The 52,370-nt window shown below is 65.4% G+C and carries 55 protein-coding genes and 4 pseudogenes (1 of these 59 running past the window's edge); 33 read left to right on the top strand and 26 right to left on the bottom strand.

Annotated elements, in window-relative coordinates:
* Positions 1-5 precede the first annotated feature (5 nt).
* Complete coding sequence (locus tag ACW2Q0_RS05870) at positions 6-1,691, top strand: FAD-binding dehydrogenase (protein ID WP_457186954.1); 1,686 nt, start codon at positions 6-8, stop codon at positions 1,689-1,691.
* 3 nt (positions 1,692-1,694) lie between these two features.
* On the opposite strand, the gene ACW2Q0_RS05865 is transcribed toward ACW2Q0_RS05870, so the two are convergent.
* From ACW2Q0_RS05865 to ACW2Q0_RS05840, 6 genes and pseudogenes are all read right to left on the bottom strand, one after another.
* On the bottom strand, positions 1,695-2,612 hold the full coding sequence (locus ACW2Q0_RS05865; protein ID WP_457186924.1) for an expansin EXLX1 family cellulose-binding protein: 918 nt from the start codon (positions 2,610-2,612) through the stop codon (positions 1,695-1,697).
* Positions 2,613-2,793: 181 nt separating this feature from the next.
* Positions 2,794-2,919 (bottom strand): hypothetical protein, encoded by a 126-nt coding sequence (locus ACW2Q0_RS05860; RefSeq protein ID WP_457186958.1) that lies wholly within the window; start codon positions 2,917-2,919, stop codon positions 2,794-2,796.
* A 110-nt stretch (positions 2,920-3,029) separates the two neighbouring features.
* Positions 3,030-3,155, bottom strand: a pseudogene (locus tag ACW2Q0_RS05855) (hypothetical protein); the annotation flags it as partial.
* On the bottom strand, positions 3,107-3,265 hold the full coding sequence (locus ACW2Q0_RS05850) for a hypothetical protein (protein WP_457186922.1): 159 nt from the start codon (positions 3,263-3,265) through the stop codon (positions 3,107-3,109). The gene ACW2Q0_RS05850 and the pseudogene ACW2Q0_RS05855, both read right to left, overlap by 49 nt.
* 31 nt (positions 3,266-3,296) lie before the next feature.
* Complete coding sequence (locus ACW2Q0_RS05845) at positions 3,297-3,941, bottom strand: PadR family transcriptional regulator (RefSeq protein ID WP_457186920.1); 645 nt, start codon at positions 3,939-3,941, stop codon at positions 3,297-3,299.
* Positions 3,942-4,065: 124 nt separating this feature from the next.
* On the bottom strand, positions 4,066-4,392 hold the full coding sequence (locus ACW2Q0_RS05840) for a GYD domain-containing protein (RefSeq protein ID WP_457186918.1): 327 nt from the start codon (positions 4,390-4,392) through the stop codon (positions 4,066-4,068).
* A 499-nt stretch (positions 4,393-4,891) separates the two neighbouring features.
* Here ACW2Q0_RS05840 and hemC point away from each other — a divergent pair, with 499 nt between their 5' ends.
* Positions 4,892-5,821, top strand: a complete 930-nt coding sequence (gene hemC / locus ACW2Q0_RS05835; protein WP_457186916.1) for a hydroxymethylbilane synthase — start codon at positions 4,892-4,894, stop codon at positions 5,819-5,821.
* Positions 5,822-5,921: 100 nt separating this feature from the next.
* Here the strand turns inward: hemC and ACW2Q0_RS05830 are convergent.
* Positions 5,922-6,092, bottom strand: a pseudogene (locus tag ACW2Q0_RS05830) (acyl-CoA dehydrogenase family protein); the annotation flags it as partial.
* Positions 6,093-6,227: 135 nt separating this feature from the next.
* On the bottom strand, positions 6,228-7,070 hold the full coding sequence (locus tag ACW2Q0_RS05825) for an IclR family transcriptional regulator (RefSeq protein WP_457186914.1): 843 nt from the start codon (positions 7,068-7,070) through the stop codon (positions 6,228-6,230).
* A 259-nt stretch (positions 7,071-7,329) separates the two neighbouring features.
* On the opposite strand from ACW2Q0_RS05825, the gene ACW2Q0_RS05820 reads away from it, so the two are divergent.
* Positions 7,330-8,292 (top strand): NAD(P)H-dependent flavin oxidoreductase, encoded by a 963-nt coding sequence (locus ACW2Q0_RS05820; protein ID WP_457186912.1) that lies wholly within the window; start codon positions 7,330-7,332, stop codon positions 8,290-8,292.
* Here ACW2Q0_RS05820 and ACW2Q0_RS05815 read toward each other — a convergent pair.
* Positions 8,289-8,540 carry a three-helix bundle dimerization domain-containing protein gene (locus ACW2Q0_RS05815; protein WP_457186910.1) on the bottom strand — a complete coding sequence of 84 codons (252 nt, stop codon included), beginning with the start codon at positions 8,538-8,540 and terminating at the stop codon, positions 8,289-8,291. The genes ACW2Q0_RS05820 and ACW2Q0_RS05815 overlap by 4 nt on opposite strands.
* A gap of 200 nt (positions 8,541-8,740) precedes the next feature.
* Here ACW2Q0_RS05815 and ACW2Q0_RS05810 point away from each other — a divergent pair, with 200 nt between their 5' ends.
* Positions 8,741-9,217 (top strand): nuclear transport factor 2 family protein, encoded by a 477-nt coding sequence (locus ACW2Q0_RS05810; RefSeq protein WP_457186908.1) that lies wholly within the window; start codon positions 8,741-8,743, stop codon positions 9,215-9,217.
* Positions 9,218-9,413: 196 nt separating this feature from the next.
* Here ACW2Q0_RS05810 and ACW2Q0_RS05805 read toward each other — a convergent pair whose 3' ends face one another.
* Together ACW2Q0_RS05805 and ACW2Q0_RS05800 are read right to left on the bottom strand one after the other, a co-directional pair.
* Positions 9,414-10,487, bottom strand: a complete 1,074-nt coding sequence (locus ACW2Q0_RS05805) for an NAD(P)H-dependent amine dehydrogenase family protein (RefSeq protein ID WP_457186906.1) — start codon at positions 10,485-10,487, stop codon at positions 9,414-9,416.
* Positions 10,484-11,278, bottom strand: coding sequence for an SDR family oxidoreductase (locus tag ACW2Q0_RS05800; protein ID WP_457186904.1), 795 nt, complete (start codon positions 11,276-11,278; stop codon positions 10,484-10,486). The genes ACW2Q0_RS05805 and ACW2Q0_RS05800 overlap by 4 nt, the downstream gene beginning before the upstream one ends.
* A gap of 89 nt (positions 11,279-11,367) precedes the next feature.
* On the opposite strand from ACW2Q0_RS05800, the gene ACW2Q0_RS05795 reads away from it, so the two are divergent.
* Positions 11,368-12,255 (top strand): helix-turn-helix domain-containing protein, encoded by an 888-nt coding sequence (locus ACW2Q0_RS05795; RefSeq protein ID WP_457186902.1) that lies wholly within the window; start codon positions 11,368-11,370, stop codon positions 12,253-12,255.
* Here ACW2Q0_RS05795 and ACW2Q0_RS05790 read toward each other — a convergent pair.
* A complete protein-coding gene (locus tag ACW2Q0_RS05790) occupies positions 12,250-12,639 on the bottom strand; it encodes a TAXI family TRAP transporter solute-binding subunit (protein ID WP_457186900.1) in 390 nt (129 codons plus the stop codon). The two genes, ACW2Q0_RS05795 and ACW2Q0_RS05790, sit on opposite strands and share 6 nt — an antisense overlap.
* Positions 12,640-12,713: 74 nt before the next feature.
* On the opposite strand from ACW2Q0_RS05790, the gene ACW2Q0_RS05785 reads away from it, so the two are divergent.
* The 4 genes from ACW2Q0_RS05785 to ACW2Q0_RS05770 all read left to right on the top strand — a co-directional run bounded on the left by ACW2Q0_RS05785 (position 12,714) and on the right by ACW2Q0_RS05770 (position 15,986).
* Positions 12,714-12,944, top strand: a complete 231-nt coding sequence (locus ACW2Q0_RS05785; RefSeq protein WP_457186898.1) for a hypothetical protein — start codon at positions 12,714-12,716, stop codon at positions 12,942-12,944.
* The gene (locus tag ACW2Q0_RS05780; RefSeq protein ID WP_457186896.1) at positions 12,941-14,428 is read left to right on the top strand and encodes an FGGY-family carbohydrate kinase; all 1,488 of its coding nucleotides are present in this window, start codon (positions 12,941-12,943) and stop codon (positions 14,426-14,428) included. The genes ACW2Q0_RS05785 and ACW2Q0_RS05780 overlap by 4 nt, the downstream gene beginning before the upstream one ends.
* A gap of 68 nt (positions 14,429-14,496) precedes the next feature.
* Positions 14,497-14,958 (top strand): thioredoxin family protein, encoded by a 462-nt coding sequence (locus ACW2Q0_RS05775; protein ID WP_457186894.1) that lies wholly within the window; start codon positions 14,497-14,499, stop codon positions 14,956-14,958.
* Positions 14,955-15,986: a glycoside hydrolase family 172 protein gene (locus ACW2Q0_RS05770; protein WP_457186892.1), complete on the top strand. Its 1,032-nt coding sequence runs from the start codon at positions 14,955-14,957 to the stop codon at positions 15,984-15,986. Before ACW2Q0_RS05775 ends, ACW2Q0_RS05770 begins: the two co-directional genes overlap by 4 nt.
* On the opposite strand, the gene ACW2Q0_RS05765 is transcribed toward ACW2Q0_RS05770, so the two are convergent.
* The gene (locus ACW2Q0_RS05765; RefSeq protein ID WP_457186890.1) at positions 15,972-16,487 is read right to left on the bottom strand and encodes a hypothetical protein; all 516 of its coding nucleotides are present in this window, start codon (positions 16,485-16,487) and stop codon (positions 15,972-15,974) included. The two genes, ACW2Q0_RS05770 and ACW2Q0_RS05765, sit on opposite strands and share 15 nt — an antisense overlap.
* Positions 16,488-16,554: 67 nt before the next feature.
* On the opposite strand from ACW2Q0_RS05765, the gene ACW2Q0_RS05760 reads away from it, so the two are divergent.
* Both ACW2Q0_RS05760 and xylB read left to right on the top strand, forming a co-directional pair.
* The gene (locus ACW2Q0_RS05760; protein ID WP_457186888.1) at positions 16,555-17,553 is read left to right on the top strand and encodes a zinc-dependent alcohol dehydrogenase family protein; all 999 of its coding nucleotides are present in this window, start codon (positions 16,555-16,557) and stop codon (positions 17,551-17,553) included.
* Positions 17,553-18,965 carry a xylulokinase gene (xylB, locus tag ACW2Q0_RS05755; protein ID WP_457186886.1) on the top strand — a complete coding sequence of 471 codons (1,413 nt, stop codon included), beginning with the start codon at positions 17,553-17,555 and terminating at the stop codon, positions 18,963-18,965. The genes ACW2Q0_RS05760 and xylB overlap by 1 nt, the downstream gene beginning before the upstream one ends.
* Before the next feature lie 53 nt (positions 18,966-19,018).
* Here the strand turns inward: xylB and mdlC are convergent, their stop codons facing one another.
* Positions 19,019-20,629 carry a benzoylformate decarboxylase gene (gene mdlC, locus ACW2Q0_RS05750; RefSeq protein WP_457186884.1) on the bottom strand — a complete coding sequence of 537 codons (1,611 nt, stop codon included), beginning with the start codon at positions 20,627-20,629 and terminating at the stop codon, positions 19,019-19,021.
* A 372-nt stretch (positions 20,630-21,001) separates the two neighbouring features.
* Here mdlC and ACW2Q0_RS05745 point away from each other — a divergent pair.
* Together ACW2Q0_RS05745 and ACW2Q0_RS05740 are read left to right on the top strand one after the other, a co-directional pair.
* A pseudogene (locus tag ACW2Q0_RS05745) lies at positions 21,002-21,334 on the top strand (winged helix-turn-helix domain-containing protein); the annotation flags it as partial.
* A gap of 143 nt (positions 21,335-21,477) precedes the next feature.
* A complete protein-coding gene (locus ACW2Q0_RS05740; protein WP_457186882.1) occupies positions 21,478-21,993 on the top strand; it encodes a DinB family protein in 516 nt (171 codons plus the stop codon).
* A gap of 4 nt (positions 21,994-21,997) precedes the next feature.
* On the opposite strand, the gene ACW2Q0_RS05735 is transcribed toward ACW2Q0_RS05740, so the two are convergent.
* On the bottom strand, positions 21,998-24,217 hold the full coding sequence (locus ACW2Q0_RS05735) for an ATP-binding protein (protein WP_457186880.1): 2,220 nt from the start codon (positions 24,215-24,217) through the stop codon (positions 21,998-22,000).
* 273 nt (positions 24,218-24,490) lie between these two features.
* Here ACW2Q0_RS05735 and ACW2Q0_RS05730 point away from each other — a divergent pair, with 273 nt between their 5' ends.
* From ACW2Q0_RS05730 to ACW2Q0_RS05715, 4 genes are all read left to right on the top strand, one after another.
* Entirely contained in the window at positions 24,491-25,162 is a 672-nt protein-coding gene (locus tag ACW2Q0_RS05730; protein WP_457186878.1) for a FadR/GntR family transcriptional regulator, read from the top strand.
* Between the two features lie 39 nt (positions 25,163-25,201).
* Positions 25,202-26,005: an ABC transporter ATP-binding protein gene (locus ACW2Q0_RS05725; protein WP_457186876.1), complete on the top strand. Its 804-nt coding sequence runs from the start codon at positions 25,202-25,204 to the stop codon at positions 26,003-26,005.
* A gap of 105 nt (positions 26,006-26,110) precedes the next feature.
* Positions 26,111-26,458, top strand: a complete 348-nt coding sequence (locus tag ACW2Q0_RS05720; RefSeq protein WP_457186874.1) for a YciI family protein — start codon at positions 26,111-26,113, stop codon at positions 26,456-26,458.
* 8 nt (positions 26,459-26,466) lie between these two features.
* A complete protein-coding gene (locus ACW2Q0_RS05715) occupies positions 26,467-27,723 on the top strand; it encodes an RNA polymerase sigma factor (RefSeq protein WP_457186872.1) in 1,257 nt (418 codons plus the stop codon).
* 17 nt (positions 27,724-27,740) lie between these two features.
* On the opposite strand, the gene ACW2Q0_RS05710 is transcribed toward ACW2Q0_RS05715, so the two are convergent.
* On the bottom strand, positions 27,741-28,394 hold the full coding sequence (locus ACW2Q0_RS05710) for an HAD family hydrolase (RefSeq protein WP_457186870.1): 654 nt from the start codon (positions 28,392-28,394) through the stop codon (positions 27,741-27,743).
* A 615-nt stretch (positions 28,395-29,009) separates the two neighbouring features.
* On the opposite strand from ACW2Q0_RS05710, the gene ACW2Q0_RS05705 reads away from it, so the two are divergent.
* Positions 29,010-29,684: a PaaI family thioesterase gene (locus tag ACW2Q0_RS05705; protein ID WP_457186868.1), complete on the top strand. Its 675-nt coding sequence runs from the start codon at positions 29,010-29,012 to the stop codon at positions 29,682-29,684.
* Positions 29,685-29,721: 37 nt separating this feature from the next.
* Here the strand turns inward: ACW2Q0_RS05705 and ACW2Q0_RS05700 are convergent, their stop codons facing one another.
* Genes ACW2Q0_RS05700 through ACW2Q0_RS05690 form a run of 3 tightly spaced genes read right to left on the bottom strand, consistent with a single transcriptional unit; the run spans position 29,722 to position 32,834 of the window.
* Positions 29,722-30,885: a sulfotransferase family protein gene (locus ACW2Q0_RS05700; RefSeq protein WP_457186866.1), complete on the bottom strand. Its 1,164-nt coding sequence runs from the start codon at positions 30,883-30,885 to the stop codon at positions 29,722-29,724.
* A 9-nt stretch (positions 30,886-30,894) separates the two neighbouring features.
* A complete protein-coding gene (locus ACW2Q0_RS05695; protein WP_457186864.1) occupies positions 30,895-31,671 on the bottom strand; it encodes an SDR family oxidoreductase in 777 nt (258 codons plus the stop codon).
* Positions 31,671-32,834 (bottom strand): hypothetical protein, encoded by a 1,164-nt coding sequence (locus ACW2Q0_RS05690; protein ID WP_457186862.1) that lies wholly within the window; start codon positions 32,832-32,834, stop codon positions 31,671-31,673. Before ACW2Q0_RS05690 ends, ACW2Q0_RS05695 begins: the two co-directional genes overlap by 1 nt.
* Positions 32,835-32,923: 89 nt before the next feature.
* Between ACW2Q0_RS05690 and ACW2Q0_RS05685 the strand changes: the two are divergent.
* From ACW2Q0_RS05685 to infA, 6 genes and pseudogenes are all read left to right on the top strand, one after another.
* Positions 32,924-33,200: pseudogene (locus tag ACW2Q0_RS05685) on the top strand (ArsR family transcriptional regulator); the annotation flags it as partial.
* A 124-nt stretch (positions 33,201-33,324) separates the two neighbouring features.
* Entirely contained in the window at positions 33,325-33,453 is a 129-nt protein-coding gene (locus ACW2Q0_RS05680) for a hypothetical protein (protein WP_457186956.1), read from the top strand.
* Between the two features lie 32 nt (positions 33,454-33,485).
* Positions 33,486-34,418, top strand: a complete 933-nt coding sequence (cysD, locus tag ACW2Q0_RS05675; protein ID WP_457186860.1) for a sulfate adenylyltransferase subunit CysD — start codon at positions 33,486-33,488, stop codon at positions 34,416-34,418.
* Complete coding sequence (gene cysC, locus ACW2Q0_RS05670; protein WP_457186858.1) at positions 34,418-36,253, top strand: adenylyl-sulfate kinase; 1,836 nt, start codon at positions 34,418-34,420, stop codon at positions 36,251-36,253. The genes cysD and cysC overlap by 1 nt, the downstream gene beginning before the upstream one ends.
* A 469-nt stretch (positions 36,254-36,722) precedes the next feature.
* A complete protein-coding gene (locus ACW2Q0_RS05665) occupies positions 36,723-37,463 on the top strand; it encodes a GNAT family N-acetyltransferase (protein ID WP_457186856.1) in 741 nt (246 codons plus the stop codon).
* Complete coding sequence (infA, locus tag ACW2Q0_RS05660; protein WP_457186854.1) at positions 37,460-37,684, top strand: translation initiation factor IF-1; 225 nt, start codon at positions 37,460-37,462, stop codon at positions 37,682-37,684. Before ACW2Q0_RS05665 ends, infA begins: the two co-directional genes overlap by 4 nt.
* Positions 37,685-37,781: 97 nt before the next feature.
* On the opposite strand, the gene ACW2Q0_RS05655 is transcribed toward infA, so the two are convergent.
* The 3 genes from ACW2Q0_RS05655 to ACW2Q0_RS05645 are packed head-to-tail and all read right to left on the bottom strand — an operon-like array spanning position 37,782 to position 38,772.
* Positions 37,782-38,180 carry a hypothetical protein gene (locus tag ACW2Q0_RS05655; RefSeq protein WP_457186852.1) on the bottom strand — a complete coding sequence of 133 codons (399 nt, stop codon included), beginning with the start codon at positions 38,178-38,180 and terminating at the stop codon, positions 37,782-37,784.
* A complete protein-coding gene (locus tag ACW2Q0_RS05650) occupies positions 38,177-38,449 on the bottom strand; it encodes a hypothetical protein (RefSeq protein ID WP_457186850.1) in 273 nt (90 codons plus the stop codon). The genes ACW2Q0_RS05655 and ACW2Q0_RS05650 overlap by 4 nt, the downstream gene beginning before the upstream one ends.
* Positions 38,446-38,772: a hypothetical protein gene (locus ACW2Q0_RS05645; protein WP_457186848.1), complete on the bottom strand. Its 327-nt coding sequence runs from the start codon at positions 38,770-38,772 to the stop codon at positions 38,446-38,448. Before ACW2Q0_RS05645 ends, ACW2Q0_RS05650 begins: the two co-directional genes overlap by 4 nt.
* 186 nt (positions 38,773-38,958) lie before the next feature.
* Between ACW2Q0_RS05645 and ACW2Q0_RS05640 the strand changes: the two genes are divergently transcribed.
* Positions 38,959-40,296: a helix-turn-helix domain-containing protein gene (locus ACW2Q0_RS05640; RefSeq protein WP_457186846.1), complete on the top strand. Its 1,338-nt coding sequence runs from the start codon at positions 38,959-38,961 to the stop codon at positions 40,294-40,296.
* Here the strand turns inward: ACW2Q0_RS05640 and ACW2Q0_RS05635 are convergent.
* Together ACW2Q0_RS05635 and ACW2Q0_RS05630 are read right to left on the bottom strand one after the other, a co-directional pair.
* Entirely contained in the window at positions 40,247-40,840 is a 594-nt protein-coding gene (locus tag ACW2Q0_RS05635) for a GNAT family N-acetyltransferase (RefSeq protein WP_457186844.1), read from the bottom strand. The genes ACW2Q0_RS05640 and ACW2Q0_RS05635 overlap by 50 nt on opposite strands.
* 138 nt (positions 40,841-40,978) lie before the next feature.
* On the bottom strand, positions 40,979-41,614 hold the full coding sequence (locus ACW2Q0_RS05630) for a QsdR family transcriptional regulator (RefSeq protein ID WP_457186842.1): 636 nt from the start codon (positions 41,612-41,614) through the stop codon (positions 40,979-40,981).
* Between the two features lie 83 nt (positions 41,615-41,697).
* On the opposite strand from ACW2Q0_RS05630, the gene ACW2Q0_RS05625 reads away from it, so the two are divergent.
* Entirely contained in the window at positions 41,698-43,494 is a 1,797-nt protein-coding gene (locus tag ACW2Q0_RS05625; protein WP_457186840.1) for an acyl-CoA dehydrogenase, read from the top strand.
* A gap of 122 nt (positions 43,495-43,616) precedes the next feature.
* On the opposite strand, the gene ACW2Q0_RS05620 is transcribed toward ACW2Q0_RS05625, so the two are convergent.
* Together ACW2Q0_RS05620 and ACW2Q0_RS05615 are read right to left on the bottom strand one after the other, a co-directional pair.
* Positions 43,617-43,982, bottom strand: a complete 366-nt coding sequence (locus ACW2Q0_RS05620; RefSeq protein ID WP_457186839.1) for a hypothetical protein — start codon at positions 43,980-43,982, stop codon at positions 43,617-43,619.
* Positions 43,983-44,436: 454 nt separating this feature from the next.
* Positions 44,437-45,687 carry a cytochrome P450 gene (locus ACW2Q0_RS05615; protein WP_457186838.1) on the bottom strand — a complete coding sequence of 417 codons (1,251 nt, stop codon included), beginning with the start codon at positions 45,685-45,687 and terminating at the stop codon, positions 44,437-44,439.
* Positions 45,688-45,812: 125 nt separating this feature from the next.
* Here ACW2Q0_RS05615 and ACW2Q0_RS05610 point away from each other — a divergent pair, with 125 nt between their 5' ends.
* The 7 genes from ACW2Q0_RS05610 to ACW2Q0_RS05580 all read left to right on the top strand — a co-directional run.
* Positions 45,813-46,826 (top strand): carbon-nitrogen hydrolase family protein, encoded by a 1,014-nt coding sequence (locus ACW2Q0_RS05610; protein ID WP_457186836.1) that lies wholly within the window; start codon positions 45,813-45,815, stop codon positions 46,824-46,826.
* A gap of 35 nt (positions 46,827-46,861) precedes the next feature.
* Positions 46,862-47,767, top strand: coding sequence for a fumarylacetoacetate hydrolase family protein (locus ACW2Q0_RS05605; RefSeq protein ID WP_457186834.1), 906 nt, complete (start codon positions 46,862-46,864; stop codon positions 47,765-47,767).
* A 2-nt stretch (positions 47,768-47,769) separates the two neighbouring features.
* A complete protein-coding gene (locus ACW2Q0_RS05600) occupies positions 47,770-48,525 on the top strand; it encodes a maleate cis-trans isomerase family protein (protein WP_457186832.1) in 756 nt (251 codons plus the stop codon).
* Positions 48,525-49,217, top strand: a complete 693-nt coding sequence (locus ACW2Q0_RS05595; RefSeq protein WP_457186830.1) for a GntR family transcriptional regulator — start codon at positions 48,525-48,527, stop codon at positions 49,215-49,217. Before ACW2Q0_RS05600 ends, ACW2Q0_RS05595 begins: the two co-directional genes overlap by 1 nt.
* 73 nt (positions 49,218-49,290) lie before the next feature.
* Positions 49,291-50,403 (top strand): cupin domain-containing protein, encoded by a 1,113-nt coding sequence (locus tag ACW2Q0_RS05590; RefSeq protein ID WP_457186828.1) that lies wholly within the window; start codon positions 49,291-49,293, stop codon positions 50,401-50,403.
* A 248-nt stretch (positions 50,404-50,651) separates the two neighbouring features.
* Complete coding sequence (locus tag ACW2Q0_RS05585; protein ID WP_457186827.1) at positions 50,652-51,689, top strand: fused (3R)-hydroxyacyl-ACP dehydratase subunits HadA/HadB; 1,038 nt, start codon at positions 50,652-50,654, stop codon at positions 51,687-51,689.
* Positions 51,690-51,767: 78 nt separating this feature from the next.
* On the top strand, positions 51,768-52,370 hold the 5' portion of the coding sequence (locus ACW2Q0_RS05580) for an RNA ligase family protein (RefSeq protein WP_457186825.1). 192 nt of this gene lie beyond the right edge of the window; the window shows 603 of its 795 coding nt (coding positions 1-603); it begins with the start codon at positions 51,768-51,770; its stop codon lies off the right edge, out of view.

Here is a 52,370-nt window from a genome sequence, read left to right as displayed (position 1 = left end):
TGACCATGACCGAGCCCAGTTCCGAATTCACCCAAGAGGCAGATGTCATCGTCGTCGGCGCGGGCCTGGCCGGGCTCGTGGCGACCCATGAACTGGTCAAGGCCGGCCACCAGGTGCATGTGCTGGATCAGGAGAATCGCAATAACCTCGGCGGCCAGGCGTTTTGGTCGCTCGGCGGGCTGTTCTTCGTGGACAGTCCGGAACAGCGCCGCCTCGGCATCAAGGATTCCTACGAACTGGCACTGCAGGATTGGTTCGGTTCCGCGGGTTTCGATCGCGAGGACCAGGACTACTGGGCCCGTCAGTGGGCACGCGCCTATGTGCGCTTCGCCACCACCGAGAAGCGCGACTATCTGCATGAATTGGGTCTACGGGTGACGCCGCTGGTCGGTTGGGCCGAGCGCGGTGGCGCCTTCGCCGATGGGCACGGCAATTCGGTGCCGCGCTTCCACCTCACCTGGGGAACCGGGCCCGAGGTGGTGCGGGTCTTCCAAGAGCCGGTGCTAGAGGGTGAGCGACGTGGGCTGGTCGGCTTCAGTTTCCGGCACCGGGTCGACGAGTTGATCGTCGAGGACGGCGCGGTGGTCGGCGTGCGTGGCAGTGTGCTCGAGCCGACCGATCTGGAGCGCGGGCACGCTTCATCGCGAAATGTGGTGGGCGACTTCGAATTCCGCGCCAAGGCGGTCGTCGTGACCTCCGGCGGTATCGGCCACGATCACGAGCTGATCCGTCGCAATTGGCCCACCGAACGGCTCGGTCCGGCACCGGAGACCATGATCTCCGGTGTGCCGGCACATGTAGACGGGCGAATGCTCGGCATCTCCGAGGCCGCGGGCGGCGCCATCGTCAACCGCGATCGCATGTGGCACTACACCGAGGGCATTATCAACTGGAATGCGATCTGGCCCGATCACGCCATCCGGATCATTCCCGGTCCATCCTCGATGTGGTTCGACGCCAATGGAAAGCGATTGCCCGCGCCATGTTTTCCGGGTTTCGACACCAATTCGACCATGAAGGAGATCCTGGCCACCGGCCACGACTACTCCTGGTTCGTGCTCACCCAGACGATCATCGAGAAGGAGTTCGCGCTCTCGGGCTCGGAGCAGAATCCGGATATCACCGGAAAGGATCTCAAGCTCACCCTCGAGAGCCGGTTGGCCAAGGGCGCGCCCGGACCGGTCGAGGCGTTCAAACAGCATGGGGTCGACTTCGTGGTCGCGAATACCTTGCGCGAATTGGTCGATGGCATGAATAAGATCGCGCGCGGCCCGCAGCTCGACTACGACGAGTTGGAGCGACAGATCGTCGCCCGCGACCGTGGTGTCGCCAACAAGTATTCCAAGGATGCGCAACTGATGGCGATCACCAATGCGCGCCAGTACTTCGGCGATAAGGTGGGCCGCGTCGCCAAACCGCATCGCGTCCTCGATCCGGCGCACGGGCCGCTGATCGCGGTGCGGCTCAACATCTTGACCCGCAAGACCCTCGGCGGATTGCAGACCAATCTGGATTCGCAGGTGATGCGTCCGGACGGCACCCCGCTGCCCGGACTGTACGCCGCGGGCGAGGTCGCCGGATTCGGCGGCGGCGGTGTGCATGGCTACAACGCGCTGGAGGGTACCTTCCTCGGTGGCTGTATTTTCTCCGGCCGCGTCGCCGGCCGAGCTCTCGCAACGAAACTCGGCTGACCGTCAGCTCTGACAACTCGTCGCGGCGACGCTGGACGGCGGCTGTGGTGTCGCGGCCGCGATCTCCGGCGTCGGCGCGCGCGGTGGTTCCGGGAAAGGCTCGGTGTAGAGGCTCGAACCGATGTACCGCTCGCCCTGTTCCAGAGAGATGCCGGAGATCTCGACCTGATGCCCGTGGACATCGGTCACTCGTGCCGAGAACGGTCCCGGCCCAGCGCCGGTGATCGTCCAGTAATTGTCCATGCCGCGATCGAGCTCGTGCCACCGTCCGTCCGCCGAGGAACGTAATGCGATCCGCTGGATGGGATTTCCCGATCCGGTCACCAGCATGGCCAGCCAGGAGGGCGAGGAGTCCGGCTTCAGCTCGAAGATCAGCTCGGATGAGGGCAGCGGATCGCGGACCACAGAATAGCGGATCGGCGCGACGCCGTCGGACCGATCCGCGATCTGTTCGAACGCGGCCGTACTCAAATCCAGTTGTCCCGGAGCACATCCCGGGCAGCGGTCGGCGATGAGCACCCGGACATCACCGCGCGGACCGTGCACATCGAGGTACGCACCGCACAGATCGGCGTGACCGTATTCCCGAGTGGAGACGCCCGCATAGAGGCCGTCGGTCGGCAGGCCGGTAAACGAGCACGCGGCACCGGGGCCGAACGAGTAATATCGCGCCTCCCCTGGCCGCGTGGGCGGCGACGCATCCACCGTATGCCAGTTGGCGATGCCGGTGCTGCTGCTGGCCACCATCATTCGCGAGGTTGCGGTTCCGGTATCCGGGACCGGATGTATCGCCGTGCAGGACGACTGTTGCCCGGGTCGGGCGATCCAGACCACGACCGCCACCGTGGTCAACAAGGCTCCGGCGGACAACCACAGCCATCCCGCGCGGAAGTGCTTGTGTTCGATCGGTATTCGGTGCACCGTTGTCCCCGATCTCCGGCTCACCCTGCTCGCGGACTCTCCATCCTGACTCCATCAGGAAAGCAGGCGGACCCGCGCCGTATGCCTCGAACGGAAAATCTCCGCAGTGAAACACACATGTGTCGGCAATCCCTAGGCAAATAGCCAGCATTCGACGATGCAGATCGGAAAAGATCCGCCACTACGAGGTGGCCCTTGCCGGTTCGGCGTCCACACCCGAGAGTTGATCACCCATTCGGTCGCGCTTGGCGCGCAGGTAGCGGATGTTGTTTTCGGTCGGCGTCGCCTGCCGCGACAGCCGCCGCACCACCCTGCTCCAGGCCCGCCTGTTCGGCCGGTTTGCCGCGGAACAGCCGAAACCGACCGGATGCCGAGATCAGCCAACACCTGCGCACCGGCCGCATACCCATGGACATCGGCCGGCAACCCGAGTGCGAGGTTCGCTTCGACGGTATCGGCGCCATCATCCTGTAATTCGTACGCACGCAACTTGTTCAACAACGCGATGCCCGTCCTGCTGTCCGCGCGGGTAGACGACCACACCACCGCCTCCCTCGGCGACTGCGCAAGGCGGCGTCGAGTTGGTCGCCACAGTCGCAGCGCAGCGAACCGAGAGCGTCACCGGTGAGGTATTCCGAATGTCGGCGCGCCAATACGGATTCGCGCTGGAAGCGGTTATCCCGCTCAGTGGACAGGCTCAGCAGCGCGGCGACGCTTACCCTTCGCGGACTTCTTCGGCGCGGTCCGCGCCGCGAGTTTCTCCACGTCGGCCAATAGTTCCTCGGCGAAGTCGCGCTCGGCTTCGTAATGCCTTATACACCAACGCAACACCGCGCCAGGGTAGGCCCGATCCGGATTCTCGTCGGAACCTTCGGCATCGACGTCGGCGAGTTCGCGCATCCGCTGCGCGTATCCGATGTGCTCGGTGAGGATTTCGCGCAATAGATCCGGTTCGGCGAGATGCCCGAGCCAGGCCCGCAGTATGACGCTGTGCTTGAGCACGGGCGCCTCCACCGGCGCGTGGTTCACCCACTGCGCCGCGGCCACTCGACCACTCTCGGTGATGGCGTACATGCGCTTACCGCGCACACCGTCGTCCTGCAGCACCGTGCGCGAGGTGGCGTAACCGTGTTTCTCGAGGCGTCTGAGCTCGGCGTAGATCTGACTGAAGGATGGGCTCCAATAGAAGAATTGGAGGCTGCGGTCGGCCCACTTCTTCAGGTCATAGCCGGAGAGTTCGTCGGCGTGCGAGAGCATGCCGAGCACGGCCCAACTCGTCGTCGGCAGATCGGGAACCCCGGCACCCGCCGCAGACTTCACTTCTGTCACGATCGGACTATACCGCTTAGGCATATGCCGGGCATTACGACAGCACCCAGGAGTGGACTTGCCGCACTGAGTGGAACACGGGTCGATGCCGCCGCTCGAGCGGACCATTCGGTGGCGACGGCGCTTACTTCGCCACCGCGGGGGGCTGATAGGTCACTTCCCGCGCAACCGCTTCGTCGACCTGTTCCGGGGTCAACAAGGTCACCGTATGCGATATCGCACCACCTGCGGCCGCGGTGCGAATGGCCAGCGCGGCAGCCGCGACCTCGTTGGGAGCGTCACCGATCACGAACAGATCATCCTCACCGAAAGCGAAATAACAGACATCCACGTGCCCGCCCACGCTCTCGACCATCTCCGTGATAGCCGCCCGACGGGCGCTGCCACCCTGCGCGATCAGACCGCGCGCGCCTTCCTGCGAGTAGCTGACCCGCCACAGATACTTCGGCATACGGTGTCGCCTCCTGCTCCGGGGAACGATCTTGCCGGATCCGACCATACGGTCTCGGAACGTGTCTCGTGAGACTCCGGGACCGCCCGGTACAGCACTGATGCGACACCGTGATAACGATGAGACTGCGGCGGCACTCGACGCCAGGCACGCCGACCGCACAGGTCACCGTCAGGTGTTTCCCGTCGGAGGCCATGCCACCGGCAGTGCTCTCGGTATCTTCACAGCGATATCGTGCAATACGAATTTCCCGACGTCTGGCCCCCGAGGGCGCGGAACCGGATCCGGCAGGCACACCCGAGGCCGCCGACCCGGGCTGACAGTAAGCGAAACATATTGAGCTGCTGAATAACCCGCAGGCGAATCGCGGAAGGCAGCCAGGACTGCCTCGCGTATTCATCGGATCCGGATTCCGTTTTCCGGTCCTGCCGAAGGGATCCGGTGCTCCAGTGGTGGCCCAGTCCCCCGGTGATCGGGCGCCGGGAGTAATCTCGCCGCCATGTCGCGTACGCGCATTATTCGGATCGCCACCAGATCGAGTCCGATGGCGTTGGCTCAGGCCGAACAGGTTGCCGGGTTGCTGGCCGGGCTCGGGGTCGACAGCGAGCTGGTCAAGGTCACCACGGCGGGCGATCGGTGGATGGGTGATCTGTCGAAGCTCGGCGGTAAGGGCGCCTTCGTCAAGGAGATAGATCGAGCACTGCTCGATGACGAAGCGGATCTGGCGGTGCACTGTCTCAAGGATATTCCCGGCGATATTCCGGTGCCGGAAGGGTTGGCCTTCGCGGGTTATCTGCCACGCGAGGACGTGCACGATGCGGTGATCACCCGTACCGGTGCCGCGCTGGCCGAACTCCCCGAGGGCACGGTCGTCGGAACCAGCTCGGTGCGCCGGACCGCACAGCTGCGGCTGCACTATCCGCACTTGGCGGTGAAACCGTTACGCGGCAACGTCAATACTCGGCTTGCCCGCCTCGAAGAGGGCCATATCGATGTGCTGATCGCGGCCGTCTCCGGTTTGCACCGTGTCGACCAAGCGCACCGGATCACCGAAACCCTCGGTCTGGACACCATGTGCCCGCCGATCGGGGCCGGAGTGATCGCATTGCAATGCCGCGACGACGACAGCCAATTACTCGATCTCGGTGCGCGCCTGGACGATCCGGCCACCCACCGCCATGCGGATGCCGAGCGCGCAATGCTGCACGGGCTGCAAGGCCACTGCAACTCCCCGATCGCCGGATACGCGACGACCGACCCCACCGGACGACTCACATTGCACGGCAAGGTCTTCAACCTCGACGGCAGCCGATGGCTGGACGCCAAACACTGGGGCGTCCCGGAGGACCCGAGCGCCCTCGGGTTCTTCGTCGGCGCGGACCTGCTCCGTCAAGGCGCACGCGCAATCATCGACTCCATCCCGCACTGACACGCGCCCTGAGCGCTGCCGCATATCCACTGTCTACCTCGCACAGGGCACTGTGGACAGGGCAATCCTCGCGAGATAGGCACTGGTTGTGCGACAGCGCTCAGTCCGTGAAGCCGTCCATCATGGACAGCACGCGGAGCATGACCTCGTCGGCGCCGCCGCCGATGCTGAGCAGGCGGCTGTCTCGGTAGGCGCGCGACGTCCAGGTTTCTTCCATATAGCCCATGCCGCCGTGTACTTGTAAGCACCAGTCGGCGACCTGTCGGCCGAGGCCATACCGCCGAACCAGCGCCCGGAACTCCTGATGCTCGTCGCTGTAGATCACATCGCCTTCCTCACCGAGGTCCTACCTCGACGCTAGCCGAGCGATCCCGTAACAGGCAGCCGAACGTGACCAGACCTCGAATCAGCACCACCGAGCGTGGCGCTGAAACAGCGCGCGGCCCGCCTCATTGGCGGTTTCGATCAGCACCCGCGCCAAGCGCGCGGTATCCAGGGTCGTTTGGTCCCCGCCGATTCGGCAGGACAGCGACACGGCCCCCACCGTGGCACCGCGCCCCCGAATCGGCACCGCGACACAGGCGATGCCGGGCACCGACTCCTGATTGTCCACGGCGATTCCCTGCCGATGCCGGATCCGCGTCAGCTCGCGGTGCAGTTCGGCCCGGTCGCAAAACGTCCGGGGCGTCAATTGCGGCAGCCGGTCCCGGAAGGAGGTCTCGATAATGCTCGGCTCCAGCGAGGCCAGCATCGCTTTGCCGAGGGCCGTGCTGTGCGCGGGCATCCGGCCGCCGAGGCGGGTCGGGATGCTCGCGGTGTAGCGGCCACCGGTCTTGTCCAGGTACAGCACCTCGGGCCCGTCCAGCACGCCGAGGTGACCCACCATGCCGGTCCGCTGTGACAGCTCGTGCAGCAGCGGACTCACGACATCGCGAATCTCATTGTGGTCGGCGGCGAGTCCACCGAGTTCCAGCGGACGCAGGCCGAGGCGGTAGCCGCCGGGTGCGTGCGCCAGCCAGCGCAGCCGGATCATCTGGTCCAGAATGCGGTGCACGGTGGAGCGCGGCAGGCCGGTTCGCTCGGCCAAACCGACCAGCGTCAGCGTCGGTGTCGAACCGTCGAAAGCGTCTAGTATCAGCGTCATTCGCTCGATCATGGAGACTGGCGGCGGTGCGGGTCGGGTGGTCGGACGAACCAGACCCGATAACAGCTCGTCGGACTCCGGACCGGTCAGCGCCTCGGCCCTCATGGCGCACCTCCACTGCGTAGCTCGTACAGCTTAGAAGTATTTCGATTAGGCATGTCAGTTTTCGGCATACCTGAATATGTCCCCACTCACAGTGCCGTCATGCCGGACCACGTCGAATCCCGAAAACTACGGAGATCGGTACCGATCTTCTCGGTAGCCGGAACCGGTCATCGACAGCTCACCGCACCTATTGGAACCGGGGCTGACCACCCAGCCCTGCCCCCTGGCTATGGTCGATAACAACGGAAGGGGTTTGGCGATGGCATTACACACCGAGTTCACCGACCTGTTCGATATCGAGCATCCCGTAGTGCTCGCACCGATGGGTGGCGTCGCGGGCGGTGAACTTGCCGCAGCGGTGTCCGAGGCCGGCGGACTCGGCCTGATCGGCGGCGGCGGGGGTGCGGAGAACCTACTCGACAGGGAATGTGCGCTACTCACGGCTCGCACCGAAAAGCCTTGGGGCATAGGCTTGTTGAGCTGGGCCATCGATCTCGATGCGGTGCGCGGGGCGGTGTCGCGCCGCCCACACGCGATCCTGCTGTCATTCGGCGACCCCACCCCGTTCGCCACCGTGATCCGGGAAGCCGAGATCCCACTGATGGTCCAGGTCACCACCACCGACGAGGCATCGCGCGCCCTCGCGGCCGGGGCCGATGTGCTGATCGCGCAGGGCGCGGAGGCGGGCGGGCACGGCGGTAGCCGCGCGACGCTGCCGTTCGTACCCGCGGTCGTCGATCTCGCGGCAGGTACGCCGGTCCTGGCCGCGGGTGGGATAGCCGACGGACGCGGACTCGCGGCCGCACTCGTACTCGGCGCCGCGGGCGCGCTGATCGGCACGCGCTTCGAGGCGACACACGAATCGCTGCTCACGGCCGAAGAGGCCAAGACGATTATCGCCGCACGCGGCGGCGATACCGAACGCAACCGCATTATCGATATCGCCCGCGAATCCCCGTGGCCCGCCGAGTACACCGCACGCACCCTGCGCAACCGATTCCTCGACGAATGGGCCGGACGCGAGGCCGAACTCGCGACCGACCCCCTTGCCCGGCAACGCTATCGAGCGGCTGTCGAGCACGGTGATCTCGATTGTGCGCCGATCTGGGCGGGCGAGAATGTCGACCTCATCGACAGTGTCGAATCCGCCGCGGACCTGGTGCGGCGCATCAGCACCGACGCCGAGCGGACGCTGCGGCGGGCCGCGGCACAATGCGATTAGTCGGGTCGTTCCTCGGTCGCGGCGCGGAGTAGTTCACGGGTGTAGCGCTCGGCGAGTAGCGGCAAGAAAGTGTCGATCGTGGCATGGCTCGCGAGGTGGTCGTAGGCGGAGTAGAGCCACCGTTCGATGGCTTCGTCGCGGACGGCGTCGAATTCGCGTTCCAGCCGGCGCGCGGCGGATTTCAGCGCGAACTGTTGGTCGAGGGATGGTTCGTGGACGGGCGTGTGCGTTAGAGGACCTTCGGTCATCGCGGACTCCTGGTCGGGAACTTCCGGTACAAAGACACGATCGACGGCAGACCGTATCCGTTGATCGAGTACCCGATAGGTCACCGGCGACACCGCGGATTCGTCCTGTGGACGAGCTCAGAATTCCGCGCGATAACAGCGACGCATTAAAAGTAGAACAAGTTCTTGTCTGCGGCTCTGGCAAATGCCAAGCTGAACGCATGGATCTCGCCGCCATCGAAGCCGTCCGCCAGCTCAAATATCGCTACTTCCGGACCCTCGACCTCAAACAATGGGACGACTTCGGGGACACCCTCGCCGTCGACGTCGCCGGTCGCTACGGCACCCACGCCCTCGGTGAACCGCTGACCCTCGACGGCCGCGACGCCGTCACCGCATTCATGCGCGAAAACCTCGGGCCGGCCGTGGTCACGACCCACATCGCGAACCATCCGGAGATCACCGTGGACGGCGATACCGCAACGGGCTCATGGGCTTTCGAGGACACCGTGATCGCCACCGAATACGGCATCCTCATCCGCGGCGCCGGCTACTACTCCGATACCTACCGAGTCGATCCGGACGGCCACTGGCGCATCACCTCGACCAGTTACCAGCGCATCTACGAATCGATGCGGGCCCTCGCCGACACCCCCAGCTACCAACTGCTGAGCAATATGTGGGCGGCACAGAGATAGGACAGCGTCGACGCGGACTACTGGGTGTGCGCGACCTTCAACTGGCTGATCGGCGCACGCAGCGTGGCCTCTCCTTCCGCCTCTACAACAGCACCGCTGACGTGGACCGTGCCCTGGCGGCCCTAGCCCAGTAACCCCCTGTCGGGATCCGCACCCTGTGGTTGTGGACACCCACGTCGGTACGAATCCCGCAGCGTTATATCGAGCGAGTGGCGGGGGCTGTGATGAGCGGCAGGTCGAGGGCCGTGAGGATGCCCGGCGGCGCCTTGACCACGGCCGGGACGGCATTGACGATGCGCATGGCAGTGGCCAGGAGAGTGGCGTAATTATGGTCGCCGTTGCGGCTCGAGGTGACCAGATCCATGGCATAGGTGGGCTCGCCGGTGATTTCGACGCGGTAGGAGCCCTCGTGATGAGCGGGTTGCGGCCAGTCGGGGCACAGGTCGGGACGCAGGCGCGTGATGTGCTCGAGGACGGTCACGGGTTCCGCACCCACCATCCCGCGCACCTCGAAACGCAACGCGGCAGCGGTACCTTCGGCGATATGGCCGGTCGCGATATCGAAGGATTCCGGAGCGGGTACGCGTTCATAGGTCTGGGTGACAGCGTCGAGGGTGACGCCGATGCCCGCCGCCAACTGGCGCACGGTACCGCCCCACGCGAGTGATAACACCCCGGGCTGCAACAATATCGGGATTTCGTCCATTGGTTTGCCGAATCCCATGATGTCGAACATGACCTCGCGGTTGTCGTAGCTGGCGTAGTCGACGATCTCCAGACACCGCAGTTGATCGATGCGCAGGCAGGTCCCCGCGAGCGCGAGCGGCAGCAGGTCATTGGCGAAACCGGGATCGATGCCATTGACCCAGAGCGACGAATTACCTTGTGCCGCAGCCTCTTGAATCGGTTTCAGCAGTTCATCGGGCAGCACACCGTACGGGTACTGGAAGAACACCGGCGCGCACGCCACCACATTGATGCCCGCGCTGAGCAATCTGCGCAGATCCTCGACCGCCTCGAGGAGGCGATTGTCGGTCATCGAGCAGTAAACGACGCAATCGGGTTTCGCGGCCAGGATCGCCTCGGCATCGGTTGTCGCGGTGATACCGACCGAATGATCGAGTCCGGCAAGAGTTCCCGCATCGAGACCATCCTTCTTCGGTCCCGATACCCACACCCCGACCAGCTCGAGATCTGGATTCGCGATCACCCCCGCCAGCGCATGCGCACCGACATTCCCGGTGCCCCATTGGACTACGCGGTAACTCATGACAGATCCGGAAGCGGGAGATCGAGATTCGGCGCGATCAGGCCACCGTCGGGTTCGAGCACCTTGCCTGTGAGGTACTTTCCGGCGGGTGACACCAAATACAGTGCGGCAGCGGCGATATCCTCGGGCTCGCCGATGCGGTGCAGCGGCGTCTTGGCCTCCAGCTCGGTGCGCATCGCATCATTGCCCGCCACGATTTCCAATGCGGAGGTCAGAATCGCTCCGGGCGCGATCGCATTCACCCGAATGCGCGGATTGAGATCCATCGCCGCCAACTTGGTGTAGTGCGCCAAGGCCGCTTTCGCCGTTCCGTAGGAGACGAAGGCGCGGCCGGGCAGGCGGCCCATGGTCGAGGTGATATTGAGAATCGAACCGCCACCAGCGGTTTCCAGGATCTTCGGCACCGCCGAGCGAACCAGCGCGTGCGCGTTGGTGACATTGAAGTTGAATGCCTCCACCAGCGCGTCCGGCGTCGTATCGAGCAGTGGGCACGGCAGCGCACCGCCGACGTTGTTGACCACGATATCGAGCCGCCCGAAGCGTTCGACGGCCGCGGTGGCCAGTCCGGCGGTCGCCTGGATATCAGTCAGATCCGCGGGCACCACATGCGCCTGGCGCCCTACCGCCGCCACCTGCTCGGCGACCTCGTCCAACTGACTCTTGGTGCGGGATGCGATGACGACATTCGCGCCCGCCTCCGCGAAGGCCACCGCGATCGCGGCGCCGAGACCACGCCCCGCACCGGTGACGACGGCGACCAGTCCGTCGATTCGAAATCTGTCCAGGATCATGCACACTCCCACTGTCGAATATTCGACGCGTATTGCCGTAATATTCGTCATCGTAGAGCCGTCCCGTTAGACCGCACAAGAGGTTGCACATGTCCGTCCGGCCCCCGTCCCCGCCGACCCGCCGCGTCATCGATATCGTGTCGCTGCTCGCCGCGACACCGGAGCCGATCAGCGTCGCCGGCATCGCGGACCGCCTCGATATCGCCCGCGCGACAGCCACCGCGATCCTGGCCGAACTGGATTCGGCAGGCTGGGTGCGGCGCGACATGAGCCGCGGCTACGGTCTCGGACCGGCGCTGGCGAATCTGCACGGTCTCGTACTGCCGCACACGCTCGGCGATATCCTCGCCGAACTCACCGCGCGGACCGGCTACGGCGCGACATTGAGTCGCATCGAACCCGATCACCTCACCGTGCTCGATGTGCGCCACGGGCCCGAACGCGTCGTCCCCGGCATCCCTGTCGGCCACCGGATACCGATGCAATTCCCGGCTGGTGCCAGCGTCATGCCGTGGCGCTCGGCGGCCGAACAGAACACCTGGCTGGCCACCGCACCCGACTCGGACCGCCGCATCGCGAGCGGACTGCTCACGCTGGTGCGTGATCGTGGCGTTGCCCTGTTCCGGCCACGCACCGACGACGCGGGCACGGTCGAACTGCTCGCCGACCTGCTCAGTGCGATGGGGACCGAACTCGTGCAGCCACACCTGCGTACCCAGGCGCTGCGCCGCCTCGCGTTTCTCACCTCGCGGCCGTTCACGAAGGCAGAACTCGACTCCGACGCCGAACTCCCACTGAGTTACCTCGCCGCAGCGGTTTTCGATGCGACGGGTACGGCCGCGTACGAGGTCCAATCGGGGCCGCTGCGGGCTTCGACAACCAAGTCCGAGCGCGACGAATTCATCGCCGCCACCGTCGATATCGCCCGGACCATGACGGCAGCGTTGGGCTCCAAAGTCAACGATATGCCGTCATAGCGTGCGCCGCGCCGTGTGCAGCGGCGCCGCTACGGTAATTGTCGCCGAATCGCGGCTGATCCCTTTTGCGGCCGAATTGCCCTGTCCTAGTTGGAGTTTGCGATCGAACAGCGTCGTGGTGAGGACGCACGCCGGATTCGCGTCCAGATCGTCGCGCACCAGTAACAGATTCGGCGCGACGATGGTCTGCACATCGGTGGGCAGGCCGTAGGCGGCGGCCGGAACCCCTCGCCTCCTTCCAACGCCGTAGGCGATTCGCTCGGCGGGCACGGACTTCGCGATACGGACCGGGCCCGGCGACTCGATGCGACCACCGCCGAATTGGTCGACAGCCGGGTTACCGGCGGATAACGACCTCGGCCCCACACGCTCGAAGCCGACCACAGGCGACCCCCTTCGGCAGATAATCCTGGAGGGGGCCAGCGTTGGGAGGCGGTCGGATGGCGCGGATCGGGGTCATGAACGTGTCCGACGGGCGCGATTATGTGCAGGCCGGGATCGCGGAGTTCATCGAGTCGACCGAGGATCGGCTGGTCGCCGCATTGCGGGCGGCCGGACACGAGGGGATCCGTGGCGTGGTGCCGATCAGTACGAACGCACTGGCTGCCGCGGTGGCTCGCGAGCATCGGGCCACCATCCGGGCGACCTGCGATCTCCTCGATGTCACCCTCGACGAGTTCGCCCGATGACGAGCGCATTCCTCGGCATCGATATCGGGACCGCCAGTTCCAAGGGCATCCTGGTCCGGCCGGACGGCACCGTTATCGCCAGATCCGAACGAACGCACGGTGTTTCCGCGCCGCGGCCGGGTTGGGTCGAACACGATGCCGAGCGCGTCTGGTGGGCGGAGTTCCAAGCGATCATCCGCGAACTCCTCGAGGCCTCCGACGGTGCACCTATCGACGCACTCGCCGTATCCGGCATCGGCCCGTGCCTGCTGCCCGCCGACGCCACCGGAAAGCCGCTGCGTCCGGCCATCCTCTACGGCGTCGACACCAGGGCCACCACCGAAATCGCCGAACTGAACGAGGAATTCGGTGCCGTCGCCGTGCTCGAGCGCGGCGGATCGCCATTGACCAGCCAGGCGGTCGGACCCAAGTTGCGCTGGATCGCCCGGCACGAGCCGCAGGTAGCTGCGGGGACCGAAATGCTACTGATGGCGAGTTCATTTCTGGTGCACCGCCTTACCGGACGCTATGTGCTCGATCATCAATCGGCCAGCCAGTGCGTTCCGATGTATGACCTGCGCCGACGAGAGTGGGCGCGCGACTGGGCCACAATTGTCGCACCCGGCCTGGCGCTGCCCGAATTGGCTTGGCCCACTGATGTTGTCGGCAAAGTCAGTGCCGCGGCCGCTGCGGCAACCGGGATCCCCGCTGGGCTACCCGTCACCACCGGAACCATCGACGCCTGGGCCGAGGCCGCCAGCGTCGGTGTCCGGGCACCCGGCGACGCGATGATCATGTACGGCACCACCATGTTCCTGGTGCAGGTGCTCTCCGATCCACGGCCACATCCCGGCCTCTGGCTCACCTGTGGCGCCTGGCCCGGCACCTACACAGCGGCGGCGGGCATGGCGACCTCCGGTGCGGTCACCGATTGGCTGCGCAAACTCGTCGGCGGCGGCTTCGCCGACCTGGTCGCCGAAGCCGCCGAGGTTCCGGCGGGAAGTCGCGGCCTGCTCGCACTCCCATATTTCGCGGGCGAGCGCACACCCCTGTTCGATCCGGATGCCAGGGGCATTATCGCGGGTCTCACCCTCGGACACGGCCGGGCCGAGCTATACCGGGCCGTGCTCGAGGGCATCGCCTACGGCGTGCGACACAACCTTGAAGCCATGGCGGCGGGCGGTCGGGCGCGGCGGCTGGTCGCGGTCGGCGGCGGGACAAAGGGCGGGCTGTGGACCCAGATCGTCAGCGATGTGACCGGACTGCCGCAGCAGCTACCGGCCGATACCGTCGGCGCCTGCCTCGGTGACGCATTGCTCGCGGCCGAGGCTGTCGGCGTCGATACCGCGGGCTGGAATCCGGTCATCGGCGTGGTGGAGCCCGATGCGGATCGCGGCGCGACCTATGCGTCGTATTACCGTCGCTACCGCGAGATGTACGAATCCACCGCGGATATCGCGCATTTTCTGGCAGCGGAGCAACACCGATCCGCCCAACTCCCGTAAAGCCGCCGTCTATGCGAGGACGCGGGGTTGCACACAGGACTGTTATTGCGAGGACCTCGATGCCGACGATGACCGTGACCCGAACCAATTTCGATGCGACCGTGGCAAACAGCTATGTCGTGCTGGTCAATTGGGGTGCGCAGTGGTGTGGGCCGTCGCGCCGATTCGCCGAGGTCTTCGCGGCATCCGCGGATTTGCAGCCCGAAATCGTCTACGGCACAGTGGATATCGATGCCGAGAAGCAGCTGACCGAAAACGCCGGAGTCTCGGCCTACCCGACACCGATGGCCTTGCGCGAGGGCCTGCTGGTCTATTCCGAGGCCGGTGCGCTGCCCGCCGAGACCATGGAGGAATTGGTGCAGCAGATCCGCTGGCTGGATATGGACCGACTCCGGCGCGAACTCGCGCAACTCTCGCCCAGCGTCTCGGTCGGCGCACCCGAAGCCGAACCGGCACCGACCGCCTTCTCCTACCACACGCGCGCCGGCCACGCCGCCGCCACCGACCGCTACGGCTGGCCGGGGCTGTGACCGCCCCGGGGTCGGCATCGGAACTCTGGCGCCTCGACACCGCCCGGACCCGCTCGATCAGTGCGGAGAATCCGACCGGATCCGCCGGTGGCGGGGCTCGCGCGACCGAGGGCACCGGCGCACATGCCGCGCGGTTGCTCGGCCCCGGCTGGAAGATCTCGCCGTCCCTGCACCTCGGTGCGGGCGAAACCGCCACGCTCGCAGATATTTCCGGCTCCGGTGTGCTGCGCCACTGCTGGCTCACCACCGATCGCACGGTGCTGCGGCTGCTTACACTGCGTATCTACTGGGACGAGGACACCGAGCCATCGATCGACCTGCCACTCGGCGATTTCTTCTGCAACGGCTGGGACGAACTGGCGCTTGTGCAGTCCGAAATGGTGATCGTCGCGCCCGCCGGTGGTCTGAACAGCTTCTGGCCCATGCCTTTTCGTGAACATGCCAGGATCACACTGCATAACGGCAGTGATCGCGCGGTGCCGGTCTACTACCAAATCAGCTATACCGAAGAGGATGTCCCCGACTGCGCCGGATATCTACACGCGCTACGGCGCCACAGCACACCACTCGGCGCGCCCGCGGTACACACAATTCTCGACGCAGCGCCCGGTCCCGGCCGATATGTCGGCACCTACCTGGCGATTCGGCCTGGCGCACCGGGCTGGTGGGGCGAGGGCGAGCTGAAGTTCTACCTCGACGGCGACACCACCCATCCGACCCTGTGCGGCACCGGCACCGAGGACTACTTCGGTGGCGCGTGGAATTTCGATCTCGACGGCGCCTACCGCACGTATTCGACACCCTATCTCGGCCTGCACCAGGTCCTGCCGCCCGATGAGATCTACCAGCCACATCAGCGATTCGGCATGTATCGCTGGCATATTCGCGATCCGATCTGCTTCCACCAGGAGTTGCGCGTGACGATTCAGGCGCTCGGCTGGCGCGACGACGGCACCTACCTGCCGCTGACGGACGCCGATATCGCGACGACGGCGCTGTGGTACCAGCGCCACCTAATCTCGGTCTAGCTCGTCGTCATCCGGGAGTCGCCTGGCTAGTAGCTCGTCCGCGCGGTTCAACACATCGTCCATCGCCGATTCGATGCCGTTCATGACCGAAAGCCCGTCCAACAGGCCGGATAATTCGCGGCGGGCCGCTTCCAATTCCGCGACCAGCGGATCGACGCGATACCACCCGACACCGTCACGCCACCAAGCGTTTTCGTCGATCCACGCCCACATGACATCGCGCACGAGCTGGGCGTCGGGGGTGTACAGCTGGAAGCGCTCGTCCGATCCGGCGGCGCGCTGCTCGAGCTCGTATACGCTGTCGGGGAGCAGGCGAGCCTGGATGTAGGCGTGCTCGCCGCGCTGCACTACGATGGCTGGATACTTCGGGTCACGCGGTTCGCGCAGCAGCTCGTCCAGCAGTGGATCCGTCAGCGCGGGCAGTGTGGTTCCGTCGCCCGTGCGAACGTGCACATCGGCGTGCCGGTCCGGGTCGTCGTTCACCGCGCCAGTCTGCCTCATCCGGAAATCCGCGATGCGGCCGGGCGAAATGCGACGCTGCGCCGGGTTTCGGGTGCAAGGTGGTGCTATGCGCGCGATCGTGATCGAGACGCCTGGAAAATTCGCCGTACAGAACATGCCGGATCCGACGCCACGGCCCGGTGAGGTCGTGGTGCGGGTGGATGCGGTGGGGATCTGCGGCACCGACGTGCATATCGCCGATGGCGAATTCCCACCGACGCCGTATCCGATCGTGCCCGGTCACGAGTTCGCCGGTTCGGTGGTGGCACTGGGCACCGGCGTCGATGGTGTGCGGATCGACGATACGGTCGCGGTGGACCCGTCGTTGTTCTGCGGCGCGTGTCACTACTGCGTGATCGGGCGCGGAAACCTCTGCGAACGCTGGGGCGCGATCGGCGACACCGTCGACGGCGCGATGGCCGAATACGTCGCGGTGCCCGCCGCGAATTGCCATCGCCTGCCCGAGACGCTGTCGAGTACGCACGGTGCGCTCGTCGAACCGTTGTCATGCGCGGTACATGCGTTCGATGTGCTGGCGCCTAGGCTCGGCGCGCACTATCTGCTGTACGGCGCGGGCACCATGGGGCTGCTGATGTTGCAGTTGGCGCGGATCGCCGGTGCCGCGTCGGTGTCGGTGGTCGACATCAATGCCGCGCGCCTCGAGGTGGCACTCGAGCTCGGCGCGGATGCCGCCGCGACCACCGCCGACGAATTCGACCGTCCACCGGGGTGGGAGGTGGTCATCGACTGTACGGGCGCGATCGCCGCCATCGAGGACGGACTCGGCCGGGTGCGCAGGGGCGGAGTGTTCCAGCAATTCGGGGTGGCGCCGGGCGCGGCGACCGCCTCGATCTCACCGTTCCGGATCTATAACGACGAGATCACCATTGTGGGCTCGATGGCGGTGCTGCACAGCTTCGGCCGCGCCGTGGAGCTCATGAACAAGGGCGCGATCGCTGCCGACACCATGATCACCCACAGCTTCGGATTGGCCGAATTCGGCGATGCGCTCGAGACCTTCCGCGCAGGCACGGGCCGTAAGATCCAGCTCAGGCCGGGTGCCTGATGGCCACTGTCGCGGGGGTGGACAGTTCCACCCAGTCGTGCAAGGTCGTCCTGTGCGATGCGGAAAGCGGCGAGCTTCTGGACGAGGCGCGCGCCCCACACCCGGACGGCACCGCGGTGCCCGCCGAATCCTGGTGGCAAGCACTGTGCTCGGCGAGCGACGGGTTATTGGATCGGGCCGATGCGGTGGCGATCGCGGGCCAGCAGCACGGGTTGGTCGCATTGGATACCGATGGCCGGCCGGTGCGGGATGCTTTGCTGTGGAACGACGTCCGATCCGCAGCCGCGGCCGAAGAGTTGATCAACGAACTCGGCGGCCCGCAGGTCTGGGCCGATGCCGTCGGTAGTGTGCCGTTGGCCGCGTTCACCGTCGCCAAGCTGCGCTGGCTGGCCGATCACGAACCGGAGGCCGCCGACCGCACGCATCGGGTGCTGCTTCCGCACGACTATCTGACCTGGCGGCTACGAGGTGGGCCGTCGGATCCCACCGTCGAACCGACCACCGATCGCGGCGAAGCCTCGGGCACCGGCTACTGGTCGCCCGCGACCGGACGGTATCGCAAAGACCTACTCGCCCATGCCTTCCGGGGACGAACACCGGACCTCCCCCGCGTGGCCGGCCCCGCCGAGACAGTCGGACGTACGCCCGCGGGCGCACTCGTGGCCGCGGGCACCGGCGATAATGCGGGTGCCGCGCTGGGGTTGGGCCTTGCGTACGGTGACGTCGTCATCTCACTCGGCACCAGCGGCACGGCCTACACCCGCGCCGCCGTACCCAGTGCCGATGCCACCGGAGCTATTGCCGGATTCGCCGACGCGACCGGTGCGTTCCTGCCGCTGGTCTGCACACTCAACGCCGCTCGTGTACTGGACGCGACCGCCGCAATGCTCGGCGTCGACAGCACCGGGCTGGAAACCCTTGCGCGCCAGGCACCACCGGGTTCCGAAGGCGTCGTCATGCTCCCCTACCTCTGCGGCGAACGGACACCGAACCTGCCGCACGCCACCGGCAGTCTGCACGGTCTTCGACCGGAAACATTGCGCCCCAGCCATATTGCGCGCGCAGCCGTCGAGGGCATGCTCTGCAATGTGGCCGACGCGCTCGACCACCTGCGCACCGCCGCAATCCCGATCCAGCGCGTACTGCTCATCGGCGGCGCGGCCCGCTCCGCGTTGGTCGCCGAACTCGCCGCCCAGATCTTCGGACTGACGGTCACGGTGCCGGAGCCGAATGAATACGTCGCACTCGGTGCCGCCCGACAGGCGGCATGGGCACTGAGCGGCACCGCGCAACCGCCGAGCTGGCCCGCGCGTACCGTAGCCGAGCTCCGCGCGCCCAGCGACGGTGGGGCGATCGGCAGGCGGATCCGAGCGGCGTACGAAAACACCCGGCAGGCCCTCTACGCTCGATGAATACCGGCGGTTTCACCGGATTCGGCTCGGTTCGGCCGGCCATATCGGGCATGTCACAGCATGGCCCTCTCCGGTTGGGTGGTCACCACGATCACTGTGGTGGCGCCGGATTCCAGTGCGAGCTCGAGCTCCTTTTCGAGGTCTCCGGTGGAGGTGACGTCGACGGCGTGGCAGCCCAGCCCTCGTGAGACGGAGGCGATATCCAGGCCGGGTAGGTCGAGCCCGGGCACACCCGGCGTCTGTTCCAGGTCGGCGAAGGATTTGAGGATCGAGTACTCGTGATTGCGCATCACGACATAGACGATCGGCAAGTTCTGCTGTACCGCGGTCCACAGACCCTGGACCGAATAATGGAACGACCCGTCCCCGATCAGACCGATCACCGGACGACGCACACCACGGTCCCGGTCGCCGAGCGCGACGCCGACGGCAGCGGGCACGGCCCAGCCGATACCGCCACTGGCAGTGGCGAAGAACGAGTCGGGCTCGACGGTGGGCAGCCACTCGGCATGTTGGGCCATGGTCGAGGTGGACTCGTTGACGAAGACGGCGTGCTCTGGACGGACTATGCGCAGCGCCGCGTAGACCTCGGCCGGCGTCAGCGGATTGCTCGGGTTTTCCGGCAGCTCTCTGGGACGTGACAAGGGCTTCGGCTGCACACGGCCACTGCCGTCCCCCACCAAATCGATGAGAAGTTCGATCGACAACCGGGCATCGCCGAGGAGGCTGTCGCCGGCCCGGGCAGCTGCGGCAACCGCTGGGTCGTCGGTGATCTGCAGCAGTTCCGTCCCGGCGGGGAGGATGTCGCCGGGCACGTAGGGGTAATAGCGGAAGACCTCGGCCCCGATTACCACGACGAGATCGTGTCCGGCCAGTCGCTCGCCGACCGCTTTGACCGACATGCCGACCGAACCCTGATACAGGGGGTGGTCCTCGGGGAACGAGGCGCGGTCCGGAAGTGGTGGGCTGTAGACCGCGGCATTCAATTTCTCGGCCAGCGCGATACCGGCCTGCCATCCGCGGGCGCGGTCGACGTCGGGCCCGAGGATCAGGGCCGGCCGATGACTCGCGGTCATGCGCGCGGCGAAGCGCCGCAGTCGCTGGGGATCAGGCGCGTAGGCCCGGCTGACGTCGCGCAGGACAGCGGGCCCTTCCAGCGGGTGGTTCCAGTCGTCGAGCGGAATGGACAGAAACACCGGTCCCGCAGGTGGTTGCACGGCCATCGCGTAGGCACGCATGAACGCTTCGGGCACGGCTTCGGCGCGCGCGGGTTCGTAGGACCATTTCACCCATGGCCGCGGCATATTCGCCGCGTCGCGGTTACCGAGGTATGGTTCGCCGATCAATAGCTCGCGGTGTTGCTGGCCGGCCGTGACTATCAGTGGCGTGTGCCCGTGGTAAGCGGCGACCAGGTTGCCGATGCTGTTGCCGAGCCCCGCAGAAGAGTGCAGGTTCACCAGAGCCGGACGCCGGGTGGTCTGGGCGAAGGCATCCGCCATGGCGATCACGGATGCTTCTTGCAGACCCAGCACATAGGTGAAGTCATCCGGGAAGTTCTTGAGGAAGGTCTCCTCGGTGGATCCCGGATTACCAAAGATCGTCGTCAGACCCAGTGACCTCAACAATTCGTAGGTCACGCTGTGCACGGTCGATTTCTCGGTCATGATACTCAGCAGCTCCCTTCGCCAGCAGGCGCCAGCAAACCGGGCGAGCTGTCATCGTGTGCGCGTAGAAATCCGGCCGATGGCCGTTTCTCCAGCCGAATGCCACACAATCCACAACAGGCTGCTGGCGGCGGGTGTAAGCGCAATGACGAAAAAAGAGGCTACAGACCGCCACAATGTGATGTCAAACACACTAATGGCGCCCACCGAAAAGCGAGCCGGAGTCGTTCATCCCAGTGTTCGCGTTCGAGGCACCTCCTCGTCGAGTACTACCCGACATTCTCGCGGTTTGCCGCCACGGTTTCCCCGTGATCATCCGTCGAGTCCGCCACTCGAGAAGACGCGGAACACTGTGGCAGTATCGCCCGGGGCAAGACGGTCACCAGCGAGGACGTTCGCGTAGACCTCGCGGCGCGACGGGTGGAGGTGGCCGGGGAAATCGTCCCGCTCACCAGGCTGGAGGTCGAGTTGCTGCGGGTCTTGGCCGCGCGGCCCGGAATCGCAGTCGGCCGTGAGCAATTGATGGACTGCGTCTGGGGCCACTCGACGCTGGCGGTTTCGCGGAAACTCTATGTACACATGGCATCGTTGCGGGCGAAATTGGACCGTCCCGGATTGGTTACGAATATTCGCGGCCACGGCTATCGCTGGGGTCCGGACCCGTACGCGACCACCGCCGATTCGAATTTGCTGCACGCGGTATAAACCCCCACCCCCGATTCGTCCGCATGCTGCAGCCGTCCGGCCTATAGCCCCGCGATGCCGAGGCGACATCGGCATCGTCATGTCCGGCCGATGTCGGGGTAATTCGCGAGATCGCATCACCGGTTCGGGGTTACAGTCGGCCGGTGACGTGGACCGCACCCGAGATCACCAGAACCAAGCCGCCGCTGGTCGCCGACGAGCGGCTCATGTTGCAGACCTGGCTCGACCTGCACCGACGCACACTGCTGTGGAAATGCGCCGGCCTCGAGGCCGAACAGTTGAAGCGGCGCTGCGTCGCACCCTCGACGCTGTCGCTGCTCGGCCTGGTCCGCCACCTCGCCGAATGCGAACGCGGCTGGTTCCGCATCGCCACTCGCGGCGAACCACTGGATTACCTCTACTGCAGCGAGGACAATCCGAACGGCGATTTCGACGATATCGCCAATGCCGATGCCGCCGCGGATCTGGCCACGCTGCACGCGGAGATCAAATCGGCCGACGCCGCCGTCGCGGACCTACCCCTCGACCACGTCTTCACCCACCGCGGCACCGAATACAGCCTGCGCTGGGTCTACGTGCACATGATCGAGGAATACGCGCGACACAACGGCCACGCCGATTTCCTGCGCGAACGCATCGACGGCGCGACCGGCGACTGACGCATCAGATCTGATGCCTGCTGGCCCACGCGGCGATCTGCGTGCGCGAGGTGAAGCCCAGTTTGGTAAGAATGTGGTCGACGTGGCTCTCCGCGGTCCGGATCGAGATCACCAGTTCGCCGGCGATACTCTTATTGCTGCAGCCCGCCGCGACCAACCGTGCGACATCCAATTCGCGCCGGGTAAGCGCATGCGCCGCAACGGTTTTCACCGGTTGAGCCGCTGAACGCGGTTGTCTGCCGAGCGCGTAATCGACGGCCTTCTCCAGTCCCAGGGCCGCGCCCGCATCGAAGGCGGCCTGAAATTCCTTCTCACCCATCGCATCACGCACCTGCAGGCGCACCTTGTCCCCCACGGCTTCGGTCATCGCATGGGCGAGCCGTTGGGTACTGCCGCGCCGCACCGCCGACGCGGCACCCATCAATCGCGCCGCCCGGTTCAGATCGCCCTCGGCCGTCGCCACCCACGCCAGTCCGTCGAATCCCGATGCCGTCCACACACACCGGTCGAACAAGCTGAGCAGCTCGACCGCCTTGCGTAGTTCGGCGATCGCATCGTCGTGCGCACCTTTACGCCAATGGTCGGTGCCCACCGCCCAATGTCCCAACCCACCCAGCAGGTGCGAGCCGAAGTCCTCGGTCTTGGCAAGGAATCGCCGCGCGATCGCGTCCGCCCGCTCGTCGTCCAGCACCAGCGCACAGATATAGGCGAAGGCCAGAATCTCCATTTCGACACCGTGGTGGGCGCAGGCTCGCGCCCGGTCCGAGGCGGCCTCGGCGATATCGAGTGCCTGCCTCGGTTCGTCGTTGGCGAATGCCAGCAGCGCGGCCAGCAGACCATGTTCGACGAGCACGTCATCGGCTTCGAGTTCCGTTGCGATATCGAGACATTCGGCCGCGAATCGCTTCGCGGTCTCCGGATCCGACAGCATGGCGGCGATCACCGAAGCGGCGGCGAGTGCGCGTGCTCGGTCCTTCGTATGGTCGAGATCCTTCTCCAGCGCCTCCAGCAGCCAGCGATAACCCTCCAGCAGGAAGCGGTAGTGCTCCCAGAACGGGCGCAGTTCCGTCGCGAGCTCCAGTGCGCGATGGGCACTTTCCGGATCGGCGAGCGAGAACTGCAATGCCGCACGCATATTCGGATGTTCCCGGGTGACGTCACGGAACCAGGTGACATCCTCACTGTCCCAGTGCGCGGTGCGCCCGCGCGCGGCGATCCCGTGGTAATAATCGCGATGACGCAAGCGCACCACCCGCTCACCACCGCGGGCGACCAATCGCGCCAAGGCGAACTGACGCAACGGTTCGAGCATGGTGTAGCGCCCGGTGCCGTCGCTGTTGTGCCGGTGGCTCAGCACCGACTTGTCCACCAACCCGGTCAAGGCGTCCACAAGTGCGTCCGGGACCACACAGACCGCCTCCGCGGCCGCCAAGTCGAAACCACCCGCGAAGACCGCCAACTGCTCCCACAGGCGCTGTTCGTCGGGCGTGCACAAGTCATAGCTCCACCGGATCGCGGCTTCCAGGCTCTGCTGTCGCTGCGGGGCGGTGCGCAACCCGGCGGTGAGCAGCCGGATCGCATCGTCGAGGCGGGCGAGCACCTGATCCGGCGTGAACATCCGCAACCGCAATGCCGCCAGCTCGAGTGCCAGCGGCATACCGTCCAGGCGACGGCAGATCGCCGCGAGCATCCCGCGATTGGCATCGGTGACGCGGAAGTCGGGATTCGCGGCGACGGCCCGATCGATCAGCAGCCGCAGCGCATCGCTGTCGATATGCGCCGGGGGTCCCTCGTCCGCTTCCACCTCCGGCACGGCGAGCGGCGCGACGGGCATGACCTGTTCTCCGGAGACCCCGAGCGATTCGCGGCTGGTCGCGAGAATCCGCACATCGGTGGTCGCCGGAATCAGCCGGTCCACCAGTTCGGCACAGGCGCCGATCACATGCTCGCAGTTGTCCAGGATCAGCAGCATGCTCTTGTCCGCCAAGAATTCGGTCAAGCCGACGACGGGCGAGGTGGTGTCGTCGCGTAGACCGAGCGTCTGCGCGACGCTCAACGCCACCAAATCCCCGTCGTGCACATCTGCCACCTCGACCAGCCAGACACCGTCGGGAAAGGCGCGGCGCACCGCCTCCCCCACTCGACGGCTGAGCCTGGTCTTCCCGATGCCGCCCGGCCCGGTCAGGGTGAGCACCCGCGTGCTGGACAGCAGCTTGCGTGCCATGGTGACTTCCGCGCTACGACCGACAAAGCTCGTCACCTCAGCGGGGAGGTTTCCTGTCACGTGCCGCACCACGCTGCATACCTTTTCATGCGCGGCCGCCGTCCCGGTCATTTTGACCGAGATATCGTCATCGCACCCGCTAGGCGACCATCGCGCTCGCGGCTCGGATGACGGCGGCCGGTCGTCAGGCCCCGCGGTGGTGGCCGCGCAGAAGCATGGTGCGCATGATTTGCTAGGTTATCCGCAACTCCTCAGACAAGTAGAGAGGTTCGGATGATCTCGCAGGTCCGGCGGCGCCCCCTCGCGGCACAGGCGTTGGAGTTGCTGCTCACCCGTATCCGGAACGGGGAATGGCCACTGGGACATCGCCTTCCGGGGGAAACGACGCTCGCCGCGCAACTCGGTGTCGGCCGCTCGACGCTGCGCGAGGCGATTCGCGAATTGGCGGGTAAGGGCGTACTCGACAGCCGTCAGGGCGCAGGCGTCTTCGTGACCGCGCTGGATGTCACCGAGGACTGGGACGTGGTGCTACGTCGCGCCACCATTGCCGCCGTCATCGAGGCCCGTATCGCCATCGAGGCCGAGGCCGCCGCCCTCGCCGCGCAGCGCCGCACCCCCGCCGACCTGCGCGTCATCCGCCGGGCACTGGCCGCGCGGGAGGCGCACGGTGAACCGATCGCCGACCATGTCGATGCCGATATGGCATTCCACCGCGCCGTCATCGTCGCCGCCCACAACGATGTGCTGACCCAACTCTTCGACAGCTTCCTGCCCCGGTTACGGGTGGCCATGATCGATATGCTCGAGATACGCCCGGTCCCCTCCGAACCCGCCGACCACAACGCGCACATTCGGCTCACGGATGCCATCACTCATCGAAATCCCACTGCCGCAGCGGAATTCAGCCGAACGCACTTGACCGCCTTGAAGAACGCGTACACCTGACCCGCCGTGACAGCGCGCCGAACCGAACGGAGATCTCCCGTGCCCGAAACCCCAGTGCTGCAACTGACCGATGTCACCTTCCGCCGCGAAGGCAAACAGATCATCGACGGCATCTCGCTGACCGTCTACGCGGGCGAACATTGGGCGCTACTCGGACCCAATGGCGCGGGCAAGAGCACGCTGCTCGGCTTCTGCGCCGCGGTCACCTTCCCGACCTCGGGCACCGTCGATATCCTCGGCCAGCGGATGGGCCGGGTCGATCTCGCGCCACTGCGCCACTCGATCGGTCATGTCAATCCGCGCCATCCACTGTCGTATCCGCTCACGGTCCGCGAGGTCGTGCTCACCGGTATCACCGCGACCATCGACACCCCGATGCGCTGGACACCGACGCCGGAGGATCTGCGCCGCGCCGAGGCCATGATCGATACCGTCGGCCTCAAAGGTAAGGCCGAGGAGATCTGGCCGACGCTGTCCCAGGGTGAACGCGGCCGCACCCTGATCGCCCGTGCGCTCATCGCCGAGCCGCGCCTGCTGCTGTTCGACGAGCCGTCCACCGGACTCGATGTGGCGGCCCGCGAACAACTCCTCGAGACCATCGACGCGCTCGGCGAAACCCATCCCGAGGTCGCGTCGATCCTGGTCACCCATCACCTGGAGGAACTGCCGAGCACCACGACCCACGCGCTGCTCATCGCCGACGGCCGGACGGTCGCCGCCGGTCCCGCCATCGCCACCGTCACGACGGACACCGTGAGCGCGGCCTTCGACCATCCGGTAGCAGTCCGCTACGACGACGGCCGCTGGACCGCGCGGGCCGCCGTGCGCGCCTGGCCCGCTTAGCAAACTTCCGCCAAGATTTTTCGGGAGAATGTCGATTCGAGCCGATGCCGTTCGATGCGTTGAGTGAGGGTCGGACAAGCCGACCACCGAACCGAGGATGGCCAGATGCGACACATGATGCTGATCCGAGTCGATCCGACGAATGCGCCGGTGCCCGACGCGGCGCTGATCGAGCAGGTCAACAAGGTGATCGAGGAAATGACCAAGGCCGGAGTGCTGCTGGATACCGCCGGCTTGCATCCGATCACCGAGGCGACCAAGATCATTCAGACAGGTGGCAAGCAAACCGTGCTCGATGGTCCGTTCACCGAATCGAAGGAGGTCGTCGGCGGGTACTGCTTGCTGCAGACGAAAACGAAGCAGGAGGCGGTGGAGTGGACGTCGCGCTTTCTGAGCGTGCACGGGCCGGAGTGGACTATCGAGGTCGAGATTCGTCAGGTCGCCGAGGGCTGATCCGATAGATGAGCCGGTCGCCCGAGCAGATCCGCGATGCCGTCGAAACCGTGTGGCGAATGGAATGGCCCCGCCTGGTCGCGGGGCTGACCCGGATCGTCGGCGATATCGACGCCGCCGAGGAAATCGCCCAGGACGCGCTGGTCGCGGCCCTGGAGCAGTGGCCGCGCGACGGGGTGCCGCCGAATCCGGGCGGCTGGCTCATGCTCACCGCCAAACATCAGGCCATCGATCGGGTGCGGCGCAAGCAGAACCTCACCCGCAAACTGACCTTGGTCGGCCATGAATTGCGGACCGGCTCGGAGCCCGAGACGGCGGAGGATATCGAAGACGATCTGCTGCGCATGATCTTCACGGCCTGTCATCCGGTGTTGTCGCCACCGGCCCGGGTGGCATTGACGCTGCGACTGCTCGGCGGATTGACCACCGAGGAGATCGCACGCGCCTTCGTCGTACCGGAATCGACAGTCGCCCAACGCATTGTGCGGGCCAAGCGCACGATCGCCGCCAGGCGCGTGCCCTATGCGGTACCGCACGGTGACGAGCTGGCCAGACGTTTGGATTCGGTGCTCGAGGTCGTCTACCTGATCTTCAACGAAGGCTATTCGGCGACGGCGGGCGACGATTGGATTCGCGTCGAGTTGTGCGAGGACGCCTTGCGATTGGCCCGAATGCTCGCGAATCTGCTGCCCGACGAACCGGAAACACACGGCCTCGCCGCACTGCTGGAATTGCAGGCCTCGCGCTCGGTCGCACGCATGGGACCCACGAAAACCGTTGTCCTGCTGGCGGATCAGGAGCGTGCCCGATGGGATCAGCTGTTGATCCGACGTGGTTACGCCGCACTCGGCCGGGCCCACGCGATCAGCCGCGATCGCCGGATCCGACCGGGCCGCTATGCGTTGCAAGCCGCGATCGCCGCTGTGCACACGATGGCCTCGAGCGCCGAGGAGACCGATTGGCGGCGCATCGCGGGCCTGTACGCGGTTCTGGCCGAACGCTTTCCGTCACCGATCGTCGAACTGAACCGGGCCGTCGCGGTCAGCATGGTGCACGGGCCCGCCGCGGGTCTCGAACTCGTCGACGCACTCGTCGCCACCGGTAAGCTGGACAGCTATCACCTGCTCCCCGCCGTACGCGGTGACCTGCTCGACCGGCTCGGCCGACAGGACGAAGCACGTGCCGAATTCGCCCGTGCGGCGGAACTGACCGGGAACAATGCCGAGCAGGCGTTGTTGTTGGACCGAATCGCCGGATGTGAATAGCCGGAAGTCCTCCAGCGCTAATCACCCGCGACGAGGTCGGGAGTGAGTTCGTCGAGGGTGTCGATCACCTCGGCGGCCAGGGCGAGGGCGTCCGGAGCGGGCGGGTATTCCGGTCGCGGTGCGGCGATGACGCGCATGCCCGCGGCGTGTGCCGCGCGCAGGCCGTTGCTGGAATCCTCGACGGCCGCGCATTCGGTGGACTTGTGCCGCAGGAATGCGGCCGCGGCCACGTAAACATCGGGTGCCGGCTTACCCCGATCGACCTCCTCGGTCGAGAAGGTGACCCCGAAGAATTCGATCAGCCCGGTGCGGCCGAGCACCGTGTCGATCAACGTCCGCGGCGACGAACTCGCCACCGCGAGCGGCCAGTGTTCGCTGATGCGCTGTACCGCCTCGACCGCCCCCGGCAGCAGCGGCACCGACTGCTCGTATTGCTGCGCCATCCGATCGATCACATCATTGGCCACGGTTTCCGGCGTCACACCGACACCGAGTTCGGCGCTGAGATACTCCGACCACTCCCCCGTGCTCATCCCCATCAACCGCTGCTGCGCATCGGGTAGCCAGCGCCCGCCCTGCTCTGCCACATACCGGCGGCGCACCTGCTCCCACACCGGCTCCGAGTCGATCAGAACACCGTCCATATCGAAGACAACAGCAGCAATGTGCATACGGGACAAAGCCTTTCGCCGATGACACCGTTCGGCACCGACCCGATGGCCAATCCATCGACCCGGCCCGCGGTGGGGGTTTTCGGAAGACCTGATTCAAGAACGTGTCCCCACACTAGCCAGCCCGACCCGCTTGCGCACCCATCCGCTCGCGCCCGCCAGCGCGACGAGGGTCCCGATCCGAACGGACCGATCACCACCTCATGCTGATCCGCCCGGATGCGACCGCCGATATTCACTCGGCGAAATCCCCACCTCCCGACCGGAATGCGCACGCGGGTTCGCCGTACTACCCAACCCGCACCGTGCGGCATCGGTAGACGGCTGCGCGCGCCCGTCGGGGTCGCGAGCACGATGCCCGCCGACCAGATCTCGGCTCGCCTCCGGACGCCCTGATGGTGGCAAGGCAAACCAGCTCGGCCCTCGGTGTCGCCATCCTGGGCCGAACCGCGCATCCGAACCTCGCCGACTTCCGGGGCGGCCGGCCGTGCATGGTGGCGGTCGGTCCGGTGGGCGCCGTCGCAGGCATCGCCTACCGGCCGACACGCATCGCGTCGGGGCAACGCGCGGCCCCGCCGGACGAGCATCCGACCAGTAACCGATAACGTGTTCCATATGGACGAAGAGCAGGCCGGCAACTCGCTACCGAGCGCAGAGCACCACGAGGGCGGGTTCCGCCCGATCTCGGAGCTGATCGATGCCCACCAGCTGGACGATCTCGATATTTCGCGCGGCGGCCCGCATTACGGCGCGTTCATCGAACAGGTGCGCGGTCTGATGGATCGGGCCCGCCTGGCCTGTCCGACCGATGAGCTCGCACTGGAGACGATCGGCATCCTCAAACAGCTCAACGACAAGCTCGACGCCGCGATCGTCGACGAATGGTCCGCCCCCACCTGGACTCGGGCCGACCTGCCTGCTCGGGGCAATGTGACCCTGCCACCGTTTCTCATCGACAAGGCCGGTCGGGACGGCGTCGATGCCCGCATCACCTTCCGGACCTTCCACCTGGGCGGCAATAACGCGGCACACGGCGGACAGGTCGCGGTCGGCTTCGATGATCTGCTCGGCATGGCCGCGTCCATGCACGCGCGCAAGGTGACCCGCACCGCCTCGCTCACCGTCGACTATCGCCGCATCACCCCGCTCGATACCGAATTGCGGCTGCGCGCGTGGGTCGAACGGCAGGACGGCCGCAAGGTCTACGTCCGGGCCACCCTGCACGACGGGGAACACCTCTGCGCCGAGGCACAGGGGCTGTTCATCGTCCTCGAACCAGGACAGCAGTGATCGGGCGAAACCCGACTTCCGCCCGATTTCCAGCGTCCTAACTCTTGGGGAAGTGCTTGTCGCGGTACTCGGCGAACCGGTTGTCGACCTGATCGGCGGTGAGACCGAAGTCCTCCAATGCGTAGCGGTGCGCGGGACGCGCCGCTCCGGAGGTGCTTTCGGCATGCAAGCCCGTCATCGCGGCTTCGGCCCCGGGGCTCAGCGCGATATCGAAGTGCCGATAGATCGCGCCGACGGTGCCGATCGGATCGGCGACGAAATCGTCGTAGTACACATCGCAGAACTGAGCGGCGTTGTGCCGCTTGCGATCCGCGAGGAACCTATCCGCTCCCCTGGCCCACAGATCCAACTGTGCCGCACCGACGACGGCACCGCGGAATTTCTCCGACCACCCCGCCGATGCCTGCTCGTTGAGGCTGCACACCGAGGCGATGATGGTGCGCGGATCCCGGTGCATCTGGACCACCAGCGCATCCGGATACACCTCGAAAATGGCGTCCAGCGCGAACAGATGACTCGGATTCTTCAATACCCACCGCCGGTCGACATCGGGCATCCCGATCAACTGCAGATTGCGTCGATGCCTGCGATAGGCATCGGTCCAATCCTGATCGCGCAACCACTCGGAATATCCCGGCAAATAGCCGAGGCATTCGTAGGACACCGACATCAACGACTGCCGCAGCAGCTGCCAGCACTCCTCCACCTGGTCGGCCGAAATATGGTGCACGCCCATGAATTCCGGATGTTCCACATGGTGCTGCTCGAATGCCGCCTCGATCCGCTGATACACCGGATTGTCCGCCCAGGTCGCACGTGGCGGCCGCGGCTGCGGCATCTCGGTGAGCCACATTTCCAGGCCCTGATGCGCCGGATCCGCATGCAGCAGCCGATGCACCGCCGTCGTACCCGAACGCGGCAGCCCGGTCACGAAGATCGGGCGCTCGATCGCGACCTCGGCATGTTCCGGAAAGCGTTGCCACGCGGCCTCACTCAGCAGCCGGGCGATCAGCGCACCGCGCAGGAAGGCCCGATTGACCTTATTGCCGAAGGGCGTCAGCGCGGCTTCCTTCGCATAGGAGTCGAGTAGCACCCGCAGCCCCTCGCGGTAGCCCTGGTCGCCGAAATCGCTGAGCCCGACCACCTTGGTCGCCGATGCGTGCAGATCGTCGATGGTGCCGACGTCGTCTCTGCCGATCACAGTCACCTCCTAGTGGTGGTATTCGCCGCCGTTGACATCCAGACACGCGCCGGTTATCGCCCGCGCCAGCGGCGAGGCGAAAAAGACAACGGCGTCGGCGATCTCATCGGGCTCGGGCAGCTTGCGCAGATCGATGGTCTCGGCGGTTTCGGCGTACACCTGTTCGGGGGTGATCCCGCGCTGCTCGGCGAGATAGTTGAAGTACCACTTCACGTTGTCGGCCCAGATATAGCCGGGTGCAACGGAATTCACCCGAATGCCCTTGGGCCCGAGTTCGGTGGCCAGGCTCTGTGCCAGCGCGAGCAGGCTCGCCTTGGCCATCTTGTACGGGCCGAAGGTGCGCCGCGAATGCCGCAGCACCGCCGAATTGATCATGATCACCGAGCCCTTCGACTCGGTGAGCGCGGGTATGAACTTCCGCGTCAACCGCAGTGCGGCAAGCACATTCGTCTCGAAACCGGCACGCACATCATCGAGGGCGACATCGGCCAGATCGGTGATCGGCGGAATCGCGAAGGCGTTGTTCACCAGCGTGTCGACATGACCGGACGCGCTCTGCGCCGTTTCGACCAGATTCGTCACGGCCGCTTCATCATTGATATCGGTCGGCACCACCACCGCACGCCTGCCGAGTTCGGTGATCTCCTTGGCCACCTCGGTCAGCCGCGATTCGGTGCGCGAGGCCAGCACCACATCGGCACCGGCGCGCGCACTCCGCATCGCGATCGCGCGCCCCAACCCCGGACCGACGCCGGCGACGACAACCACCTTGTCCTGCAACAACATCAGCCGAGCATCCTTTCCGCCACAGCGACCTGCCGCGCCGCGATCCGCGCCTGCCATTCCTCGCGCGTGATCCGAGCCTGCTGGTAGTACGGCAGCCGCTGTGGTAGTTCGGCGAGCGATACCACCTCAACCGTGGGCCCATCTTCGGGCTTCAGATCCCGTGACAGCTGCTGCCAGCGCAACTGCAGGTAGCCGCGCGCATGCCCGGTGCGCTCGATCCAGTTGGTCAGACCCGGATCTCGCTCGCTGATCACGAGCCGGATCATCGCGTCCGGATCCACGCGCGCCTGGTCGGCGGTGAGGCTGGTCTGGTGGTTGATGTAGTCCAGCGACAGATACCACATGCTGCCGAGTTGGAAACCCTGATACGGCGCATCCGATTTCGGCACCGTGAGGATCATGACCTGTTCGTCGTCGAGTTCGTAGTGACCGACGGAGGAGAACTGGGTCGTCAGTCCGCCCGGGGTGCAGCGCGGTTCGGTCATCGTATTGACCGGCAGTTCGAGATAGAACCTCTTCGGGAACGCCAGGAAGGTATTCAGTCGCGAGACCAGCATTTTCCCCGCGATCTCATATCGCTTGCTCATCACGTCCCTGGTCAGCGGCGGCGGTGCGGCGCCGATCGTGTCCACCCGCTGAATGCGAATCGTGCCCGGCTGCTCGGTGGCCCAGTCGCTGTACACCTCGCGAACCACGAGCATGGCGGAGTCGGGTGCCAGATGGACGTAGCCGGGGCGCGCCGGGCCGGGGCCGAGCCGGAACTCGTAGGCGCCCTCGGCCGTGATATCGAGGGCGCGGGCATCGAAGGCGGTTTCGCTCTCGGGGACGTCCACCGGCGAGTAGTTGCCGTTGAGCACCTGGAAGCTCAGGTCACGGGTGGTGCCCCGAGTTCCGGTCACCACATACTCGGCGTCGGGACGCAGATACGAGTGGAAGTAGAGGGTGTCCGGATTGTCCAGACCCATTTTCGTATACGGCCCGGTGGACATGACAAAGAACGGAAAATCCCGCTCGAAGGCCCACGCCAACTGAATGGAAGCGCGAATACTGCCAGCAAGGTAGTCGTAGCCCTCGACGAGATCCTGTTCGGTCCGAATATGCGGTGCACCGGTGATGATCTCCTCGGCGGCGGCAATGGCTTGCGCGAACGGCTGTGTCAACAAGAGGCGTCTCCGAATTAGCTGTTCCAAATATGTACCGCACTGGTACATTTCGATAGGAAAAAGATTAGAACCTGTTATAGGAATTGTCCATGGTTGCGCGCAGATCCGCCCCGACCGCCCGGGTGGTCCACGTGCTGGATTTCTTCGTCGAGCGAGGCGGCAAACGCTTCGGACTCGCCGAACTGGCCCGCGAGCTCGACCTGGCCAAGCCGCCCCGTCCGGGCATCCTCACCGAACTGACCGCGGGCGGGTATCCGATGCGTGACGCGAACACCCGCACTCACGGCCTCGGGCCTGCGCTTATCGCCGCCGGCCGGGTCGCCTGGGCGAGGCTTCGCCATCGGCGGCATCGCACGCGCCGAACTGGAGAAACGGGTGACCAGCCTCGCGGAGCGGGCCTATCTCGGCGCCGATCTGCACCCACGCAAATCAACATCCGGACAGCCTGCACGCGGCACCCACCTACGGCGACGACGGCAGGTAGAACCCGGTGCTGACAATGTATGCCGGAGCCTGCATCACCGGCGCCGAGATCGATCGCCGCGCAACAGCGCTGGTGGCCGCCGCGGATCGGGTGACCGCCGAATCCGGAGGTCGCAAGCCGAACTCCAGCCATTGACCAATGACCGAAACGTGTTCTAATTTTGGGACGTGAGCCAGTACGCGAAGCCGACGGCGGGCACCTACGAGCTGCCTCATCTGGACGCGCTCGAGGCCGAGTCGGCGTTTATATTCCGGGAAGTCGCCGCGACCTTCGAACGACCGGTGCTGCTGTTCTCCGGCGGCAAGGATTCGGTCGTCATGTTGCATCTCGGGGCGAAAGCATTCTGGCCGGCGCCGCTACCGTTCCCCGTGCTGCACATCGATACCGGACATAATTTCGACGAGGTCATCGAATACCGCGACCGGACGGTGCGGCGGCTCGGTCTGCGACTGGTGGTCGGCAGCGTGCAGGACGATATCGACGCGGGCCGGGTGCGGGAGGAGACCGGACCGCGCGCCTCCCGAAACCGTTTGCAGACCGCCACTTTGCTGCGCTCGATCCGCGAGGGCGGATATGACGCGATATTCGGCGGCGCGCGCCGGGACGAGGAGAAGGCGCGCGCCAAGGAGCGGGTATTCAGCTTCCGTGACGAATACGGGCAGTGGGATCCACGCAATCAGCGACCGGAACTGTGGAACCTCTACAACGGTCGCCACAGTAAGGGCGAGCACATCCGGGTGTTCCCGCTTTCCAATTGGACCGAACTCGATATCTGGCATTACATCGCCGCCGAGAATATCGAGCTGCCGTCGCTGTACTACGCACACCGCCGACCGGTAGTGCAGCGCGACGGAATGTTGTTGGCGCACACGCGTTTTCTCACCCTGCTCGATAGCGAGCAGCCGTATGAGAGCACGGTGCGATTCCGCACGGTCGGCGATGCGACCTGCACCGGCTGTGTCGAATCGACCGCCGCGACCCCCGCGGATGTGGTCGCCGAAGTCGCCGCCACCCGAACCACCGAGCGCGGTGCCACCCGCGCTGATGACCGTATTTCCGAGGCCGGTATGGAAGATCGCAAACGGGAAGGGTATTTCTGATGACGACCACCCTGTTGCGCCTGGCCACAGCGGGCAGCGTCGACGACGGCAAATCGACACTGATCGGCCGTCTGCTGTTCGACTCCAAGACGATCTTCACCGATCAGCTCGCCGCGGTGGAGCGGACCAGTAGAGCGCGCGGTGACGACTATCCGGATCTGGCACTGCTCACCGACGGTCTGCGCGCCGAACGCGAACAGGGCATCACCATCGATGTGGCGCACCGCTACTTCGCCACGGCCCGGCGCGCATTCATCATCGCCGACACCCCCGGCCACATTCAGTACACACGCAATACGGTCACCGGCGCCTCCACCGCCGATCTCGCGCTGATCCTGGTAGACGCGCGCAAGGGCATTGTGGAACAGACCCGGCGACATGCCTTCCTGGCCGGCCTGCTCGGCATCCCGCATCTGGTGCTGTGTGTGAACAAGATGGATCTGACCGGATGGTCACAGGATCGGTTCGAGGAGATCCGGGAGGAATTCGTCGGCTTCGCGACCAAACTCGATGTCGCCGATCTGACCTTCATACCGATGTCGGCGCTGCACGGTGACAATGTCGTGCACCGCGGTGCCAGCATGCCATGGTACGAGGGCTCACCCCTGCTACACCACCTCGAGGAGGTGCATATCGCCTCAGACCGCAACCTGATCGATGCGCGATTCCCGGTGCAATACGTAACCCGCAGGCACGCAACGGATTTCCGTGGCTATGCCGGCACCATATCCGGTGGCGTCTTCAAGCCGGGCGACGAAGTCGCGGTATTGCCTTCGGGATTCACCACCACCGTCGAGGCTATCTGGGGTCCGGGTGGCACCCCGATCGCGGAGGCCTTTCCGCCACAGGCCGTTACCATCCAGCTCACCGACCATCTCGATGTGTCCCGGGGCGATCTGATCTGCCGCCCGGCGAACCGGCCGCACGTCGGACGCGACCTGGACGCGATGGTGTGCTGGTTCGCCGAGGATTCCGAACTCACCCCGGGCGCTACCTACACCATCCGGCACACCACCCGCACCGCGACCGCCGAGGTGCGCACCCTGGACTACCGGCTCGACGTCAATACCCTGCACCGCGATGAGAGCGCGAATTCTTTGTCGCTCAACGAGATCGGGCGTATCCAACTGCGTACCCGCCAACCGCTGCTGTTCGATCCGTACCGCCGCAACCACACCACCGGCAGCTTCATCCTCGTCGAGGACACCACCAACAACACCGTGGCCGCGGGCATGATCACCGGACCGACCCTGCCTTCCTCCCGTGTCGTCTGGCATGCCACCGCTGTCGGCCGCGACGAGCGCCCGACAGCGGGACTGACGGTCTGGCTCACCGGCCTGTCCGGCTCCGGAAAGTCTTCTATCGCAGTGGAACTGGAGCGTCGTCTGGTCGCGGCGGGACGCCCGGCCTTCCTACTCGACGGCGACAACCTGCGCCACGGCCTCAATGCCGACCTCGGTTTCGGCGCCGCCGATCGCGTGGAAAATATCCGCCGCGTCGGCGAGGTCGCGCGACTGTTCGCCGAAGCCGGTGTGGTCGCGGTGGTTTCCCTGATCAGTCCCTACGCCGCCGATCGCAATAAGGTCCGTGCCGCGCACGAGGCCGCAGGCATCCCGTTCGTGGAAATCTTCGTGGACACGCCACTCGAGATTTGCGAAGCCCGCGACCCCAAGGGCATGTACGCCAAGGCCCGTGCCGGTGAAATCCGGGGTTTCACCGGCATCGACGATCCTTACGAAGCACCCACCCGAGCCGAACTCGTGCTGCGTCCCGAGGACGGCGATCCAGCGGCCATGGCCGCGGCCATCCTCACCGAGCTCGCTGATCTGGCGTGAGACCGGTTAGGGATGCGCTCGCAGTGCGGCACCCAACCAGCCGAACACCGGCATACCCCTACCCTCCTGTCTCCCCTTGGTGGAGACGCAAATCCCCGCGTGATGCTACGGCTCGGCCAAGGGCGCGGAAGAACTCACGGATAGCGCCGATGAGCAGGTCGGGGACCTCGAGCGTCGGGAAGTGGCCGCCGGAGTTGTACTCCGCCCGGTGTTGTCGGCGCTCGGCGGAAACTGTTTGCGCGGCAAGGATGCGGTCTGTACCGTCATGCAAACCGTGACAGCACGCGAGGAGGTGAGACCCATGAACGTTGTATCGAAGTGGGAGCTCCCTCTCGACGTCACGGTTGGGCGAACGATCTAGCTGTCGCCGGGAGCGCCTGACACCCAAGGCTGCTCCGAAAGGGCGATAAGCTTGAATTCTGTAAATTTCACGTCCGATTCCAACCGACACGCCACTGTCATCACGCGCGTGTCGCAGACGCAGTGGCAGGCAGTGAATCGCGGCCTGCTGATCGGGTCGGGTGATGTTTCGCCACGGCCCGACGGCCGACTGTTCGTCAGCATCGACACGTGGCAGGCCGATGCCTTCGGCCCACTCGCCGCCACGATGCTGGCAGACCTGCCCAGACCCCTGTACACGGTGGTCGACGAGGCCGATCGGGATCTGGCAACCTGTTGGGAGCGTGCCGGTTTCACCACCCGGCGCCGGGAATGGGAATACCTCGTGCCGACCGATCCGCAGGTGACCGGGCTCGATGCGGTGGTGCCGCCGTCGGATACGACGATCCTGGCCGCCGGCGCCGCGGCGGAAGGCCCGCTGCGCAAGGTGGATCGAGCGATTCGCGACGAGGTAGAGGCGACCGTCGGCTGGCGGGAGATGCCGGCCGAGATACTGCCGCGCACCGGGGGCGACACCGTGGTGGATCCGTCGAAATACGCGGTGGCGGCACAATCCGATCGATATGTGGGACTGATCCGCGTCGTACAGGTGACTCGGCTGCCGCGGATCGGGCTGATCGCCGTACGGGCCGATCAGCACCGCCGGGGTATCGCGCGGGCACTGCTGGCGCACGCATTGGGCGCCCTGCATCAGCGCGGGATCGCCAGGGCGGCAACCGAAGTGAACGAGTCGAACGCTGCGGCCACCGCGCTGTTCGAGAGCATCGGAGCCGAGCGCGTGAACAGCAACCTGGAGTTGGTGCTGCGATGAGTAAGAACGGAAAGGGAATCGAAATCGAGGGCACTGTGATCGAGTGCCTGCGCAATGCCACCTTCACTGTGGAACTTCGGAACGGGCACCAAGTGCTCGCCCATATCAGCGGGAAGATTCGGAAGAACTACATCAAAATCCAGCTGCAGGACCGGGTACTCGTCGAGTTGAGTCCATACGACCTCACTCGCGGCCGGATCCTGTTCCGGTACCGCAATTAGTGCTGGTGTGGGCGGCCGGATAGTCGGCCGCCCACCCGGGGTCCGTCGATCGTTCGGCGTTCCCGCAGCTACAAACCCAGCCGAATTCGCGACGGAGTCACAACAGCCAGCCCGGTCGGTTGTCGACCCACACCACAGGCCGGGGGATAGTGCCGTCGCCGATGCACGCCCACAACGTGGAGGTGGGCATCTGGTGGTAGCGCGCTCTGATGGCGGCGGTGTCGGCGAATCGCACGACCGGCGGCCGCGGAAACGGGTCACCGTTGGGGCTCCAAGCGTCGATGCACGCCAACGACCAGCCGGGATGATCGCCGACTTGGATATCGGGTGAGGGCACCCAGGTGTGGGTACTGTGTCGCCAGGCCGCCAGCTTCGACGCGGGAAAGCCAACGATCAACGCGAACTGGGCCAGACCGAAGTAGCGGCGGATTCCGGCGTCGCGTGAGTCCGGCCGGTAGGCGGCGGGCATCGGCATCCGGTTGGCGGGGATTCTCACTGATCGGCCCACTCGCGCACTGCGTCTGCGATGCGCTCCACCAATTCGACTGACAGATCCATCCGAGCTGGCGGCCCAACACGCGGGATCCGCTGCGGCAGTTCGGAGTCAATGACGGAGGTGGCATCTATATCAATGAACGCCGCCCCCAACGCAGGAGCCGTTTCCGGCTCGAGGACCGGCATCTCGATGGCGTCGAATTCCTCGACCCATCCATCGTTACCGAGGAAACCCCATGTGCCGTCACTGAATTCGATCAGGCCACTCATCGGACGGCCTCCCGCGTGGGCTGGAGCTTGCCCGCGTCGACGCGGATCCAGTACGCGGTGTTCTTGGCGTCGCAGATCTCACGGCTGCACTCGAGGTGTTCTTGCAGGACGTAGCCAGCTTCGTCGACGGTGTACCCGTCGGGTGGTGCGGGGTGAATACGCGAGATTTCGCGGGTGACGCGGTCGAGGATGTCGGTTGCCGGGACCGCCTCGTCCGGAACGGCATCGGAGCCGAGCAAGTAGGGCAGGCCATAGAAGATGAGCCACAGGAAGAACATCACTGCGGCGGCGACAACCATGGCTGTGACGAGTTCAGCGGGCATTGAGCAAAACCCCCAGGTACGTAGTTCCGTGTTGGAGTGCACTCGGTACCGGGGCGGGATACACCCAGCACCGGGTGCCAGCTCTAGCGTGTCCGTCGTTGGGTAGGTCGAAAAAGTGCAGCAACTGTGCAGAAAGCGGTACTTTTGCCCGTGTAGTCACTAGCTGCGTTGGAAGTGGGGAACCCGATGCCGGAGATTGAGTGGACGGCCGCAGAGGTCGTTGCGTTGCGAGAGGCGTTGCGCCTGAGTCGGATCGAATTCGCCCGCAAACTGGGGGTAACTCGTCGGACGCTGGTCTCTTGGGAGACCGAACGGACAACGGCCCTGCGAGCGGCCAGCCGACGGTTGCTCTACGAGGCACTGTCCGAGCTCGACATCGATCAGCGGGGGCGGTTCGATGCGGCGCTTTCTATCGGTCATGATGGACCGGTCGGCCGCGAGTTCGACGTGAAGGAGATCGAATCGGGCACTCGCGCAGCCTTTGTGGAAGGTCTACCGTTTGACATTGTGGAGCGACGAGAATTTGTTCGGCTGATGGGTATCGTCGCCGCTCAGATATCCGCACCCGCCGCAACCCAGAACATCGTCATGGACAAGCCGATTCTCGGCCGAGCGAACCTCCGGGTTGACGAGGAGGTCATAAGCGGTATCGAGGCGATGCTGGCGAAGGCTATGGACACCGACGATCAGTTCGGCCCGTGGCTTGTGCTGCGCTCGGTATTGGCTCAGCAGAGCCTTGTCGCGTCGGTGCTGCCAGATTGTCCGTCACAGTTGCGTCCGAGACTGCTGTCAGTGTTCGCGAACCTAACGCGGTTCGCTGGTTGGCTTTACTTCGACATGGGCGATTTGGTCTCCGCCTGCAAGTTTTACGATGAGGCGCGCACCGCGGCCCACGAAGCCCGGGACGTAAAGTTAGCGGCATTCACGCTCTCGCACCTAAGCCATCTCGCCCTCTGGCGAGGCCTCCCGCGGCTTGCGGTCGATCACGCCACCGCCGCATTGAACTGGGCGCGACGGACCGATGATCGACTGCTGGTCGCAGATGCGGCGGAGATGGCTGCACGTGCCTATGCCGAAATCGGCGAGAAAGCCGCCTGCCTTGCGATCTTGGACGAAAACTCGGCGGCGGTCGCCGAGTCGGTCGGACTGAATCAGCCTGTGTCTTCGTTCGCCTATTTCTACGGTCCCGGTCTCAGCGCGGCAGCCCGAAGTCACTGCATGCGACGCCTGGGCGATTCGGCGAAAGCTCAAACAGCAGCTCTGGAGTCGCTGAAGTTGATCGATCCGACGTTTGTGCGGGACCGCGCGTTCTCGGTGCTCGAGCTCGGCAATGCCTACATCGTCCAGCGGGAAATCGAAGCGGCGGCATCTGCGATCGCGGACGCCGCCAACCTGGCCAAGAAGAACCAGAGCGGCCGTCTGGTCGAAGCGCTGCGCAATGCCCGCTCCGACTTGGCTCCGTGGCAGGATTCGATCAAGGTTCGGGAGTTGGACCAGGAACTCGCAGCTCACGGCTTCCTCTGATCGGCAGCTCCAGCGCATAGAACGCAAGGAATTCGATCGGCGCATCGGGCGGGAAGTATCGGTAGCCAACGGGTTCTGTCTCCGGTCGCCCGATCAGTGAGTGAACACCGATCGCCCCCGGCAGCACCGAATACGCAACTCGCTGCTCAGGTCGATCGGTGAGAAGGCGCTGGATCACCTTCCGCCCAATGCCTTTTCGCTGCCAATCCGGATCGACCGCCAGACCACTTATCAGGAAGGTTCGACCGCCCGACTCCGCGGTGAACTCGGGCGGCAGCGACTCTACCTTGTCCCACCAGCCGTCCGCCGACTCGAGCGGATACCCATAAGCGGCGCCGACGACAACATCGTCCATCTCGGCGGTCACCAGTACGACACCTGGCCTGGTGAGTAACGATGCGAGCACATCGCGGTGTCGCGCCGACTCCGCCGCCGACCATCGGTGCGGCGGAAGGCAAAAGGCTCGGTCGAACAGCGCACACACCGAGTCCGCCAACATCATCGCGCGCGGGGTATCGCAGCGATGCACTTCCGGCAGGTCCACCAACATGTGCTCCCTCGCTTCGCCCGACCCCTACTTTCCTTCACGCATGCTGCGCATGTCCAGCCATCTCGGCATTGGTGATCTCTCCCAAGTCTGCGCGGCGTGCCCGGACCAGCGGCCGACCCAAGATATGAACAGCTACCGGCTGCCCTGATCCGGGTCCAGCCCGAGAATGACCGCCAGCACCGCGCGCAACCGCTGGACATCGCCGCGAATGCCGGTCACCGCATCCTGATACAGGAACGCCTCGATGAGCCGGACCAGCGCATAGGCGAAGGTGTGCGTATCGACGCGGTTCTGGTAGCCCTGCGCCATCGCGGTATCGAGGATGTCGGCGACCACCCCGACCACCTTCGGCTGTACCGGCCCGTCACTGGTGGTGATGATGCGGCCCGCGGTGGATTGTTCGGTCGCGATGAAATACCGGTATGCCTCGCTGCGCGTCATCCAGTGCGCCACGCGGTCCAGTAGGGCGAGTACCCGCGGGGCGCCTGTGCCGTCGGTGCGTGTCTGCGCCGCGAGGACCATCCGCTCGAATTCCGACACAATGACCGCACCGAGCAGACCGTCGCGCGAACCGAACCAGCGGTAGATGGTCGCGCGCGACAAACCGAGTTCCGCCGCGATCGCCTGCACATCGACCCGTTCGCAAGCGAGGAACTGGGCACTGGCCGCCGCGAGCACCTGGTCCTGGGAGGCGGCGGCGGGACGGCCGACGGGTCGGGCGGTACCGGAGGTGGTGGTCATCCCAGCCTTGGGATCGATTCGCGACACATGAGTAGTAACGTACCAAATCGACCCGAGCGAGTACCGTGCCCGTCTGGGCCAGTGCTCCGCCACCGCGAGAGGATGTGCCCGTGCGCTCGAACCTGATCTCCCGTAGAGACCTGGACTTCCTGCTCTACGAATGGCTGCGGGTCGAGGAGCTCACGACGCTACCCCGGTTCGCCGAACACTCGAGGCAGACCTTCGACGGCTTTCTCGACCTCTGCGCGGACCTGGCCACCCAGCACTTCGCCACCCACAACAAGCGCAACGACACCAATGAGCCGACCTTCGACGGCGAGCGGGTCACCATCATCCCGGAGGTGAAGGCCGCGATCGAGGCCTTCACCAAGGCCAATCTCGTCGGCGCCGCGATGGATGAGCAGATCGGCGGGCTGCAGCTGCCCGCCACGCTGGAGGCGGCCGGGTTCTGCTGGTTCCAGGCGGCCAATATCGGCACTACCGGCTACCTCTTCCTGACCGTCGGCAATGCCAACCTCCTCGCCGCGCACGGCACCCCGGAGCAGATCGACCGCTTCGTCAAGCCCATGGTCGAGGGCCGGTTCACCGGAACGATGTGTCTGTCCGAACCACAGGCGGGCTCCTCGCTCGCCGATATCGTCACCCGCGCCGAACCTCAGAACGACGGCACCTACCGGCTGTTCGGCTCGAAAATGTGGATCTCCGGTGGCGATCACGAGCTGACGGAAAACATCGTGCACCTCGTCCTGGCCAAGATTCCGGGCGGACCGGCCGGGACCAAGGGCATCTCGCTGTTCGTCGTACCGAAATACCTGGTGGCCGAGGATGGATCGCTCGGTGCGCGCAACGATGTGGTGCTGGCGGGTTTGAACCACAAGATGGGATATCGGGGCACCACCAATACGGTGCTGAATTTCGGTGAGGGCAAGCACAATCCGGATGGTGCGCCCGGCGCGGTGGGTTACCTTGTCGGCGAACCGCATCGCGGCCTGTCCTACATGTTCCACATGATGAACGAGGCACGCCTCGGCGTCGGTCTGGGCGCAACGGCATTGGGCTACACCGGATATCTGAAATCACTCGAATACGCCCGCGAACGCCGTCAAGGCCGCGCGGTCACCGCCAAGGACCCGTCCACAGCACAGGTGCCGATCATCGAACATGCCGATGTGCGGCGAATGCTGTTGGCGCAGAAGGCTTATGTCGAGGGTGCGCTCGCACTGCTGCTCTACTGCAACCGTCTCGCCGATCTGGAACGCACCGCGACAGATCCGGCGGCCAAACGTGACTACACCCTGCTGCTGGAAATTCTCACCGGTGTGGCGAAGAGTTGGCCGTCGCAATGGTGTCTGGAGGCCAATAACCTGGCCATCCAGGTGCACGGCGGCTACGGCTACACGCGCGAATACGATGTCGAACAGCACTACCGCGATAACCGCCTCAACCCCATCCACGAAGGCACCCACGGCATCCAGGGTCTGGATCTGTTGGGCCGCAAGGTGATCCAGCACGACGGCGCGAGCCTGCGCCTACTCGCCGCACAGATCGAGCGGACCGTCCTCGCGGCCACCGAGGCGGGTGGCGAGTGGACCGAATTCGGTGGCCAGCTCGACGCGGTCTGGCAGCGGTTGCTCACCGTCACCGGCTGGATGTTCGCCTCCGGCGATATCGCCGCCGCCATCGCGAATTCCAGCATCTACCTGGAGGCATTCGGGCACGTCGTGGTCGCCTGGATCTGGCTGGAGCAGGCGCTCGCCGCCCATGGCAACGACGGCGACTTCTACGACGGCAAGCGCGCGGCGGCCCGCTACTTCTTCCGCTACGAATTGCCCAAGACCACACCGCAATTGGATCTGCTGGAGCTGATGGACCGCACCACGCTGGATATGCGCGACGCCTGGTTCTGACCGCCCGCGTCAGACGACCAATGGTTGCCGCCCGGTTCGGGTGCGGCGCCAGGCCACGGCGAGGAATACCAGCAGGCCGATCAACGGCACGGTGCCGGCCCGGGGCCCGGGTCGAAATCGGTTTATGCGCAGCGGAATTGGAAGCCAGCGACCGGTGTCGCATCGGCTGCCACGTCGACCTGAACGTAGGCGATGCTCGCCAATTCGCAGCCGGAGGGAACGGCGGTCACCTGCGCCTGGTAGCAGCCGTTCGGGAAGGTCTGCGTCGCTGTTCCATCGCCCCCGGTCGTCAAGGTGGCCAGTACTGGACCGGCGGCGCAGGTGGTGATGCCGACGCCGACACCCGTCACCGGCAGTTGATCGGTGCCGGTCGTCGCCTGCACCTTCAGCGGACTGTCGCCCGGTGCCTGCGCACCGGCCGCGCCGGCGGGCAGCATCGCCACCAGTGCAGCACCGAATACGGATGTGACGAGCAGCGTGTTGCGCAAACGAGTCTCCCTCGGTGGGTGTGAACGGATCCGGGCGATCGCCCCTGCCACCGTATTCCAACCCGACCAGCACGGCCACGACCCGAGGCCGCCAGTCGCGCCGGGAATCATGCTCGATCCACGAGTACAGCGACCGCCTTGTCGCCCGACGTGTTATCACGGCGAGCTTTCGATCAGTACCGACCAGAGGCAAGCCCGCGAGGCTTACCCAAGGGTGTCACGGGAGTCCTCATGTGCAGCGTTGCTGTGGCCGTTGATCATCAAAGGGTCGATCGCACAAGTCCACCGTCGCGCCGCTGGCGCTCGCCACTGCGCTCACGGCGGTGAACATCGACGCGCTACCGACCACGGAGCCGGTGGCTCCCGCTCTCGGCAGACCGGCCGAGCAATCGCCGACAATACAGCTCAGGGTGCAGCGGCGCCCGCCAGGAACACCGGCCTCGGGCTGCGTGGGTTATCCGTCCCATTCGACCGGAAGCGCGCGCGGCCCTCGGAAGCTGGCATTGGTCGGGAAACGCAGTGGCTCGTGCGTTCGCAGGCGGAGCCCGGGCAGGCGTTCTGCGAGATGTTCGACCATGATCGTGGTCTCGAGCTTGCCCAGGTTTGCGCCTATGCAGTAGTGGATGCCGCGCCCCATCGACAGGTGCCGGTGCGCGTCCTCCCGAGTGATGTCGAAGCGCTCGGGGTCAGGGAAGCGTCGCGGATCGTGATTGGCCGAAGCCAACGACAGCAGCAGGCGCGACCCCGCCGGCACGGTGACACCGCCCAGTTCCACGTCCCGTGTCGCGGTCCGGCGCCACGCTATCACCGAGGAGTCGAAACGGAATGCCTCCTCGATCGCGGCGGGAATCAACGCGCGATCGGCTACCAGACGACGCCAGACGTCGCCGTCCGCCAGAACCCGGCGCAGCAGGTTCACGGTGAGATTCGTGGAGGTCTCGTGGCCTGCGAACGCGAGCTGGAACAGCAGTGTGGCGATCTCACCGTCGGTCAACTGGTCCGGCTCGCCGGTCTGCTGCTCGACCAGATCACTGGTGAAGTCATCGGCGGGGTGCCTCTTGCGGTGGTCGACGAAATCGACGCAGTACTCCCAGAACAGGCACATGGCCTCGGCGGCGGCGACCTGGTGCTCCTCGGTGGCCCGGCCGTGGACGAACTCGAGCTTGTCGCCGCACCAGCTTTTGAGCATCTCGGTGTCGCAGGTCGGGAAGCCCAGCATCGTGAAAATCGTGTAGGCCGGCAGCGGGAAAGCGTACTGCCCGACCAAATCCGCCTGCCCGTCGGCGGCGAAGGTGTCGAGCAGCTGGGTGGCCACCTCGTGGATACGGGGTACGAGTTCGCGGGTCCGGCGCGGCGAGAAGGCTCGCGCCAGGTGTTTACGGATGTAGGTGTGCCGTGGTGGGTCGCAGTTCGAGGTCGCGGGCTGCAAACCGAATCGGCGTTTCATGATCTCCGCCGCCCGAGGTGCGACCGGTGACAGCGGATCCTGGACATTCTTCGCGGAGAAAGTCTCCGGGTCCAAGAAGACCGACTCGACGTCCTCATACCGGGTCACGACATAGAAGCCGATCTGTGGTGCGAAGAAGACGTCGTTGCGCTCGCGGAACCGCGCGACGTACCGGTAGGGGTCTTCGACGTACTCGGAACCGATCGGATCGAAACTGTGCTCGACGGGGCAATGCCCCGCCTCAGCGCTTGGCTCCACTCGCATCTCCCTTCCAACCGGGGTCACCTGCCGCGGGAACCGACCTGGGTTAGATTTGATCAAATCTAATGATAGGGTAATCTTCACAACAGATTTGATCAAACGTCCCGGACCAAAGGACGAACATGGTGGACTATCCGAAGTTCCGCGCAGCCGCGGTGCAGGCATCGCCGGTGTTCCTGGATACCGCTGCGACCGTGGCCAAAGCGTGTGCCCTGATCGCGGAGGCTGCCGCAGAGGGGGCCGAACTGGTGGCCTTTCCCGAAGTCTTCGTGCCGGGCTATCCCTACTGGAACTGGACGATGTCGCCGATTCAAGGAAGCGCCTGGTTCGAGCGGTTGTTCGATGCCGCGATCGATGTGCCGGGCCCGGAAGTCGACCAACTCGGCGCGGCGGCGCGGCGCGCCGGCTGCACGGTCGTGATCGGCGTCAACGAGCGTGACCCCTACTCGATGGGAACGCTCTACAACTCCGTGGTGTTCATCGGCTCTGACGGCACGCTGCTGGGTGTGCACCGCAAGCTCGTTCCGACCTGGGCGGAGAAGCTCACCTGGGCGGGCGGTGACGGTCAGTCCCTGCGCGTGTACGACACCGCGCTCGGCCGGCTCGGGGCGCTGGCCTGCGGCGAGAACACCAATACGCTGGCCCGGTTCGCGCTGCTCGCACAGGGCGAGACCGTGCACGTGGCCAACTACATCGCATTGCCGGTCGCGCCCGACGACTACGACATGGTCGAGGCGATCAAGGTCCGCTCGGCCGCGCACTCGTTCGAGGGCAAAATTTTCTCGATCGTGTCCTGCGCGGCGATCAGCGAAGAGATCGTGGACACCGTGGCCCACGACGACGAGTCGCGAAAGCTGTTGCAGCGCAAGCACAGTGCCTTCAGTGGGATCTTCGGGCCGGACGGCCGGCTGATCGGCGACCCGCTGATCGACGAAGAAGGCATCGTCTACGCGGAGATCGATCTGCGGCGCTGCATCCAACCCAAGCAGATGCACGACATCATCGGCCACTACAACCGTTTCGACGTGCTCCAGTTGCACCTCGACCGCCGGCCGAGAACCGGCCTGGTGTTCACGCCCGACCCAGGCCACGAACCCGAGACTGGGCCGCCCACGGCCGAATTCGACCTCAGCTGAACTCGGCCCGACCAACCCATCCTTCAGGAGCAGCGATGCGTTTTGCCAGCTTCACACCCGCCCCCGGCGCCGACTCCCGACTCGGCCTGGTCATCGCTGATGACACGACCGTGGTCGACCTTCGGTCGGCGCTACGCGGAGAACTCGACGTGCCCGGCGACCTGCGGGCACTCATCGAGGCGGGTCCCGAAGTCCTCGACCGCGTACGCGAGTCCGTCCGCGGCCGGACGTCGTGGCCGGAGGGCACCACCTATGCGCTGGCCGACATCAAACTGTGCGCACCCCTGCGGCCCGGCAAGGTGATCGGCGTCGGGCTGAACTACGTCGAGCATGTCGAGGAATCGAGCCGCTCGCTGGACACCGACGAGAAGCTCCCCGAGCGTCCGGTGCTGTTCAGCAAGCCGGGCACGGCGGTCGTGGGTCCCGGCGAGCCGATCCGGCACAACGCCCGGTTGACCGAGCAACTGGACTGGGAGTGCGAGCTCGCTGTGGTGATCGGCTCGACCGCCCGATCGGTCGAGCGCGGTCATGCGTACCGCTACATCTTCGGATACACCATTCTCAACGACATCAGCGCGCGCGACCAGCGCCGCTCCGGGCAGTGGTTCTTCTCGAAAGGCCAGGACAGCTACGCGCCCTTGGGCCCGATCGTCGTCACCACCGACGAACTGCCCGACCCGCACACGCTCGACCTGGCCCTGTTCGTCAACGGGGAGCAGAAGCAGAGCGGCAACAGCAAGCAGATGCTGTTCCCGATCCCGCAGCTGATCGAGGACATCACCTCGGGGGTCACCCTGGAGCCGGGCGATGTCATCGCCACCGGCTCACCGCAGGGTGTGGGCGCGGCCCAGAATCCGCCGCAGTTCCTGCAGCCGGGTGACATCGTCGAGGCACGTATCGAGGGCATCGGCACGCTGTCCAACCCGGTCGAGGCGGTCTGACGATGTCAGGTCAGGTTCACCGCGTCGGACTGATCGTCCCGAGCTCCAACATCACCATGGAGACCGAGATTCCCGCGATGCTGCGCGCCCGCGAGCGCATCGAGCCGGAGCGGTTCACGTTCCACTCTTCGCGGATGCGAATGAAGTCCGTGACCAGCGAGGAGCTGGCGGCCATGGACGACGAGTCCGACCGCTGCGCGGCAGAGCTCGCAGACGCCGATGTAGCGGTGTTCGCATATGCGTGTCTGGTCGCGATCATGTCGCGGGGGCACGGCTACCACTGCGTCTCGCAGGAACGGCTGGCCGGCCGGGCCCGGGAGAATGGCTCGTCGGCCCCCGTGGTGACCAGCGCCGGCGCTCTGGTCAACGCGCTCGGCACACTCGGAGCCCGCAGCGCCGCGCTCATCGCGCCATATATGAAACCGCTGACCGAGCAGGTCGTGGACTACATCCGCAACGAGGGCTACACGATCACCGACCACATCGCGCTCGAGATCCCGGACAACCTCGAGGTGGGCAACCAGGATCCGATGGCTCTCGACGCCGTCGTCGACCGGCTCGACCACAGTGCCGCCGACGTGGTGATCCTGTCGGCGTGCGTCCAGATGCCCTCACTCGACGCGATCCAGGCCGTCCAGGATCGGATCGGTAAACCCGTGGTCTCCGCCGCCGTCGCCACCACCTACGAGATCCTGAAGGCTCTCGATCTGAAGCCGGTGGTACCCGACGCCGGAGAGTTGCTGAACGGAAGTTACTGATGCACACGCCCCAATTGCGTGCACCCGCCCGCACCACCACGACCGACCAGGCGTACAACACGATTTTGTCGGCCATTCTCGACGGCTCGATTCCCGCCGGCGCCGCGCTGCCCCTACAGCAGTTGGCGAAGGATTTGGGGATGAGCATGATGCCCGTCCGCGAGGCCATCCGGCAGCTCGAGGCCACCGGAATCATCGAGGTGGAACCGCATCGTGGTGCCCGCGTGCGGTCGTTGACCGACGAGGATCTCATCGATACCTACCTCACCCGGATCGTGCTCGAGGGGGCCTTGGTCAAGCAGGCCGCCCAGAATTTCGACGCGGACACCGCCCGCACGGCCCGCGAGGCGCTCGACGCCCAGCAGCTCGCCCTTCGCCTCGATGATCAAGCCGGCGCACGCAAAGCCCACGAAGACTTCCACTTCACCGTCTACCGAGCGGCAGGCTCGGCGTGGCTGTTCCGGTCGATCGGTCCTACCTGGCACAACAGCGAGCGGTACCGGGCTGCGGCGCTGGCCGACCCAGCCCAAGTCGAGTACCGCCGCCGCGAACACGAGCTGATCCTCGACCGGTGCCTCGCCCGCGACCCGGTCGAGGCCTATCAAGCCCTCGAGGCTCACCTGCTGAGCACCGTCGAGGGTTTCCACGCGGAGGCGGCCGCCCGCCTGCGCGAACTGCTCGACAAGCAGTGAACTGATGCGTCGGCCGGCCGAAGCGCACGCTCCGGCGTCCGACGATCGGACCTCCGATGCACAAGGAGCGAAAATGACGAGTGATGATGTTCTCGGCCGGGCCCGGGTGCGTGATACCTCTGAACTGCGCGCCTATTACAAACGCCTCGAAGAGCTCGAGGCCGGTGCGCTGTGGACGATCGCCAACAAGATCGAGCCGTGGTACCCCCAGCCCCAGTCGATCCCCATGCACTGGCGCTACCAGGACCTGCGCCCTTTGGTGCTCGAGGCGCTCGGACTGGTCAGTGGCGACGACGCCGGCCGGCGCGTGGTCGCTCTCTACAATCCCCAGCGGCGCGATATCGCCGCGACGGTCGGGCTGCTGTACACCGGTCTGCAGGTCATGGCGCCTGGAGAGGCGATGACCGCCCACCGCCACCAGGCTGCCGCGCTGCGGTTCGTCGTCGAGGGAACCGGCGCGTGGACAATCGTCGACGGCCAGAAGCTCAGAGTCGGGCCGCGGGACTTCGCGATCACACCGAACTGGACCTGGCACGAGCACGGCAACCAGGGCGAGGAGTCCGCCGGCCCGGTCATCTGGCAGGACGGCCTGGACATCCCCTTGGTCAACGCCCTGGACGCGCCATTCTACGAAGTCCATCCGGACGTTTACCAGAAGCAGGAAGGGATGGTGAACTCGTCCCTGTCGATCTACGGCGCCGGGCAGTTACGGCCCTTCGGCGACACCTGGAGCAAAAACCACTCGCCGCTGCTGGCCTACCCCTGGGCACCCACCTACGAAGCTCTGCTCAACGCCGCGAAGGTAACCGACGGCTCGCCGTACGACGGCATCATCATGGAGTACAGCAACCCGCTGACCGGCGGATCTGTCATGCCCACGATGAGCGCGCACATGCAGTTGCTGCGCGCGGGTGAGGCGACCCTGGCGCACCGGCAGGTCGGCTCGAAGATCTACACCGTGGCCAAGGGCAGCGGCACCTCTGTCGTCGAAGGCCGGCGGTTCGAGTGGAGCGAGGGCGATATTTTCTGCGTACCCTCCTGGGCCTGGCATGAGCATGCGAACGCGAGCCGATCCGATGACGCCTGCCTATTCTCGTTCAACGACTTCCCGGTCATGCGCGCACTCGGGTTCTTCCGCGAAGAGTCGTACACGGACAACGGGGGCCATCAGCCATCGGGGGTCTGAGAGTAGCCGACGACTCGCATGGCCCGGTAGCGTATCGTTAGCCCCCGACAGTGTGACGTTGTCGTATACACAGCAAGCATTACACCCCCAACCTGCGGAAAATTGCTGTGGTGCAGGGTGTCTCGTGAACGTTCGATTGTTTTCCTCAGCAACAGCGCTGTGTCATGTGGAAGGGTGGAGTTCACTCGTGAATTCCATTCTGCGGATACCGATTACGAGTTCTGAAGGAATCTGGAGCGAGGAGCGGCTTGGTGGAAGCGACGTTCGATGTGGCTGGGCTGGTGGGGTATCGCTATCGCGCGGATGACTACTACGAAGCGGGTCGGGAGAAGATCCGCGAGTATGCGCGAGCTGTGCAGGATTTCCACCCGGCGCACTGGAGCGAGGACGCTGCCGGTGAGCTCGGGTATGCCGGTTTGGTCGCGCCGACCACGTTCATCTCGATCGCCGCGATGCTAGCCAACCGTAAGCTCTTCGAAACGGTCATCACCGGCTACGACGTGCTCGTGCAGACCGATCAGGTTTTCGAGATGTACAAGCCGGTGCTCACTGGCGACCGGTTGGTCAGCGATGTCGAACTCGCTGCGGTTCGCCGCACAGCGGGCAAGGATCTGCTCACTATCACCAACACCTTCGCCGACCAGACGGGCGAGGTTGTGCAGATCATGCACACGACCGTCATCGGCCTGACCGGGGAGGACGTCGACGCCGGCATCGGTGACGCGATCGAGCGTGTGATCATGCACGGAATCGACATGACCTCTCGAATCGCGGCCTCGGCCGTGCCCGCGCAGATTGCGGCGGAGCCGGTTTCCGAGACCGACCCACGCCTTTCCCCGATCTCGCGGACGCGTGTCCCGCGCACCGCAATCCGATTCGAGGACGTCACCGTCGGTGACGAGCTTCCTGCTCGGATCGTGCAGCTGACACGGGGTGACCTGGTGAATTACGCAGGGACCTCGGGTGACGCGAACCCGATCCACTGGCACGACGACGTCGCTGTGCAAGCAGGTCTTCCTGATGTGATCGCGCACGGCATGCTCACCATGGGCCTAGGAGCAGGGTTTGTCACCAAATGGCTCGGTGATCCAGGCGCGATCACCAGGTATGGGGTCCGGCTCTCGAACTACACGATCATCGAAGCCACCTCCGCTGGGAGCGTCGAGTTCACCGGGCGCATCAAGTCGGTCGACCCCGAGACCCGGACCGCTGTCGTCGTCATCGTCGCGAAGTCCGCAGGGCGCAAGGTCTTCGGCCTGGCCACTGCGGATGTTCGCCTCGCATAGTCTCCAGCGCACCTCTCAGAGTCGCACAATGCCGGAAAACCAATGGACATCGCCGGGTGCGGCGAACATGATCCCCGCATGAGTTTCGATGTGCGCAGCGCCGACCTGGATGTGGTCAACAGCGCAACCAAGTACCCATCGATACCGACCTACCATGAGCTGGGGGAACGCGGGGAGCTCACAGAGGTCGTCACACAGTTCACCGGCCCGGTCATCGGAACCGAAAAGGTCGACGGTTCGAACGCGCGGGTCATCTCCCTGCCCGACGGCAACTGGCTGCTCGGCAGCCGCGAGGAGCTGCTGTACGCCAAGGGCGATCTGATCGGCAATCCAGCTCAGGGCATCGTGGCCGGGCTGCGTGCATTCGCCGAATCGCTGGTACCGGTGAACGACGTCGTGCGCGTGCACTATCTGGAGCTATACGGCGGCAACATCACCGCGGCGAGCAAGCAGTACACGAGCGAACGCGCTGTCGGCTACCGGCTGTTCGACATGGTCGAGCTGCGCGACTACGACGCGATCCTGACCCGCTCGCTCTCGGAGATTTCGTCCTGGCGGGAGTGCGGCGGTCAACCGTTTCTGACCGAGGCCGATCTCACCGCGGCAGCCGCCCGTGACGGGGTGGAACTCACACCCCGGTTGTTCGAGTTCGACGCGGCGGACCTGCCGCGCGATGTCGAG

The sequence above is a fragment of the Nocardia citri genome, from assembly GCF_054065835.1.
Note: the sequence above shows the minus strand (reverse complement) of the source record. Positions and strands in the feature narration are given on the sequence as shown.

Bases quoted from the DNA above. Each gene is read 5' to 3' on its own strand.
- infA (WP_457186854.1), top strand. From the start codon at position 37,460: ATGAGTAAGAACGGAAAGGGAATCGAAATCGAGGGCACTGTGATCGAG.
- ACW2Q0_RS05650 (WP_457186850.1), bottom strand. From the start codon at position 38,449: ATGAGTGGCCTGATCGAATTCAGTGACGGCACATGGGGTTTCCTCGGT.
- ACW2Q0_RS05775 (WP_457186894.1), top strand. From the start codon at position 14,497: ATGACCGTGACCCGAACCAATTTCGATGCGACCGTGGCAAACAGCTAT.
- ACW2Q0_RS05785 (WP_457186898.1), top strand. From the start codon at position 12,714: ATGAACGTGTCCGACGGGCGCGATTATGTGCAGGCCGGGATCGCGGAG.
- ACW2Q0_RS05800 (WP_457186904.1), bottom strand. From the start codon at position 11,278: ATGATCCTGGACAGATTTCGAATCGACGGACTGGTCGCCGTCGTCACC.
- ACW2Q0_RS05730 (WP_457186878.1), top strand. From the start codon at position 24,491: ATGATCTCGCAGGTCCGGCGGCGCCCCCTCGCGGCACAGGCGTTGGAG.
- ACW2Q0_RS05645 (WP_457186848.1), bottom strand. From the start codon at position 38,772: ATGCCCGCTGAACTCGTCACAGCCATGGTTGTCGCCGCCGCAGTGATG.
- ACW2Q0_RS05720 (WP_457186874.1), top strand. From the start codon at position 26,111: ATGCGACACATGATGCTGATCCGAGTCGATCCGACGAATGCGCCGGTG.
- ACW2Q0_RS05735 (WP_457186880.1), bottom strand. From the start codon at position 24,217: ATGGCACGCAAGCTGCTGTCCAGCACGCGGGTGCTCACCCTGACCGGG.
- ACW2Q0_RS05780 (WP_457186896.1), top strand. From the start codon at position 12,941: ATGACGAGCGCATTCCTCGGCATCGATATCGGGACCGCCAGTTCCAAG.
- ACW2Q0_RS05815 (WP_457186910.1), bottom strand. From the start codon at position 8,540: ATGACCGAAGGTCCTCTAACGCACACGCCCGTCCACGAACCATCCCTC.
- ACW2Q0_RS05805 (WP_457186906.1), bottom strand. From the start codon at position 10,487: ATGAGTTACCGCGTAGTCCAATGGGGCACCGGGAATGTCGGTGCGCAT.
- mdlC (WP_457186884.1), bottom strand. From the start codon at position 20,629: ATGACCGAGAAATCGACCGTGCACAGCGTGACCTACGAATTGTTGAGG.
- ACW2Q0_RS05600 (WP_457186832.1), top strand. From the start codon at position 47,770: ATGTCAGGTCAGGTTCACCGCGTCGGACTGATCGTCCCGAGCTCCAAC.
- ACW2Q0_RS05760 (WP_457186888.1), top strand. From the start codon at position 16,555: ATGCGCGCGATCGTGATCGAGACGCCTGGAAAATTCGCCGTACAGAAC.
- ACW2Q0_RS05820 (WP_457186912.1), top strand. From the start codon at position 7,330: ATGGCATTACACACCGAGTTCACCGACCTGTTCGATATCGAGCATCCC.
- ACW2Q0_RS05840 (WP_457186918.1), bottom strand. From the start codon at position 4,392: ATGCCGAAGTATCTGTGGCGGGTCAGCTACTCGCAGGAAGGCGCGCGC.
- ACW2Q0_RS05610 (WP_457186836.1), top strand. From the start codon at position 45,813: ATGGTGGACTATCCGAAGTTCCGCGCAGCCGCGGTGCAGGCATCGCCG.
- xylB (WP_457186886.1), top strand. From the start codon at position 17,553: ATGGCCACTGTCGCGGGGGTGGACAGTTCCACCCAGTCGTGCAAGGTC.
- hemC (WP_457186916.1), top strand. From the start codon at position 4,892: ATGTCGCGTACGCGCATTATTCGGATCGCCACCAGATCGAGTCCGATG.
- cysC (WP_457186858.1), top strand. From the start codon at position 34,418: ATGACGACCACCCTGTTGCGCCTGGCCACAGCGGGCAGCGTCGACGAC.
- ACW2Q0_RS05825 (WP_457186914.1), bottom strand. From the start codon at position 7,070: ATGAGGGCCGAGGCGCTGACCGGTCCGGAGTCCGACGAGCTGTTATCG.
- ACW2Q0_RS05870 (WP_457186954.1), top strand. From the start codon at position 6: ATGACCGAGCCCAGTTCCGAATTCACCCAAGAGGCAGATGTCATCGTC.
- ACW2Q0_RS05715 (WP_457186872.1), top strand. From the start codon at position 26,467: ATGAGCCGGTCGCCCGAGCAGATCCGCGATGCCGTCGAAACCGTGTGG.
- ACW2Q0_RS05640 (WP_457186846.1), top strand. From the start codon at position 38,959: ATGCCGGAGATTGAGTGGACGGCCGCAGAGGTCGTTGCGTTGCGAGAG.
- ACW2Q0_RS05695 (WP_457186864.1), bottom strand. From the start codon at position 31,671: ATGTTGTTGCAGGACAAGGTGGTTGTCGTCGCCGGCGTCGGTCCGGGG.
- ACW2Q0_RS05605 (WP_457186834.1), top strand. From the start codon at position 46,862: ATGCGTTTTGCCAGCTTCACACCCGCCCCCGGCGCCGACTCCCGACTC.
- ACW2Q0_RS05595 (WP_457186830.1), top strand. From the start codon at position 48,525: ATGCACACGCCCCAATTGCGTGCACCCGCCCGCACCACCACGACCGAC.
- ACW2Q0_RS05795 (WP_457186902.1), top strand. From the start codon at position 11,368: ATGTCCGTCCGGCCCCCGTCCCCGCCGACCCGCCGCGTCATCGATATC.
- ACW2Q0_RS05590 (WP_457186828.1), top strand. From the start codon at position 49,291: ATGACGAGTGATGATGTTCTCGGCCGGGCCCGGGTGCGTGATACCTCT.
- ACW2Q0_RS05810 (WP_457186908.1), top strand. From the start codon at position 8,741: ATGGATCTCGCCGCCATCGAAGCCGTCCGCCAGCTCAAATATCGCTAC.
- ACW2Q0_RS05705 (WP_457186868.1), top strand. From the start codon at position 29,010: ATGGACGAAGAGCAGGCCGGCAACTCGCTACCGAGCGCAGAGCACCAC.
- ACW2Q0_RS05710 (WP_457186870.1), bottom strand. From the start codon at position 28,394: ATGCACATTGCTGCTGTTGTCTTCGATATGGACGGTGTTCTGATCGAC.
- ACW2Q0_RS05765 (WP_457186890.1), bottom strand. From the start codon at position 16,487: ATGAGGCAGACTGGCGCGGTGAACGACGACCCGGACCGGCACGCCGAT.